The 56,594-nt window shown below is 64.5% G+C and carries 53 protein-coding genes and 1 pseudogene (2 of these 54 only partly in view); 31 read left to right on the forward strand and 23 right to left on the reverse strand.

Annotated features, from left to right (window positions below):
• A protein-coding gene (locus tag M1D97_RS01565; RefSeq protein ID WP_456268990.1) for a TIGR02444 family protein crosses the window boundary here: on the reverse strand, positions 1-216 show its start. It extends 294 nt beyond the left edge of the window; the window shows 216 of its 510 coding nt (coding positions 1-216); the start codon lies at positions 214-216; its stop codon lies beyond the left edge, outside the window.
• A 50-nt stretch (positions 217-266) separates the two neighbouring features.
• Here M1D97_RS01565 and M1D97_RS01570 point away from each other — a divergent pair, with 50 nt between their 5' ends.
• On the forward strand, positions 267-2,183 hold the full coding sequence (locus tag M1D97_RS01570) for an ATP-binding cassette domain-containing protein (RefSeq protein ID WP_456268991.1): 1,917 nt from the start codon (positions 267-269) through the stop codon (positions 2,181-2,183).
• A gap of 79 nt (positions 2,184-2,262) precedes the next feature.
• Positions 2,263-2,493: a putative cation transport regulator ChaB gene (chaB, locus tag M1D97_RS01575; protein WP_456268992.1), complete on the forward strand. Its 231-nt coding sequence runs from the start codon at positions 2,263-2,265 to the stop codon at positions 2,491-2,493.
• A 63-nt stretch (positions 2,494-2,556) separates the two neighbouring features.
• Here the strand turns inward: chaB and M1D97_RS01580 are convergent, their stop codons facing one another.
• From M1D97_RS01580 to thiD, 4 genes are all read right to left on the reverse strand, one after another.
• Positions 2,557-3,330: an SDR family oxidoreductase gene (locus M1D97_RS01580; protein WP_456268993.1), complete on the reverse strand. Its 774-nt coding sequence runs from the start codon at positions 3,328-3,330 to the stop codon at positions 2,557-2,559.
• Positions 3,331-3,365: 35 nt separating this feature from the next.
• Entirely contained in the window at positions 3,366-3,803 is a 438-nt protein-coding gene (gene dtd, locus M1D97_RS01585; protein ID WP_456268994.1) for a D-aminoacyl-tRNA deacylase, read from the reverse strand.
• 47 nt (positions 3,804-3,850) lie between these two features.
• Positions 3,851-4,705, reverse strand: coding sequence for a universal stress protein (locus M1D97_RS01590; protein ID WP_456268995.1), 855 nt, complete (start codon positions 4,703-4,705; stop codon positions 3,851-3,853).
• 94 nt (positions 4,706-4,799) lie between these two features.
• Entirely contained in the window at positions 4,800-5,600 is an 801-nt protein-coding gene (thiD, locus tag M1D97_RS01595) for a bifunctional hydroxymethylpyrimidine kinase/phosphomethylpyrimidine kinase (RefSeq protein WP_456268996.1), read from the reverse strand.
• Between the two features lie 345 nt (positions 5,601-5,945).
• Between thiD and M1D97_RS01600 the strand changes: the two genes are divergently transcribed.
• The 13 genes from M1D97_RS01600 (at position 5,946) to nuoN (ending at position 21,086) form a co-directional block, all read left to right on the forward strand.
• Complete coding sequence (locus M1D97_RS01600) at positions 5,946-6,380, forward strand: NADH-quinone oxidoreductase subunit A (RefSeq protein ID WP_456268997.1); 435 nt, start codon at positions 5,946-5,948, stop codon at positions 6,378-6,380.
• A gap of 72 nt (positions 6,381-6,452) precedes the next feature.
• Positions 6,453-7,130 (forward strand): NuoB/complex I 20 kDa subunit family protein, encoded by a 678-nt coding sequence (locus M1D97_RS01605; protein WP_456268998.1) that lies wholly within the window; start codon positions 6,453-6,455, stop codon positions 7,128-7,130.
• A 63-nt stretch (positions 7,131-7,193) separates the two neighbouring features.
• Entirely contained in the window at positions 7,194-8,963 is a 1,770-nt protein-coding gene (nuoC, locus tag M1D97_RS01610) for an NADH-quinone oxidoreductase subunit C/D (protein ID WP_456268999.1), read from the forward strand.
• Positions 8,964-8,965: 2 nt separating this feature from the next.
• Positions 8,966-9,523 (forward strand): NADH-quinone oxidoreductase subunit NuoE, encoded by a 558-nt coding sequence (gene nuoE, locus M1D97_RS01615; protein WP_456269000.1) that lies wholly within the window; start codon positions 8,966-8,968, stop codon positions 9,521-9,523.
• Positions 9,520-10,857, forward strand: coding sequence for an NADH-quinone oxidoreductase subunit NuoF (gene nuoF / locus M1D97_RS01620; protein ID WP_456269001.1), 1,338 nt, complete (start codon positions 9,520-9,522; stop codon positions 10,855-10,857). The genes nuoE and nuoF overlap by 4 nt, the downstream gene beginning before the upstream one ends.
• An 82-nt stretch (positions 10,858-10,939) precedes the next feature.
• Entirely contained in the window at positions 10,940-13,681 is a 2,742-nt protein-coding gene (gene nuoG / locus M1D97_RS01625; RefSeq protein ID WP_456269002.1) for an NADH-quinone oxidoreductase subunit NuoG, read from the forward strand.
• Positions 13,678-14,655 (forward strand): NADH-quinone oxidoreductase subunit NuoH, encoded by a 978-nt coding sequence (gene nuoH, locus M1D97_RS01630; protein WP_456269003.1) that lies wholly within the window; start codon positions 13,678-13,680, stop codon positions 14,653-14,655. The genes nuoG and nuoH overlap by 4 nt, the downstream gene beginning before the upstream one ends.
• A gap of 33 nt (positions 14,656-14,688) precedes the next feature.
• Positions 14,689-15,237, forward strand: a complete 549-nt coding sequence (gene nuoI, locus M1D97_RS01635; RefSeq protein WP_456269004.1) for an NADH-quinone oxidoreductase subunit NuoI — start codon at positions 14,689-14,691, stop codon at positions 15,235-15,237.
• 27 nt (positions 15,238-15,264) lie between these two features.
• Positions 15,265-15,831 (forward strand): NADH-quinone oxidoreductase subunit J, encoded by a 567-nt coding sequence (nuoJ, locus tag M1D97_RS01640; protein WP_456269005.1) that lies wholly within the window; start codon positions 15,265-15,267, stop codon positions 15,829-15,831.
• Positions 15,828-16,136, forward strand: a complete 309-nt coding sequence (gene nuoK, locus M1D97_RS01645) for an NADH-quinone oxidoreductase subunit NuoK (RefSeq protein ID WP_456269006.1) — start codon at positions 15,828-15,830, stop codon at positions 16,134-16,136. Before nuoJ ends, nuoK begins: the two co-directional genes overlap by 4 nt.
• The gene (nuoL, locus tag M1D97_RS01650; protein WP_456269007.1) at positions 16,133-17,986 is read left to right on the forward strand and encodes an NADH-quinone oxidoreductase subunit L; all 1,854 of its coding nucleotides are present in this window, start codon (positions 16,133-16,135) and stop codon (positions 17,984-17,986) included. Before nuoK ends, nuoL begins: the two co-directional genes overlap by 4 nt.
• A 121-nt stretch (positions 17,987-18,107) precedes the next feature.
• Positions 18,108-19,631: an NADH-quinone oxidoreductase subunit M gene (gene nuoM / locus M1D97_RS01655; protein WP_456269008.1), complete on the forward strand. Its 1,524-nt coding sequence runs from the start codon at positions 18,108-18,110 to the stop codon at positions 19,629-19,631.
• 6 nt (positions 19,632-19,637) lie between these two features.
• Complete coding sequence (gene nuoN, locus M1D97_RS01660) at positions 19,638-21,086, forward strand: NADH-quinone oxidoreductase subunit NuoN (protein ID WP_456269009.1); 1,449 nt, start codon at positions 19,638-19,640, stop codon at positions 21,084-21,086.
• Positions 21,087-21,174: 88 nt separating this feature from the next.
• Here nuoN and M1D97_RS01665 read toward each other — a convergent pair whose 3' ends face one another.
• Both M1D97_RS01665 and M1D97_RS01670 read right to left on the reverse strand, forming a co-directional pair.
• The gene (locus M1D97_RS01665; protein ID WP_456269010.1) at positions 21,175-21,999 is read right to left on the reverse strand and encodes an endonuclease/exonuclease/phosphatase family protein; all 825 of its coding nucleotides are present in this window, start codon (positions 21,997-21,999) and stop codon (positions 21,175-21,177) included.
• Positions 22,000-22,065: 66 nt separating this feature from the next.
• Positions 22,066-22,728 (reverse strand): thiol:disulfide interchange protein DsbA/DsbL, encoded by a 663-nt coding sequence (locus M1D97_RS01670; RefSeq protein ID WP_456269011.1) that lies wholly within the window; start codon positions 22,726-22,728, stop codon positions 22,066-22,068.
• A 217-nt stretch (positions 22,729-22,945) separates the two neighbouring features.
• Between M1D97_RS01670 and yihA the strand changes: the two genes are divergently transcribed.
• Positions 22,946-23,581 carry a ribosome biogenesis GTP-binding protein YihA/YsxC gene (gene yihA / locus M1D97_RS01675; protein WP_456269012.1) on the forward strand — a complete coding sequence of 212 codons (636 nt, stop codon included), beginning with the start codon at positions 22,946-22,948 and terminating at the stop codon, positions 23,579-23,581.
• Between the two features lie 22 nt (positions 23,582-23,603).
• On the opposite strand, the gene M1D97_RS01680 is transcribed toward yihA, so the two are convergent.
• The 8 genes from M1D97_RS01680 to argH form a co-directional block, all read right to left on the reverse strand.
• The gene (locus tag M1D97_RS01680) at positions 23,604-23,942 is read right to left on the reverse strand and encodes a hypothetical protein (RefSeq protein WP_456269013.1); all 339 of its coding nucleotides are present in this window, start codon (positions 23,940-23,942) and stop codon (positions 23,604-23,606) included.
• A 183-nt stretch (positions 23,943-24,125) separates the two neighbouring features.
• Positions 24,126-24,848 (reverse strand): HAD family hydrolase, encoded by a 723-nt coding sequence (locus M1D97_RS01685; protein WP_456269014.1) that lies wholly within the window; start codon positions 24,846-24,848, stop codon positions 24,126-24,128.
• Positions 24,845-25,807: a tyrosine recombinase XerC gene (locus M1D97_RS01690; protein WP_456269015.1), complete on the reverse strand. Its 963-nt coding sequence runs from the start codon at positions 25,805-25,807 to the stop codon at positions 24,845-24,847. The genes M1D97_RS01685 and M1D97_RS01690 overlap by 4 nt, the downstream gene beginning before the upstream one ends.
• Complete coding sequence (locus M1D97_RS01695) at positions 25,804-26,502, reverse strand: DUF484 family protein (protein ID WP_456269016.1); 699 nt, start codon at positions 26,500-26,502, stop codon at positions 25,804-25,806. The genes M1D97_RS01690 and M1D97_RS01695 overlap by 4 nt, the downstream gene beginning before the upstream one ends.
• Before the next feature lie 19 nt (positions 26,503-26,521).
• Positions 26,522-27,352, reverse strand: coding sequence for a diaminopimelate epimerase (gene dapF / locus M1D97_RS01700; RefSeq protein ID WP_456269017.1), 831 nt, complete (start codon positions 27,350-27,352; stop codon positions 26,522-26,524).
• Positions 27,349-28,635 (reverse strand): diaminopimelate decarboxylase, encoded by a 1,287-nt coding sequence (gene lysA / locus M1D97_RS01705; protein WP_456269018.1) that lies wholly within the window; start codon positions 28,633-28,635, stop codon positions 27,349-27,351. Before lysA ends, dapF begins: the two co-directional genes overlap by 4 nt.
• Positions 28,632-28,991: an LPS translocon maturation chaperone LptM gene (gene lptM / locus M1D97_RS01710; protein WP_456269019.1), complete on the reverse strand. Its 360-nt coding sequence runs from the start codon at positions 28,989-28,991 to the stop codon at positions 28,632-28,634. Before lptM ends, lysA begins: the two co-directional genes overlap by 4 nt.
• Complete coding sequence (argH, locus tag M1D97_RS01715; RefSeq protein WP_456269020.1) at positions 28,988-30,415, reverse strand: argininosuccinate lyase; 1,428 nt, start codon at positions 30,413-30,415, stop codon at positions 28,988-28,990. Before argH ends, lptM begins: the two co-directional genes overlap by 4 nt.
• Before the next feature lie 195 nt (positions 30,416-30,610).
• Here argH and hemC point away from each other — a divergent pair, with 195 nt between their 5' ends.
• The 12 genes from hemC (at position 30,611) to M1D97_RS01775 (ending at position 44,561) form a co-directional block, all read left to right on the forward strand.
• Positions 30,611-31,564, forward strand: a complete 954-nt coding sequence (gene hemC, locus M1D97_RS01720) for a hydroxymethylbilane synthase (RefSeq protein ID WP_456269021.1) — start codon at positions 30,611-30,613, stop codon at positions 31,562-31,564.
• Positions 31,565-31,573: 9 nt separating this feature from the next.
• Positions 31,574-32,362, forward strand: a complete 789-nt coding sequence (locus M1D97_RS01725; protein ID WP_456269022.1) for a uroporphyrinogen-III synthase — start codon at positions 31,574-31,576, stop codon at positions 32,360-32,362.
• A gap of 17 nt (positions 32,363-32,379) precedes the next feature.
• On the forward strand, positions 32,380-33,633 hold the full coding sequence (locus tag M1D97_RS01730) for a uroporphyrinogen-III C-methyltransferase (RefSeq protein ID WP_456269023.1): 1,254 nt from the start codon (positions 32,380-32,382) through the stop codon (positions 33,631-33,633).
• Positions 33,630-34,850, forward strand: a complete 1,221-nt coding sequence (locus tag M1D97_RS01735) for a heme biosynthesis HemY N-terminal domain-containing protein (RefSeq protein WP_456269024.1) — start codon at positions 33,630-33,632, stop codon at positions 34,848-34,850. The genes M1D97_RS01730 and M1D97_RS01735 overlap by 4 nt, the downstream gene beginning before the upstream one ends.
• Before the next feature lie 139 nt (positions 34,851-34,989).
• Positions 34,990-37,701, forward strand: coding sequence for a M16 family metallopeptidase (locus tag M1D97_RS01740; RefSeq protein ID WP_456269025.1), 2,712 nt, complete (start codon positions 34,990-34,992; stop codon positions 37,699-37,701).
• Positions 37,702-37,784: 83 nt separating this feature from the next.
• A complete protein-coding gene (locus M1D97_RS01745) occupies positions 37,785-38,450 on the forward strand; it encodes a response regulator (protein ID WP_456269026.1) in 666 nt (221 codons plus the stop codon).
• Positions 38,437-39,777 (forward strand): sensor histidine kinase, encoded by a 1,341-nt coding sequence (locus M1D97_RS01750; protein WP_456269027.1) that lies wholly within the window; start codon positions 38,437-38,439, stop codon positions 39,775-39,777. The genes M1D97_RS01745 and M1D97_RS01750 overlap by 14 nt, the downstream gene beginning before the upstream one ends.
• 81 nt (positions 39,778-39,858) lie before the next feature.
• The gene (locus tag M1D97_RS01755) at positions 39,859-40,353 is read left to right on the forward strand and encodes a cupredoxin domain-containing protein (protein ID WP_456269028.1); all 495 of its coding nucleotides are present in this window, start codon (positions 39,859-39,861) and stop codon (positions 40,351-40,353) included.
• A gap of 39 nt (positions 40,354-40,392) precedes the next feature.
• Positions 40,393-42,315: a copper resistance system multicopper oxidase gene (locus M1D97_RS01760; protein WP_456269029.1), complete on the forward strand. Its 1,923-nt coding sequence runs from the start codon at positions 40,393-40,395 to the stop codon at positions 42,313-42,315.
• On the forward strand, positions 42,308-43,087 hold the full coding sequence (locus M1D97_RS01765; RefSeq protein WP_456269030.1) for a copper resistance protein B: 780 nt from the start codon (positions 42,308-42,310) through the stop codon (positions 43,085-43,087). Before M1D97_RS01760 ends, M1D97_RS01765 begins: the two co-directional genes overlap by 8 nt.
• A gap of 24 nt (positions 43,088-43,111) precedes the next feature.
• Positions 43,112-43,669 carry a cytochrome b gene (locus M1D97_RS01770; RefSeq protein ID WP_456269031.1) on the forward strand — a complete coding sequence of 186 codons (558 nt, stop codon included), beginning with the start codon at positions 43,112-43,114 and terminating at the stop codon, positions 43,667-43,669.
• A 115-nt stretch (positions 43,670-43,784) separates the two neighbouring features.
• On the forward strand, positions 43,785-44,561 hold the full coding sequence (locus M1D97_RS01775) for a MauE/DoxX family redox-associated membrane protein (RefSeq protein WP_456269032.1): 777 nt from the start codon (positions 43,785-43,787) through the stop codon (positions 44,559-44,561).
• 53 nt (positions 44,562-44,614) lie between these two features.
• On the opposite strand, the gene M1D97_RS01780 is transcribed toward M1D97_RS01775, so the two are convergent.
• The 3 genes and pseudogenes from M1D97_RS01780 to M1D97_RS01790 form a co-directional block, all read right to left on the reverse strand.
• Positions 44,615-45,730: a Gfo/Idh/MocA family protein gene (locus M1D97_RS01780; protein ID WP_456269033.1), complete on the reverse strand. Its 1,116-nt coding sequence runs from the start codon at positions 45,728-45,730 to the stop codon at positions 44,615-44,617.
• Positions 45,727-46,803 carry a sugar phosphate isomerase/epimerase family protein gene (locus M1D97_RS01785; protein WP_456269034.1) on the reverse strand — a complete coding sequence of 359 codons (1,077 nt, stop codon included), beginning with the start codon at positions 46,801-46,803 and terminating at the stop codon, positions 45,727-45,729. The genes M1D97_RS01780 and M1D97_RS01785 overlap by 4 nt, the downstream gene beginning before the upstream one ends.
• Before the next feature lie 104 nt (positions 46,804-46,907).
• Positions 46,908-47,825 (reverse strand): annotated as a pseudogene (locus M1D97_RS01790) (LacI family DNA-binding transcriptional regulator); the annotation flags it as partial.
• A gap of 321 nt (positions 47,826-48,146) precedes the next feature.
• On the opposite strand from M1D97_RS01790, the gene M1D97_RS01795 reads away from it, so the two are divergent.
• A complete protein-coding gene (locus M1D97_RS01795) occupies positions 48,147-49,400 on the forward strand; it encodes a nucleoside permease (RefSeq protein ID WP_456269035.1) in 1,254 nt (417 codons plus the stop codon).
• A gap of 8 nt (positions 49,401-49,408) precedes the next feature.
• On the opposite strand, the gene M1D97_RS01800 is transcribed toward M1D97_RS01795, so the two are convergent.
• Positions 49,409-50,332: a histone deacetylase family protein gene (locus M1D97_RS01800; protein ID WP_456269036.1), complete on the reverse strand. Its 924-nt coding sequence runs from the start codon at positions 50,330-50,332 to the stop codon at positions 49,409-49,411.
• A 1-nt stretch (position 50,333) separates the two neighbouring features.
• Positions 50,334-52,328, reverse strand: a complete 1,995-nt coding sequence (locus tag M1D97_RS01805) for a RecQ family ATP-dependent DNA helicase (protein ID WP_456269037.1) — start codon at positions 52,326-52,328, stop codon at positions 50,334-50,336.
• 194 nt (positions 52,329-52,522) lie between these two features.
• Here M1D97_RS01805 and M1D97_RS01810 point away from each other — a divergent pair, with 194 nt between their 5' ends.
• Positions 52,523-53,536: a 2-hydroxyacid dehydrogenase gene (locus M1D97_RS01810; protein ID WP_456269038.1), complete on the forward strand. Its 1,014-nt coding sequence runs from the start codon at positions 52,523-52,525 to the stop codon at positions 53,534-53,536.
• On the opposite strand, the gene M1D97_RS01815 is transcribed toward M1D97_RS01810, so the two are convergent.
• The gene (locus M1D97_RS01815; RefSeq protein ID WP_456269039.1) at positions 53,533-54,735 is read right to left on the reverse strand and encodes an MFS transporter; all 1,203 of its coding nucleotides are present in this window, start codon (positions 54,733-54,735) and stop codon (positions 53,533-53,535) included. The genes M1D97_RS01810 and M1D97_RS01815 overlap by 4 nt on opposite strands.
• A 95-nt stretch (positions 54,736-54,830) precedes the next feature.
• Entirely contained in the window at positions 54,831-55,022 is a 192-nt protein-coding gene (locus M1D97_RS01820) for a hypothetical protein (RefSeq protein ID WP_456269040.1), read from the reverse strand.
• Between the two features lie 195 nt (positions 55,023-55,217).
• Between M1D97_RS01820 and M1D97_RS01825 the strand changes: the two genes are divergently transcribed.
• Positions 55,218-55,895, forward strand: coding sequence for a DUF2780 domain-containing protein (locus M1D97_RS01825; RefSeq protein WP_456269041.1), 678 nt, complete (start codon positions 55,218-55,220; stop codon positions 55,893-55,895).
• 63 nt (positions 55,896-55,958) lie between these two features.
• Here M1D97_RS01825 and M1D97_RS01830 read toward each other — a convergent pair whose 3' ends face one another.
• Positions 55,959-56,594 carry the 3' portion of a ParA family protein gene (locus M1D97_RS01830; RefSeq protein WP_456269042.1) on the reverse strand. It continues 99 nt past the right edge of the window, so the window shows 636 of its 735 coding nt (coding positions 100-735); the start codon falls outside the window, past its right edge — the gene reads right to left on this strand; the stop codon is at positions 55,959-55,961.

A 56,594-nucleotide genomic window follows, 5' to 3' on the forward strand; every position in this document is an offset into this window, starting at 1 on the left:
CTGCTGCCACTGGCGAACAACGGCCAGATGCGCATCGATATCTGCCTCCGGTACCCGGTCATGAGCCAGCAGCCACAGGCCCCAGAGCAGCTCGCAGACATCGAGGCCGGCCTCGTCCTGCAGCGACAGCAGCGCCTCGCTGACGCCGGTGCGATCATAAAGCGCCAGCGCCCAGGGCCAAAGCGGGGGGAGATTTCGGTTAGAATGGGTGCCCATTGACTTGTTCATTCGACCACTTATCGGCAACCGGCCGGACAGGATACTGCATGATCGCATTTCGCCAGCTCGAGCTCCAACGTGGCGGGGTACCGCTGATCGAGTCCGCAGACTTCATGCTCTCGATGGGACACCACGCCGGCATTGTGGGGGCCAACGGCACGGGCAAATCGAGCCTTTTCCAGCTCATTCTCGGGCAGCTGGCGCCCGAGCGCGGTGAGGTGGCGCTCAATGGCGGCGTGCGCATTGCCCACATGCGCCAGGAGATCGTCACGCTGTCGCGCAGCCTGACCGATTTCGTGCTGGATGGCGATCACGCCCTGCGCGATACCCAGGCTGCGCTGGAAGCGGCGCGCGAGGCTGGCGAGCACCACCGGGAGGCCGAGCTGCATGGCACGATCGAGTCGCTGGATGGCTATACGGCCCGCGCCCGGGCCGAGCAGCTGCTGGTCGGGCTCGGCTTTGCCCAGCGTGATCTCGACCGCCCGCTGTCGGATTTTTCCGGCGGCTGGCGCATGCGTGCCAATCTGGCCCAGACGCTGTTCAAGCCGTCCGATCTGCTGCTGCTCGATGAGCCGACCAACCACCTGGATCTGGACGCGCTTTTGTGGCTCGAGCAGTGGCTGGTGCGCTACCCCGGCACGCTTTTGCTGATCTCGCACGACCGCGACTTTCTCGATGCGGTGTGCGATCACATCGTGCACTTCGATCAGCGTCACGTGCAGCTCTATCGCGGCAACTTCACCACCTTTGAGCGCACCCGCGCCGAGCGCCTGGCCCAGCGCGAGGCCGAGCGCGAGAAGCAGCAGGCGCGCCGCGCCGAGATCGAGGAGTTCGTGCGCCGCTTTCGCGCCAAGGCGACCAAGGCCAAACAGGCCCAGAGCCGGCTCAAGATGCTCGAGCGCATGGAGGACATCGCCCCGCTGCGCGCCGAATCGCCGTTTCGCTTCCAGCTGCCCTGTGCTGACAAGGTCTCCCACCCGCTGCTGTCGATCGATCATGCCGCCATCGGTTATGACGACACCCCGATCGTCGAGAACGTGCGCCTGTCGCTGGCACCGGGCAGCCGCATCGGGTTGCTGGGGCCCAACGGCGCGGGCAAGTCGACGCTGATCAAGGCGCTGACCGGGCAGCTGGCCCTGCTCAAGGGCGAGCGCACCGAGGGTGAGCACCTGTCGGTGGGCTATTTTGCCCAGCATCAGCTGGACGCGCTGGATCTCGGTGCCAGCGCCTTTACGCACGTCCAGCGTCTCTCTCCCCGGGCCTCCGAGCAGAGCATCCGGGATTTTCTGGGCGGTTTCGGCTTTCGCGGCGACGACGCCTTCGAGGTCATCACTCGCTTCTCCGGCGGTGAAAAGGCACGTCTGGCGCTGGCGCTGATCGCCTGGCAAAAGCCCAACCTGCTGCTGCTCGATGAGCCGACCAACCACCTGGATCTGGACATGCGCGATGCGCTGACCGAGGCGCTGGCGGCCTTCGAGGGGGCCGTGATGATCGTGTCGCACGACCGCCATCTGCTGCGCGCCAGCGTCGATGAGTTCTGGTGCGTCGCTGACGGCCGGGTCTTTGCCTTTGACGGCACGCTGGAGGACTACCGGCTGTGGCTGAAAAACCGGCTCACCGACGATGCCCGCCCGTCAACAGAGGAGGCCGGGGAGAGCGCGGCGCCGAAGGAGGATCGCAAGGCCACCCGACGGGCCGCGGCCGAGCTGCGCGAGCAGTTGAAGCCCCTGAAGAAGCAGCGTGATGCGGCCGAGAAATCGATGGAGAAGGCGCAGGCCGGACTCGAGGCGGTCGAGGCGAAGCTGTCGGACCCCACGCTCTATGACGCCGATCAGAAAGCGCGACTGACGGAGCTTTTGCGCGAGCAGGGCGAATGGAAGGCCCGGCTGGAAAGCGACGAGCAGGCCTGGATGGCGGCCGAAGAGGCGCTCGAGGAGATGCAGGCACAGCTCAGCGCGTCCTGATTCCCTCGTTGGCAGCCGGCGACAGGGGGCTACACTGGACAGGGTATCCACCGACACCGGCTGACTTCAGGGAGGAGAGATGCCCTACGATCATCGTGATGACATTCCCGATAGCGCGCGCAGGGTACTGCCGCCGCACGCCCGGACCATCTACAAGGAAGCCTTCAACAGCGCCTGGGATGAGTACGCCGATCCCTCTGACCGCCGCGGTAACGCCTCCCGTGAAGAGACGGCCCACGCCGTGGCCTGGAAGGCGGTCGAATCGAAGTACAAAAAGGGTGACGATGGCAAGTGGCATCCCAAGCACTAGCGCACCAACATCCGATCACACCACGGGCCGTCCCCTGAACGGGGCGGCCCGTGTTGTATCCGGCTATTCGGCGTAGATCATTTTGCGCGTCATGCCGCCATCGACAGGAAAGTGCTGGCCGGTGATGAAGCCGGCTTCCGGGCCGGCCAGAAAGGCGACCAGCGCGGCGATGTCATCGGGGTGGCCCACGCGCCCGACCGGGTGCTGTTGACGGTCGGTATCGCTGTGTTCGGGCGTCTCACGGTTGGCGGCCTTTTGATGCTCGCCGGTCTCGATCCAGCCGGGGCAGATGGCGTTGACCCGGATGTCCGGGCCCAGGCTGGTCGCCATAGCGTGGGTCAGGGCCAGCAGCCCGCCCTTGCTGGCGGCGTAGCCTTCGCTTTCGGGCTCGGACTGCAGCGCCCGGGTCGAGGCCATATGGATGATCGACCCCTGCGTCCGGCGCAGCAGCGGGATCGCGGCGCGCGAGCAGAGAAAGGCGCCGGTAAGGTGGTTGTCCAGCCAGTGATGCCAGCGCTCGAGCGACAGTGATTCCAGCGGCCCGCAGTACGGATCGGCCGGGCCGGCATTGTTGACCAGCAGGTCCAGCCGGCCCTGCCAGTGTTCCAGGCGCTTGAAGGCCTCACCCACCGCGGTCTCGTCGCTGACACTGGCGGTCATGGCCAGAAGCTGCGTCGGGTCATGTCGCCCGCGCATCTCCTGCACCGCCTCATCGTCGATATCGAGGATCGCGACCCGCCAGCCGCGGGCGATGAGGTCGTCGGTCATGCCGCGCCCGATGCCTTGGGCGCCGCCGGTGATCAGCGCCACGCGCGTGTCGGATGAAGAGGGGGTCATGGTATGTCGCCTGTTCAAGAGAGTGCAGAAGGTGGTCAGCTTTCCAGCAGGAACGTCACGGGGCCGTCGTTGACCAGCGAGACCTGCATGTCGGCGCCAAAGCGACCGGTCTCGACGTTGGCGTGCGCCCTGCGGGCCGATTCGACCAGGCCATTGAACAGCCGCTCGCCGTCTTCCGGTGTGGCGCCGCTGGAAAAGCCGGGCCGCAGCCCCTTGCGGGTATCCGCCACCAGGGTGAACTGCGAGACCAGTAGTAGACCGCCCCCGGTCGCTGCCAGTCCCAGATTCATGCGGCCCTGCTCGTCGCTGAAGACGCGGTAGTTGAGCATCTTCTGCAGCAGTTTTTCGCCGCGCTCCGGGGTGTCGTCGCGCTCGACGCCGATCAGGGCCAGTAGTCCGCCTTCGATGGCGCCAATGCACTCGCCGTCAACATCAACACTTGCCTGGCTGACGCGCTGAATCAGGGCCCGCATGGTCTCTCCGTTTTATCCGTTGCCTGTCAGGAAGTGTTCACCGCCGCCTACCAGGTGCGGCACAGCATCAGATCGCCGCGGGTTTCGGTCAGAAGCCGCTCCAGCAGGCTGTCGGTGGCGCGGCCGATGCCGACACGAATATGGCTGCCCAGCGCCAGCAGATCGGGCGGCTGCTGGCGCAGCCGGTCCAGCAGTACCTGTGTGGGATCGCCCTGCTGCAGTACCAGCTCCAGATCGGGTCTGGCGTGCAGATCGGCCATTAAACGCTCGGTTTCAAGTTCGAGCTGCTGGCGCAGACGCTGGCGTTCAAGGTCGCGCCAGTGCTGGTAGTTGGTCCCTTCACAGAGTTCCATGGCCATTGGCATGTCCCAGGCGTGCAGAAGCGTCAGACGTACGTTGGGAAAGCGCGTCAGCACCTCCTTGAGGGTGTGGCGCGAGGCCAGCGAAAAGTCCACCGGCACCAGAATGTCCTGCCAGTCCGGTTCGCCGTCATGGGGGATGCTGACCACCGGGCAGGGCGCCCGGCGCATGACGCGTGACAGGGTCGTGCCGCTGATCAGATCCGGCTGGCCCTGCTTGCGATGCGTGCCCATGACGATCATCGAGGCGCTGCGCTCGTAGGCTTCGCGAATGATCTCGGCATAGGGCACGCCGCTGACGATGTGAATCTCGGTGGCCGGGCGCGTCAGCTCGTGGTGCTCGCACAGCGCGTTCAGGGTGCGATCGATCTCCTCCTCGATGGCATGCACCAGTCCGGGCAGAGTGCTTTCAGGCAGATAGGGATCCACGACATGCAGGATGTCCAGGCGCGACTGGCTGCGCTGTGACAGATGCAGCGCCCGCACCAGGGCTGCCTGACATTCATGGGAGAGATCTGTGGCCAGTAGCAGCGTCGTATTCATGGCTGAATCCTTGCCCGGTAGTAAGGAGGGCGCTTGCCGATGTCGGTAATGTCATGAGCACCGTTGAAAGGATAGTGGTTGCCTGCTCGCGCAGCTACCACCAGGCGTGAAAGTGATGGGCCGGCCCCTGGCCCCTGCCGACCTCCAGACGACCGGCGGCTTCCAGGGCCCGGCTCATGTAGTGCTTGGCCGCCCGGATGGCCTCGATCGGCGTGTCATGGCGGGGCAGAAGCGCCGCAACGGCAGAGGCCAGGGTGCATCCGGAGCCATGTAGTGACCGTGTCTGGATGCGTGGGGCTTCCAGCCAGTGTGAGCCTTCGGGGGTCAGGACCAGGTCGTTGCTGACATCGCCTTTCAGATAACCGCCCTTGAGCACCACGATATCGCAGCCCAGCGCCCCGAGTTCGGGCAGCATCGCCTCCATCGCCTCATGGCTCGAGGGGGTATCGGCCTCCAGCAGTACGGCGGCTTCCGGCAGGTTGGGCGTGATGACATCGGCGATCGGGACCAGCACGTCGCGCACGGCGTGAAAGCCGTCGCGGTCCACCAGCATGTCGCCGCTCTTGGCCACCATGACCGGGTCGAGCACCACATGCGCCGGCCGATAGCGCTCGATGAACTCCCGAATCAGATGGGCGGTATCGAGGTCACTGACCATGCCGATCTTGACGCAGTCGATGGCGATATCCTCGAACACGGCATCAAGCTGGGCGCGAATCAGCGCCTGCGGCAGGGGCATGACGTCGCGCACGCCGCAGGTATTCTGGGCCAGAACGGTCGTGAGTACACTGGTAGCGTAGGCGCCCAGAGCGCTGGCGGTCTTGATGTCGGCGGACTGTCCGGCGCCGCCGCTGGGGTCAGTGCCGGCAATGGAGAGAAAACGGGTCGGGCGCATGGTGATGTCCAGAAATGGCAAAGGTCATACTGTATGACAGGCGATGAAGGGGATGTCTGCAACACCGGGGATGATAAGACCAAGGTCTAATGCGGGGCGGCAATATTTTCTTTGGATACAGGGCGGCTACAGGGGGAACATTCCGAAATCGACATCAAAAAAGCCGATAACGGCATTGGCGAAATCCCGTATCGACTTCTAATTTAATGGTGTGATCTCGACGCAGACCTGACCTTCCGCAATCGAGAATTCCCTGTCATTCGGGCGACACATCCCGGGTGGTTGAATAACGAAAGTTCCGGCCGATGCAATGTCGCTGGAGCAGACCAAGATGAGTGAGCGTCCATGGATCTGGCAGCGCAACTGGCCCAAAACTGGTCAGTCGGTGTTTTCATTGTCGCCGTACTGGCCCTTTGTACCTTCATGGTGACTGCCTCTGCCCTGCTTGGCGGACGCGCCTGGGGGCACAGCAAGGAAACACCCTACGAATCCGGCATCGTCCCGACGGGCAGCGCCCACCAGCGTTTTTCGGTCAAGTTCTATCTGGTGGCCATGCTCTTTGTCATTTTCGATGTGGAAGCCCTCTATCTGTTCGGCTGGGCCATCTCCATACGCGAGACCGGCTGGACCGGGCTGGTGGGCGCCAGCACCTTCATTTTCATTCTGCTGGCCGGGCTGATCTATGACAGCCGCGTCGGGGCACTGGACTGGGTGCCGAGACGCCGCACGCAGCCGGACCGGGTGCACCAGCCTGCCCAGCGTGATCATGCCGACGACTGAACCGTGACGGGCGTTTCACTCGCCTGACAGCGCTTCAGCATCGATCAATGACGTTTTCAGGGAGGACTCCCGATGTCCTACAAGCTTACGCGCATCGACCCGAATACCCCGAAGGACAGTCAGTATCCGGTCGGCGAGCGACGCGTCGTCGATGACCCCATGGATGACCAGGTGCATCGCAATGTGTTCATGGGCAAGCTCGAAGACATCATGCACAACGTCGTCAACTGGGGGCGCAAGAACTCCCTGTGGCCCTATAACTTCGGGCTCTCCTGCTGCTACGTCGAAATGACCACGGCCTTTACCGCGCCACACGATGTCGCGCGCTTTGGTTCCGAGGTGCTGCGCGCCTCGCCCCGCCAGGCCGATGTGATGGTTGTGTCCGGCACCTGTTTCGTCAAGATGGCGCCCATCATTCAGGAACTCTACGACCAGATGCTCGAGCCCAAATGGGTCATCTCGATGGGCTCCTGTGCCAACTCCGGCGGCATGTATGACATCTATTCGGTGGTGCAGGGTGTCGACAAGTTTCTCCCCGTGGATGTGTATATCCCGGGCTGCCCGCCACGACCCGAAGCCTTCCTTCAGGGGCTGCAGCTGTTGCAGGACTCCATTCAGCAGGAGCGTCGTCCGCTGACCTGGGTCGTGGGGGATCAGGGGGTCTACCGATCCGAGATGCCCTCCCAGCGCGAAAGGATGCGTGAAGAACGTATTGCGGTCACCGAGCTGCGTTCACCCGATGAAGTGTAATGACCGGCCCCAGGGCCGCCACGAAGCAGGCAGGTCCGGTTCACTGGCGATGGAAAACAACGGATGACGACCGAGACTTCACAGGCAGACGATACAACCTTCGCCATTGTCGATGAGCTGAAGGCCCGCTTTGGCGAGGCGAATCTGGTAGTGCAGCCCACGCTGACCGGCATGCCGGTGGTATGGGTACCACGTGAGCAGCTCATCGAGGTCATGCACTTCGTGCAGCAGGTCAAAAAGCCCTTTGTCATGCTTTATGACCTGCACGGCGTGGACGAGCGCCTGCGCATGCATCGACGCGACCTGCCGCCGGCAGACTTTACGGTGTTCTATCAGCTGATGTCGCTGGAGCGTAACAGCGAGCTGATGATCAAGGTGGCGCTGCACGAGGATGATCTGCGCGTTCCGACCCTGTGTAACGTCTATCTCAATGCCAACTGGTACGAACGCGAAGTCTTTGACATGTTCGGGATCGAGTTCGCGGGACATCCGCACCTGAGCCGCATGCTGATGCCGCCGACCTGGAACGGCCATCCCCTGCGCAAGGACTATCCGGCGCGTGCGACCGAGTTCGATCCCTATACGCTGACGATGGAAGGTCAGGATCGCGAGCAGGAAGCGCTGCGCTTCAAGCCCGAGGACTGGGGCATGAAGCGACAGAGCCGCGACACCGACTACATGTTTTTGAACCTGGGGCCCAACCACCCCTCGGTACACGGCGTGTTTCGCATCGCGCTGCAGCTCGACGGTGAAGAGGTCGTCGACTGTGTGCCGGATATCGGCTACCACCATCGCGGTGCCGAAAAGATGGCCGAGCGCCAGTCCTGGCACAGCTACATTCCCTACACCGACCGGATCGATTACACCGGCGGGGTAATGAACAACCTGCCCTACATCCTGGCCGTCGAAAAACTCGCCGGGATCACCGTCACGTCGCGCGCCGAAACGATTCGCGTGATGATGGCAGAGATGTTTCGCATCAACTCCCACCTGCTGTTTCTGGGCACCTTCCTGCAGGATCTGGGGGCGATGTCGCCGGTCTTCTACACCTTCAGCGACCGCCAGCGCGCCTATCATGTCATCGAGGCGATTACCGGGTTTCGCATGCACCCGGCGTGGTTTCGCATCGGCGGCGTGGCGCACGATCTGCCGCGCGGCTGGGAGAAGCTGGTCCGCGATTTCCTGGACTGGATGCCGCCGCGGCTGGACGAATACGAGCGCGCCATGATGGACAACTCCATCGTGCGCGATCGTACGGTTGGCGTTGCCACCCATACCACGGCCGAAGCGCTGACCTGGGGGGTAACAGGGCCCAACCTGCGCGCCACCGGGCTCAAGTACGACCTGAGAAAGGCGAAGCCCTATTCGGGCTATGAGAACTTTGATTTCGATATCCCGGTCGGCACCAACGGTGACGTCTTTGATCGCGGCATGCTGCGTATCGAGGAGATGCGCCAGAGCCTTCGCATCATCGAGCAGTGTCTCAAGAACATGCCCGAGGGCGATTACAAGGCCGATCACCCGCTGACCACGCCGCCCCCGCGCGACAAGATGCTTCAGCACATCGAGACGCTGATCACGCACTTTCTGCAGGTCTCCTGGGGGCCGGTGCTCAAGCCCAACGAATCGTTTCAGATGATCGAGGCGACCAAGGGGCTCAACAGCTACTACCTGACCAGCGATGGCAACACCATGAGCTATCGCACCCGGATTCGTACGCCCAGCTTCGCGCATCTTCAGCACATTCCTCCCGTCATCAACGGCGGTTTCGTGCCGGATCTGATCGCGCACCTGGGCAGCATCGACTTTGTAATGGCCGACGTGGATCGATAACCATGACCATGGATACTCCCGCAACCGGCAATACCCGCGTCAGCAAGGCCAGTCAGGGCAACCTGATCGCCACCGCCGGACGCCCGGATGACTTCGAGCTCACCGAGGAGGAGCGACACGAGATCGAGCACGAGATGGGGCATTACGAGAACCCGCGTGCCGCTTCCATCGGGGCGCTCAAGATCGTGCAGAAGCGTCGCGGCTGGGTCTCGGATGGCGCTGTGATCGCCATCAGTGATGTGCTCGGCATCCCCTCCAGCGATGTCGAGGGCGTGGCGACCTTCTACAGCCTGATCTTTCGTCAGCCGGTCGGGCGCCACGTCATCCTGGTCTGTGACAGCAGCTCCTGCTTTCTGACCGGCCATGACGAACTGCGTGACGCCATTTCAGACGAGCTGGGCATCGGACTCGGCCAGACAACCGGTGATGATCGCTTCACGCTGCTGCCGGTGTGCTGTCTGGGCGCCTGCGATCGCGGTCCGGCACTCATGGTCAATAAGGACCTGCACGGACCGGTCGAGCCCGGCGACGTGTCGGCACTTCTGGAGCGCTACACATGACCAGTCATCTCTTTTCCACCAGTACCAACGGCGAAACCCATCCGCTGACCTATCGTCTGCGCGAGGATCGCGGCTATGTCGGGCTGGACGAGTTTCAGCAAAAGGACGGCTACGAGGCGCTGCGCACCACCCTGCGCGATCTGTCGCCGGATGACCTGATCGAGAACATGAAGACCGCCAACCTGCGCGGTCGCGGCGGCGGCGGTTTCTCCGCCGGGGTCAAGTGGAGCCTGACAGCACGCGGCGATGAGCATCCGCGCGGCTATATCGTCTGCAATGCCGACGAGATGGAGCCGGGCACCTTCAAGGACCGCATGCTGATGCAGGAGATTCCGCATCTGCTGATCGAGGGCATGATCCTGGCCGGCTACGCCAACAATGCGCGTACGGGCTACATCTTCCTGCGCGGCGAATATGTACTGGCAGCCGAGCGTATCGAACAGGCGCTGGCCGAGGCCCGTGAGGCAGGCATCCTTGGGCCGAAGGTGTGCGGCAGCGATTTTGACTTCGACATCTTTTTGCACACCGGGGCCGGGCGCTACATCTGTGGCGAAGAGACGGCGCTGATCAACTCGCTCGAGGGCCGACGCGCCAACCCGCGCTCCAAGCCGCCCTTTCCGGGGCAGAGCGGCGCCTGGGGCAAGCCGACCGTGGTCAACAACGTCGAGACGCTGTGCAACGTGCCGGCCATTGCGCTGCGCGGCGGTGATTGGTACCAGGGGCTTTCCGGCGGACGCAGCGAGGATGGCGGCACCAAGCTTTTCGGCGTGTCCGGCCGGGTCAGGCGGCCCGGGCTGGTGGAACTGCCGATGGGCGTGACCGGCGCCGAGCTGCTGGACATGGCCGGCGGCATGCGTGACGGACTGGAGCTCAAGACCTGGCTGCCGGGGGGCGGCAGTACCGGCTTTCTGCTGCCGGAGCATCTCGAGCAGCCGCTGGATTTCGACGCCATCGGCAAGGCCGGCAGCCGTCTCGGAACGGGGCTGATGACCGTTGTAGCGCACAACCAGAGCGTGGTGTCGCTGACCCGCAACCTCGAAGAGTTCTTTGCTCGTGAATCCTGCGGCTGGTGTACGCCGTGTCGCGACGGGCTGCCCTGGAGTGTGCAGCTGCTGCGTGCCATTGAGCGCGGCGAGGGCGAAGAGGGCGATATCGACATTCTGACCTCGCTGGCCAACGATATCGGTCCCAGCAAGACGTTTTGTGCCCACGCGCCGGGCGCGGCAATGCCGCTGGAGACCGCCATCAAGCATTTCCGGCACGAATTCGAGGCCGGCATCCGTCATCCGACGCGCGAAGCGCACGCCGAACCGATACCAGTGGGCTCGGTGTAGTGGCCGGATACGACACGACGAGTGAGATAACGATCAAGGTGCCCGGTGACCGCCGGGCCGTGACAGGCAAAAGGCAAGCTTCATGGCAACCATTCATGTAGACGGAAAGGACTACGAGGTCGACGGCAGTGACAACCTGCTGCACGCCTGCCTGTCGCTGGGCCTCGACATTCCCTATTTCTGCTGGCACCCGGCGCTGGGCAGCGTCGGTGCCTGCCGCCAGTGCGCGGTCAAGCAGTACAAGGATGCCGACGACGATCGCGGCATGCTGGTCATGTCCTGCATGGCGCCGGTCAAGGATGATTCCTACATTTCGATCGATGATGAAGAGGCGAAGGCCTTTCGCGCCAGCGTCATCGAGTGGCTGATGATCAACCACCCGCACGACTGCCCGGTCTGTGAAGAGGGCGGCCACTGCCACCTGCAGGACATGACGGTCATGACCGGCCACGACCGTCGCCGCTATCGTTTCAGAAAACGCACCCACAAGAATCAGTATCTTGGCCCCTTCATCGGCCACGAGATGAACCGCTGCATTACCTGCTACCGTTGCGTGCGTTTTTACAAGGACTACGCCGGTGGCGAGGATCTCGGTGCCTTCGGTGCGCACGAAAACATCTACTTCGGCCGCACGGTGGACGGCACGCTGGAAAACGAGTTTTCCGGCAACCTGACCGAGGTCTGCCCGACCGGCGTGTTCACCGACCGCACCCACTCCGAGCACTACACGCGCAAGTGGGACATGCAGTTCGCGCCCAGCATCTGCCATCAGTGCTCCAGCGGCTGCAACACCAGCCCGGGAGAGCGCTATGGCGAGGTGCGCCGGATCGAGAATCGCTACAACGGCGATGTGAACCACTATTTCCTGTGCGACCGCGGCCGCTTCGGCTATGGCTACGTCAATCGCACCGACCGTCCGCAGCAGCCGACCCGACGCGTCGATGACGCCGAGCCCGAGCTGCTGGGCGTCGATGATGCGCTGGATCACACGGCGGAGCGCTTGAAGGGCAGCAAACGGGTGATCGGCATCGGCTCGCCGCGCGCCAGTCTCGAGAGCAACCACCTGCTGCGTGAAATGGTCGGGGCCGAGAACTTCTCGACCGGCATCGCCGGGAGCGAGCTCGAGTGTCTCGAGCTGATTCAGACGCTCCAGCGCGAAGGCCACTGGCACATCCCGTCCATGCGCGAGATCGAGGAGCATGACGCGGTGGTCGTACTGGGCGAGGACCTGATCCAGAGCGCGGCGCGCGTGGCGCTGGCCGTGCGTCAGGCTGCCAACGCCCGCGGTGAGGAACTGGCCGAGGCCAACGACATTCCGGCCTGGAATGCCAATGCGGTCAACACGCTGCGTCAGGGCCGCACCCGGCCGGTATTCATCGCGTCACTGACCGAAACGCGGCTGGACGATATCGCCCGCGATACCTGGCACGGGGCGCCGGAAGAGATCGCCCGGCTGGGCCAGGCGCTCGCCCATGCACTGGCGCCGTCGGCCCCCGCCATCGAGGAGCTGGATGACACCACCCGGGCACTGGTGGCGACCATGGCCGAGGCGCTCGAGGGCGCCGAACGGCCGCTGATCATCTCCGGTACCAGCCTGCGCAGTACCGAGGTCCTGCAGGCCGCCGCCAATCTGGCCTGGGCGCTGAACGCTGCCGGCAAGACGCCCTCCGTCTCCTTTATCAGCGGTGAGGCCAACAGCACCGGACTGACCATGCTGGGCGGGCACTCGCTGGAGTGGGCGCTTGAAGCCATGCAGGGCGGCGAGGCCCGGGCCGATGCCGCCGTGGTGCTGGAAAACGATCTCTATCAGCGCCTGTCGGCCGAGCATGTGACGTCGGCCCTTGAAGCGGTGGAGACCCTGGTGGTGATCGATCACCAGCGCACGCCCACGCTCGAGCGTGCGCATCTGGCGCTGCCGGCGGCCACCTTTGCCGAGGGCGACGGCACGCTGGTCAGCCATGAGGGCCGCGCCCAGCGCTTTTTCCAGGTCTATGACCCGAGCTACTACCGCCCCAACGATCTGACCCACGAAAGCTGGCGCTGGCTGCACGCCCTGCACACCACCATGGAGGGTCGCGGCGTCGACTGGACCCAGATCGATGATGTGACGGCCGACTGTGCCCGGGCCCACCCCGAGCTGCTCGGCATTCGCGATGCGGCGCCCAGCGCCTCGTTTCGCATTCGCGGGCAGAAGCTGGCCCGCTCGCCGCACCGCTCGAGCGGTCGTACGGCCATGCGCGCCAACCTCAGCGTGCACGAGCCGCGGGCGCCGCAGGACGAGGACTCCGCCTTTGCCTTCTCGATGGAGGGCTACAGCGGCCACGGCGAGCCCCGTTCGCAGGTCGCCTTTGCCTGGGCGCCGGGCTGGAACTCGCCGCAGGCCTGGAACAAGTTTCAGGACGAGGTTGGCGGCCATCTGAGCGCCGGCGACCCGGGCATTCGCCTGTTCGATCAGCAGCGCCACGAAGGCAGCCGTCGTGACTGGTTCACGGCTGTACCGCGCACCTTTGAACCGCGGGATGACTGCTGGTACGTCGTGGAGCTGCCTCAGCTCTTCGGCGGCGAGGAGATGTCGGCACGCGCCGAGCCCATTCAGGAGCGCATGAGCGAGACCTTCGTGGCACTGGGGCAGGAGGATGCCGACCGCCTCGGCGTGGCGCCGGGCGAGACCGTCCATCTGCAGACCTCCGGCCATCAGCTCCATCTGCCGGTGCGCATCAGCCGTGACATGCGCGCCGGGCTGATCGGCCTGCCGCAACTGCCGGGCATCCCGCGCGGGCTTGCCGGTGAGTGTGCCACCGTGACCGTGGAGGTAAGCGCATGAGCTGGATGAGTACCGATGTGCTGCTGGCCATCACCATCGGCGTTTTGAAGTCGATCGTGATTCTGCTGGCCGCCGTGCTCAGCGGCGCCTTTCTGACCGTTATCGAGCGGCGCCTGCTGGGCCTCTGGCAGGACCGCTACGGGCCCAACCGGGTCGGTCCGTTCGGGGCAGGGCAGCTGGTCGCGGACATGATCAAGATCTTTTTCAAGGAGGACTGGATCCCGCCCTTTGCCGACCGCAAGCTTTTTGTGCTGGCGCCGGCCATTGCCTTCGCCTCGCTTTTGCTGTCGTTTCTGGTGATCCCCATCACGCCCACCTGGGGCGTGGCCGATCTCAATATCGGCATCCTGTTCTTTTTCGCCATGGCCGGCATCAACGTCTATGCGGTGCTTTTTGGCGGCTATGCCAGCGCCAACAAGTATGCCCTGATCGGGGCCATGCGCGCCTCGGCCCAGACGCTCTCCTATGAGGTCTTCATGGGGCTGTCGCTGATGGGCATCGTGGCGATGACGGGCTCATTCAACATGCGCGATATCGTCAACGGTCAGGAAGGATTCTGGTACATCGTGCCGCAGTTCTTCGGTTTTTTGACCTTTCTGATTGCCGGCGTCGCCGTGACTCACCGGGCGCCGTTTGATCAGCCCGAGGCGGAACAGGAGATTGCCGACGGCTACCACGTCGAGTACTCGAGCATGAAGTTCGGCATGTTCTTTATCGGCGAGTACGTGGGCATCGTCTTGATCTCGGCACTTTTGACCACCCTGTTTATGGGCGGCTGGCACGGGCCGCTGCTGCCGCCGATCGTCTGGTTTCTGCTCAAGACATCCTTTTTCGTCATGCTCTTCGTGCTGGCGCGTGCGGCCCTGCCCCGCCCGCGCTATGACCGGGTGATGCAGTTCGGGTGGAAATTCTGTCTGCCGCTGACGCTGATCAATCTTCTGGTGACCGGGGTAGTCGTCCTGCTGACGGCCTGAGCCCCTCACTGAACAACGAACGAGGCAGAAAACATGCTGCATTCGATCACAAAGGTAGTGACCGGCACCGGGACGCAGCTGCGCACCGGCTGGATGGTCTTTACACACGCCTTTCGCAAGCGTGAAACGCTCAGCTACCCGGAAGAGCAGCCCTACCTGCCGCCGCGCTATCGCGGGCGCATCGTGCTGACCCGCGATCCCGACGGCGAGGAGCGCTGCGTGGCCTGCAACCTGTGTGCCGTGGCCTGTCCGGTGGCCTGCATCTCGCTGCAAAAGGGTGAAAAGGACGATGGCCGCTGGTATCCGGAGTTCTTTCGCATCAACTTCTCGCGCTGCATCTTTTGCGGTCTGTGCGAAGAGGCCTGCCCGACCTCGGCCATTCAGCTGACGCCCGATTTCGAGATGGGCGAGTACAACCGTCAGGAGCTGGTCTTTGAAAAGCGCGACCTGCTGATCTCGGGCCCGGGCAAGGATCACAACTACAATTTCTATCGTGTCGCGGGCCTGTCGATTGCGGGCAAGCCCAAGGGCGCGGCGCAAAACGAGGCCGAGCCGGTCGACGTCAAAACGCTTCTGCCCTAGGGCGCAGGCAGCATCGGGGAGTTCGTCGTGGAAATTGCTTTTTATCTGGCCGCACTGGTCGCCATCGTCGCTACCTTTCGTGTCATCACGCATATCAATGCCGTACATGCGCTGCTGTATCTGATCATCTCGCTGCTGGCCGTGGCCGTGGTGTTCTACAGCCTCGGCGCGCCCTTTGCCGCGGCGCTGGAAGTCATCGTTTATGCCGGCGCCATCATGGTGCTGTTCGTCTTCGTGGTCATGATGCTCAACCTGGGCGGTCAGACGGCCGACCAGGAGCGACGCTGGCTGGCGCCGCGCATCTGGATCGGCCCGTCGATCATGGCGGCGCTTTTGCTGATCATTCTGGTGTTCTCCTTCTGGCACGGCGGCGGCATCGGCACGATCTCCGGCGACGAGCTCAGCGCGAAGGAAGTCGGGACGCAGATGTTCGGTCCCTACATTCTGGCGGTAGAACTGGCGGCGATGCTGCTGCTGGCGGCGCTGATTGCCGCCTCGCATATCGGGCGCAACGACGAGCCTCAGCTCGAGCGCGACATGAATGAAAGCGTGCAGCGCGCACCGGCAGGCAACGATGAAGGGGGGCAGTCATGAGCGGCATACCACTGGAACATGGCATGGCGCTGGCCGCCATCCTGTTCGTCATGGGACTGACGGGGCTTCTGGTGCGGCGCAATCTGCTGTTCATCCTGATGAGTCTCGAGATCATGATGAACGCGGCAGGCCTTGCCTTTATCGTGGCCGGCATGCACTGGGGCCAGCCGGACGGGCAGGTCATGTTCATCGCGATCATTACCCTGGCGGCGGCGGAAGCCAGCATCGGGCTGGGCTTTCTGATCCAGCTGCAGCGCCGGTTCAAAACGCTTGATATTGACGCAGCCAGCGAGATGAAAGGATGAATATACTGTTCCTGACACCCTTGTTCCCGCTGCTGGGCGCGCTTGTCCTGGCATTCAATCCGCGCCTGCCCGATCGCCTCGCCGGGCTGGTGGGCGTGGGCTCGGTCGGTCTGGCGGCGCTGGTCATGGTCTGGCTCAACGTGGTCTTTTACGGCGGCGCCGATAACGGCGTGACCCAGACGCTCTGGCAGTGGGTGGCGGTGGAAGACTTCCGGATGGCCTTCTCGCTCTATCTGGATGGTCTGTCGCTGACCATGGTCAGCATCATTACCGGCGTCGGCTTTCTGATTCACCTGTTCGCCGCGTGGTACATGCGCGAGGACCTTGAAGGCGGCCCGGGGTTTGCACGCTTTTTCGCCTACATGAACCTGTTCGTGTTCAGCATGCTGCTGCTGGTGCTGGGCGATAACCTCTTTCTGCTCTATCTGGGCTGGGAGGGCGTCGGCCTTTGCAGCTATCTGCTGATCGGCTACTACTTCGAGAGCGAGAACAACGCCTGGTGTGCCTTCAAGGCCTTCATTGTCACCCGTATCGGTGACGTGTTTCTGGCCATCGGCATGTTTCTGCTGTTTGCCCAGTTCGGGACGCTCAACATTCAGGAGCTGTTGCGTCTGGCGCCCGAGGCCTGGGGCCGGGGTGATCTGATGGCGGAGCTGGCCGCGCTGATGCTGCTCGGCGGGGCCGTGGGCAAGTCGGCCCAGCTGCCGCTGCAGACCTGGCTTGCCGATGCAATGGCCGGCCCCACGCCGGTGTCGGCCCTGATCCACGCGGCCACCATGGTCACCGCGGGCGTCTATCTGATCGCCCGCACCCACGTGATCTTCGAGCTGGCGCCGATGACGCTCGGGCTGGTGGGTCTGATCGGCATGATTACGCTGCTGGTCGCCGGGTTTGCGGCGCTGGCGCAGACCGATATCAAGCGCGTGCTGGCCTACTCCACCATGAGCCAGATCGGCTACATGTTTCTGGCGCTCGGCGTTCAGGCCTGGGACGTGGCGATCTTCCATCTGATGACGCACGCCTTTTTCAAGGCGCTGCTGTTCCTGACCTCGGGGTCGGTCATCATTGCCTGCCACCACGAGCAGAACATCTTCAGGATGGGGGGCCTGCGCAAGACACTCAAGCTGCCCTATGCCTGCTTTTTGATCGGTGGCGCGGCGCTGTCGGCGATGCCGCTGATCTCGGCCGGTTTCTATTCCAAGGACGAGATCCTGTGGCTCGCCTTTGATCATGGCCATACCTGGCTGTGGCTCGGGGCGTTGTTCGGCGCCTTCCTGACGTCGGTCTATACCTTCCGCATGATCTTTATCGTGTTCCACGGGCGCGAGCAGATTCATTCGCACGCCGGGCACGGGCTGGCGCACCATGTGCCGCTGATCGTGCTGGCACTGCTGTCCACCTTCCTGGGGGCGATGATCCATCCGCCGCTGGAGAACGTGCTGCCGGCAGGCCCTGACGGCCAGTACGGGCACGGCGTGCGGCTGATGCTCGAGATCCTGGCCGCGGTCGTGGCCGTCGTGGGGGTCGGTATCGCCGCCGGTCTGTTCCTCGGCCGTCGTCGACTGGTGGGCTCGCTGGTGGAAACCAAGGAAGGCAATCGGCTGTGGCGCTTTTTCAACAGCGCCTTCGCCTTCGACTGGCTTTACGACAAGATCGCGGTCAAACCGTTTCTGTTCATTACCCGTCTGCATCGACGTGACTGGGTCAATAGCCTCATGAACCTCTGGCCGGGGCTGGCGCTGATGGTCAATGGATTGTTGTCCGATACCCAGAACGGGCGGCTTCGCTGGTATGCCGCCGTCATGACGGGGGGCGCCATCGTCATGCTGGTGCTCGTGCTGCTGCCATGAAGGGAGGTGACATGACCGAGCCATCTCGAGGCAGGGGCATCGTTTCGATGCGATACGCCGACGGTAACCGGGCTGCCCGGCCACCTGTGCCCACAACAACGATCAAGGATGCGATCACGCCATGATGTTGCCCTGGCTATTACTCATCCCCTTTATCGGGGGGCTGCTGTGCTGGCAGTTCGAGCTGATCAGACCCAATACGGCCATGCCGCGCTGGATTGCGCTGCTCTCCATGGTGGCGCTGCTGGTCCTTGCCATCGTGTTGTGGGTCAGCGGCGATTACAGCCTGACGCAGGCGGTGGGCAATACGCCCGACTGGCAGAGCCAGTTCCGGCTGCCCTGGATTCCTGCCTTTGGCATCAACTTCCATCTGGCGCTCGATGGCCTGTCACTGATCATGATCACGCTGACCGGGCTGCTGGGCATCATGGCGGTGGTCTGCTCCTGGAAGGAGATTGATCGACGCATCGGCTTTTTCCACCTCAACCTGATGTGGGTCATCGGCGGCGTGGTCGGGGTATTTCTGGCCATCGATCTTTTCCTGTTCTTCTTTTTCTGGGAAATGATGCTGGTGCCGATGTACTTCCTGATTGCCCTGTGGGGGCATGAATCGGAAGGCAAGTCGCCGGTGTCGGCCGCCATCAAGTTCTTTATCTATACCCAGGCCTCGGGGCTTTTGATGCTGGTCTCCATTCTGGGGCTGGTCTTCATGCACTATGCCCAGACCGGGGTGTTCTCCTTTGATTACGGCATCCTGCGCGAAACGCCGATCACCGGCGTCATGTCATGGGTCCTGATGCTCGGGTTCTTCATTGCCTTTGCCGTCAAGCTGCCGGTAGTCCCGCTGCACGGCTGGCTGCCGGACGCCCACGCCCAGGCGCCGACCGCGGGCAGTGTGGATCTGGCCGGTATCCTGCTCAAGACCGCCGCCTACGGCCTGCTGCGCTTTGCGCTGCCGCTGTTCCCGGAAACCTCGCAGGCCTTTGCGCCCATCGCGATGGGGCTGGGGCTGGTCGGTATTTTCTATGGGGCAGTGCTGGCCTTTGCCCAGACCGACATCAAGCGGTTGATCGCCTGCTCCAGTATCTCGCACATGGGCTTTGTCCTGATCGGCATCTATGCCGGGACGCTGCTGGCGCTGCAGGGGGTCATCCTGCAGATGGTGGCGCACGCCTTCTCGGCGGCCGGATTGTTCATGCTCAGCGGTCAGCTCTATGAGCGCCTTCATACCCGCGACATGCGTGAAATGGGCGGGCTGTTCGGCCGTCTGGGGGCGCTGCCGGGCTTTGCGCTGGCCTTTGTCATGGCCTCGCTGGGGATGCCGGGCACCGGCAACTTCATCGGCGAGTTCCTGATTTTGTTCGGCGCCTTCGAGGTGGTGCCCTGGGTCGTGGTCGCGGCCAGTGTCGGCCTGGTGCTGTCCGCCATCTATTCGCTGATCCTGATGCATCGGGTCTACTGGGGGCCGCCACGCGAGAGGAGCACCATTGCCCGTCTGGATGGCCGCGAGTACGCCATGCTGCTGGGCACGCTGGTGCTGACCATTGCGCTGGGGCTCTATCCCCAGGTAGTGCTCGATATTTCGCAGGGCGCGATGCATGAAGTGCGTCACTGGTTTGCTGTTTCACCTTCGTTTGCGGGCTGAGCCGACATGAATCTGACCCTGTCACATCTGATCGCCCTGTTACCGCTGCTGATCGTCTGCGCCACGGTCATCGTTGTCATGCTGGGCATTGCCTGGCGTCGCCATCACGTGGCGACCGCCACGCTGACCACGATCGGTCTCAACGCGGCGCTGTTCTCTCTGCTGGCGGTGCTGACGGTCACACCGATTCGCGTGTCGCCGCTGCTTTTGATCGACAACTACGCCGTGCTCTACATGGCGTTGATCCTGATCGCGGGACTGGCCTCGACCACGCTGGCGCACGCCTATCTGGAAGGGTTCGACGACCAGAAGGAAGAGTTCTACATGCTGCTGGGCTGCTCGGTGCTGGGCGGTCTGACCATGGTGGCCAGCGACCATCTGCTGTCGCTGTTTTTCGGGCTCGAGCTTTTGAGCGTGCCGCTCTACGGCATGGCGGCCTATGCCTATCGCACCCGCATGTCGCTGGAGTCGGGTATCAAGTACATGGTGCTGTCCGCGGCGGCCTCGGCCTTTCTGCTTTTTGGCATGGCACTGTTGTATGCCGAATCCGGCTCGCTGGCCTTCGCCGATCTGGGCGCGCGCCTGACCGAAGGGGGGGGCCATGCCAGCTGGCTGGCCATGGGCATCGGCATGATGGTGATTGCGATGGCCTTCAAGCTGTCGCTGGTACCGTTTCACCTCTGGACGGCCGATGTCTATGAAGGTGCGCCGGCGCCGGTAACGGCCTTTCTGGCCACGGTCAGCAAGATTGCGGTCTTTGCGCTGCTGATGCGGCTGTTCATGAGCGCACCGGTCACCGACATCGCCAGCCTGCACACGACCGTTGCCATTATCGCCTTTTTGTCGATGCTGGTCGGTAATCTGATGGCGCTGCGCCAGGACAACATCAAGCGTCTGATGGGCTACTCCTCCATCGGCCATCTGGGCTATCTGCTGACCGTGATAGTAGCCAGCGACGATCTGGCGCTTTTGACCACCGGGATCTATCTGATCACCTATGTGGCGACCACGCTGGCGACCTTTGGTGTGATTGCGCTGGTGTCGAGCCCCTGGCAGGGCAGCGATGTTGCCTCACTGAAGTTCTATCGCGGCCTGTTCTGGCGCCGCCCGTATCTGTCAGCGGTCATGACGGTGATGATGCTGTCGCTGGCCGGTATTCCCATGACGGCCGGTTTCATTGGCAAGTTCTACGTGCTGGCGACCGGTGTGGAGGCACAGCTCTGGTGGCTGGTCGCCGGTGTGATCATCGGCAGCGCCATCAGCCTCTACTACTATCTGCGCGTCATGGTCATGCTCTATCTGCATCCCACCGAGGAGGAGGAGTACGACGCCTCCAGCGACTGGGGGCAGCGTGCCGGTGGCATCATGGTGATCCTGCTGGCGCTGGCCGTGCTGGTACTGGGCCTCTATCCGCAGCCGATGATTACGCTGGTCAGCGGTGCTACCCTGGGCTGAGCCTCATCCGCCAGTGCCCTGCAAAAGCGCCCCATCCGCAAGGATGGGGCGCTTTTTCGTGGGGCAGACGGCAGAAGGGCGCGGCGGGTCAGCGCACGCTGTCCGGAGTGGTGCCGCCGAGCCGTGCAAGGGAGATACTGCGTGCGCACGCCAGCGGCAGGGTGACATCCACGGCCAGCGGCAGGTGATCGGAATACAGCGGCGGCAGCGCGCGCAGGTGGTTCATTTTAAGCGAGGGGGAGACCAGGATGTGATCCAGCGCGCGAGCGGGCTGCCAGGCCGGGTAGCTGGGCACGCCGCGGCCCTGCTCGAGGGCGAGCGCGCGGGAAAAGCGCGGATGAGCCCTGAGCTTGTCCTGGGTACAGTTGAGATCGCCCATGATGATGACGTTTCTGAGCGGGGCGATCAGCTCGCTGAGATAATCCAGCTGAAGGTTCTGGGTGCGCGTGCCCAGCGCCAGGTGCAGCACGAACAGATGCAGCGCTTCGGGGCCTTCCCCGAAACGTACATGCATGGCGCCGCGCCCCTTGGGGCCGGGCAGGCGGTGGTTGTCGCTGTGGCTGATGGCCAGACGACTGAGCAGCCCGTTGCTGTGCTTGGCAAAGCGACCGAAGTCGCGGTTGAGCTGCTGCGAGGCGTAGGGAAAGCCGGCCTGTGCGGCCAGATACTCCACGTGGTTGATGTTGCTGGAACGAAAGCTGCCGCCATCCACTTCCTGCAGGCCGACCAGATCAAACTCGCGGAAGGTGTCGCACATCGCATCGAGCCGGGTGGAGCGGCCGCGATGGGGCAGAAAATGCTGCCAGCTGCGTGTGACGTAGTGGTGGTAGGCATGCGTATGGATGCCCACCTGCATGTTGAAGGTCAGCAGTTTAAGAGAGGTGATGCGTTCGCCCTGGCTGTCGTCCTGCATTCGGTATCCCGGTTGGAAGGGCAAAAAGGCCCGACACGCCGGGTGTCGGGCCATTGGCACCATCGATCAGCGTGTGCCTGATGCCTGCTCCTGACGCGTTTTCTCGATCAGGGCTTCGGCGATGTCCGGCATGTTCTCCAGACCGTTGGCCGAGCGCGGCGTGATGACGTACTGACCGTTCACGATCAGTGCCGGCACGCCCATGAGCTTGTAGGCCTTCATGCGCGCATTGGCCTGATTGAGCTGGCTCTTGACGCCGAAGGAGTTGAGCGCCTTGAGCGCCTCATCCCTGCTGACATCGTAGTTGGTGAAGAACTCGGCGATCTCGTCGTCCTCGGTCATGCGATGGCCGTCCTTCTGGATGGCGTCAAAGAAGGCCTGATGAAAGTCCCGGTCGAAGATGCCCAGTTCGCGAGCGGCGTAATAGGCCGTGGCGTGGCGCATCCAGACCTTGCCCATGGTAGCCGGCAGGCGCTCGAAGGTGACATCGTCGGGCAGGGTGTCCACCCAGGCTTCCAGCGGTGCCTCGAGGTCGTAACAGTGCGGGCAGCCATACCAGAACACCTCGGTGACACCGATCTGGCCTTCCGGCAGATTGCTGGAGACCGGTTCGTCGAGGACCTCGTAGTCCTGTCCTGCCACCGGCTCGGCCGCCGTGGCCATGCCCGAAAGACCGCAAACGGCAACGGCGGCCATCAGCCAGCGCCCGCCTGGAATACTTTTCAACATCGCAAGGTTACTCCCTGAACAGCCAATATCATTCGAGATTCGAGTGCGGCTGTGATCAGCCTGTTATTCGTCGTTACTTTGAACGCCCGACGGGCGAACGGTTCCCTGCTATCCTGGCAGACGCGACCATGACTGACGAGCGAGGCGTTCACCGGGGGTGTTACACTCGCGCCATTGTCTCATCGTTGCCCATTGCCTCACCGTTGGAAATATCCCCATGTCGGATGTCATGCGTCATCACTTCCAGTCGACCACGTTCCTGACCAGCGCCCCGAAACTGGCGGACTGTCCGGCCGATACCGGGCTGGAGGTCGCCTTTGCCGGGCGATCCAATGCCGGCAAGTCCAGTGCCATCAATACGCTGACCCAGCAGAAGTCACTGGCGCGTACCTCGAGAACGCCCGGACGCACGCAGCTGATCAATTTCTTCACCGTCAGTGATCCGCAGTATCGACTGGTGGACCTGCCCGGCTATGGCTATGCGAAGGTGCCCGAAGCCGTGCGGCGTGAATGGCAGGAGCATCTGGCGCACTATCTGCGCGAGCGTCGCTCCCTGCAGGGCACGGTGCTGGTCATGGACGTTCGCCACCCGCTGACCGAGTTTGACCAGATGATGATGGGCTGGGCGGATGATAACGACATGCCGCTTCATATCCTGCTCACCAAGGCCGACAAGCTCAAGCGCGGCGCGGCCATGGGCGTGTTGTCGAAGGTGCGCCATCAGCTCAAGGAGTGGGAGGACCTGATCAGCGTGCAGCTGTTCTCGTCGCAGGAGCGCCAGGGCGTGGAGGAGCTCAACGAGCGTCTGTGCCGCTGGCTCACCCCGGATGATTCGACAGCGGATCAGGCCTGAGCCGACCGGTCGCCGACACCGTTTAGAAGCTGTAGATCTGGCGTCCGGCAGGGTAGCGCATGCCCATCGAGGGCGCGGGCGTTTCCGGCTCGAGCAGCAGCCCCGGCACGGCCTGCATTGAACGGGCCTCGCCTCCTGCCCGGTCAGGGTCGAACAGCGTGGGCCGGGACTGCCCCGGTTCGCTTTCGAGCTGCCACAGGGCAGTGGCCTCCCGTTGCTGGCCCGGATAGTGCAGGGTCGCACCACGCTCGAGCCCTGCGTCACCGGACAGCGTGGCCTGGCCGTCTGTCATGGGCAGGGCCATTACCAGTGCCATGGCACACAGCACCAGCGTAATGCTGAGGATATCGAGAGGACGCATGATGCAATAAGGCCTATCAGGGTCGATAAAAAAGGGATGAACACCCACATCAGGCAGTTATCATGATCGATCGCGGCATGTCCTGATGCCCCGTCAGACACGATAAAAGCGTGCTTATTATTTCATGTCCCAATAATAGTCGAGTGTTTTAAAAGGTAACTTAATTTTTCCGGATTGCCGATGTCACCGCTGAGCGTCACCTGAAGCGTCAAGGGTTGCCAGCAGCGTTTCCAGCTCGCGAATGTGGGTCAGCCGGTGAATGCCACCGGGGGCCTGCTCGGGCAGTCCGGTATTCTTGGCATCGATCCAGGCCACATGCATGCCGAGACGCTGCGCCGGCAGGGCATCCTCGGCCCATGAATCCCCCACGTGAACCGTCTCGCGCGGCGCGGCCCTGCCCAGCCGGGCCATGGCCGACAGAAAGCAGCGCGCATCGGGCTTGGGCGCCAGCGCCACACCGGCCTTGATGATGACATCAAAGTGCTCGGCGATGACCAGCCGCTCCAGATCCACGTTGCCGTTGGTGATCGCGCCCAGGCGTATGCCGCGCTGGCGCAGTCCCTCCAGCATCGCCGGCACCTCCTCGAAGAGGGTGACATCGTGGCGCAGCGTCAGCATGTACTCGATGGTGTCATCGGCCCAGCGGCGCGCCTCATCCTCGGCCAGCCCGAACTCGATCAGCATGTCGTTCAGGGTCTTGCGACGCAGCCAGGTGAAATCGCCCCGGTACAGCGGATACTGCTGTGCCAGCGCCATGCGCCGGCGCTGATACTCCTCCAGCGGGAAATGGGCGGCATGGCCGATGCGCTCATCGAGCCATTGATAGTGCCCGGGTTCGACCGCGGCCATCACCGGGCCGTTGTCCCAGAAGGTGTCGTCGAGATCGAAAGTGATGGCCTTGATCATGAGGGCGTGTCCTGATGGTCCGAAGCCCCGGAAGGCGAAGCTTCGCGGGAGGATGAGTGGCGTTCCGCGCCCGGGCGGCGGTGTGCACGTGGATGGGCGCGATCAAAGGTGTCAGCCAGATGCTGCCAGTCCAGTCGGGTGTAGACCTGGGTGGTGGAGAGATGGGCATGGCCCAGCAGCTCCTGCACCGCACGCAGGTCCTGACTGGACTCCAGCAGATGGCTGGCAAAGCTGTGGCGCAGGCGGTGAGGATGCAGGTGCTCGGGCAGGCCGCGCTCGCGCCCGACATGGGCCATGCGCAGCTGAATCGCGCGGTGCCCCAGCCGCCGGCCGCGAGCGCCGACAAACAGGGCCGGCTCGTGAGGCGGCGCCAGCATGGCCCGCATCTCCAGCCAGGCCGCCAGCGCCGCGGCGGCACGGCGGCCGATGGGCACCTGGCGCGGCTTGTCGCCCTTGCCGCGCACCCGGGCGCGCTGGGTGTCGATATCGCTCAGATCGATGCCGGCAAGCTCTGCCAGGCGCAGGCCGCTGGAATAGCAGAGCTCCAGCATGGCCTGGTCACGACGCGCCAGCGGCGAGCCGTCATGTGGCGTGTCCAGAAACTGTCCGAGCACGTCGACATCCACCGGTCGCGGCAGATGGCGCGGCATTTTTGGTGTGTCCAGCAGCCGGGCGGGGTTATGCCCCATGAGCCCCTGCTCGATCAGCAGATCGCAGAAGCGGCGGATGGCGGCCTGACGCCGCGCCAGACTGCGTGCCGCCAGACCGCGGGTGCGCTCGCGGCCCAGGAATCGGCGCAGATGGTGAATGTCCAGCGCTGCCCACGAATCGAGTTCCTCGCGCACCATGAACGCCGTCAGCGCGGCCAGGTCGCGACGATAGGCATCGACCGTGGCCGGGCTGTGCCGGTGGCGCAGGCGTTCGATGAAGGTCTCGACCAGCGGCTGCAGGGCGCTCATGACGGCGCTCGCTGTAGTAGGCGGGCCATCATCTCGCCCAGGTGGTGCATGTTCTCGGCGGCCATGATCCACGGCAGGGTAGTCTCCTCCGGATGGGCCAGCACCAGATAGCCGTGGCGCTCGCCCAGCGCCAGCCGGGTCACGACGCAGCGGCCGCCCGCCAGAGAGGTGCCGGGCAGCAGACGCTCGGCGGTGGCACTGTCCAGCGTCAGACCGTCACCGGTGGCCGGCAGCCGCGCGGCAATCCATTGATCGGTATCGTCATCAAGAGCGTGAGTGGGCGGCTGCGCCCATTCGCCGGGAAGAGGCTGTCGCCACAGCGCCAGATGCGACACGTTGAAGCGCTCATTGAGCTCTGCGGTCAGGGTCTGTGCCAGCGCGTCACGGCTGTCGGCCTGCAAAAGCGACAGCGTCAAAGCGCGCATGGCCCCAGCCTGCTGATCAAACTGCCGCGCGGCATTCAACAGCGCCTGACGCTGCCCTTCGGCCTGCTCGGTGCGCGCGCGCAGGGTGGCGATCAACCGCTCGACCAGCGATACGGCGCCGCCGGTCTGGGGGTGGACAATGTGCAGCGAGGCCAGCAGCGCCTCGCGCCCTTCAAAGAAGTCGGGATGGCGCGCCAGCCAGTCGCTGACCTGATCGGCGTCGAGCGTTTCAGGGCGCTGATGATCGGGGGCGGTACGGTCCTCTGTCATGTCCTCTCCCGGTGGGCGATTATAGTACGATGCGACCGTCGAAGACGCGCTCGGCCGGGCCGGTCATGATGACCGGGCTGCCCGGGCCCGCCCATTCGATGCTCAGGGCGCCCCCGGGCAGGGCCACCGCCACGTGTGAATCCAGCAGGCCGCGGCGGATGCCGCTGACCACGGCGGCGCAGGCGCCGGTGCCGCAGGCCAGCGTCTCGCCCACGCCGCGCTCGAACACCCGCAGGCGAACGCTGCCGCGTGACACGATCTCCAGAAAGCCCACGTTGACGCGTTTCGGAAAGCGCGGATGCGCCTCGATGCGCGGCCCCAGCGTCGCCACCGGGGCCTCCTCCACGCTGTCGACATCGATCACGGCGTGGGGATTGCCCATCGACAGGGCGTCCAGATGCACCGTCTCACCGCCAACGTCCAGCGCGTAATCCTGCGCCGGGGCGTCGGCCGTCAGTGGAATGTCGGCCGGGGTGAAACGCGGCGCGCCCATATCGACACGCACCCGGCCATCGTCGGCCACCTTCAATACCAGATTGCCGCCGGCGGTCTGTACCGCGATCTCGCGTTTGGCAGTGAGCCTTTGGTCCAGCACGAAGCGGGCAAAGCAGCGCGCGCCGTTGCCGCAGTTTTCCACTTCGCTGCCGTCGGCGTTGAAGATGCGGTAGCGGAAGTCCATGTCCGGGCGCGACGGCGGCTCGACCAGCAACAGCTGATCGAAGCCGATGCCGAAGCGGCGGTCGGCCAGTGCCCGGATGCGCGCGCTGTCCAGCCGGGCGCGCTGGGTGATCAGGTCGACCACCATGAAGTCATTGCCCAGCCCGTGCATCTTGGCGAAGTGCAGCATCATGAGGCGTGGTTTCCCTGCGGCGCGATGGCGGCCTCCGGCAGCAGCGCTTCGCCGGCCCAGAGCGTGGCGAGCGGCTCGCGCTCGCGCACCAGATGCGCCTGATCGCCGACCACCATGACCTCCGGCGGCCGCGCCCGGGTGTTGTAGTTCGAGGCCATCACGAAGCCGTAGGCACCGGCAGAGTGCACCGCCAGCAGGTCATTCGGGGCAATGGCCAGCTCACGATCCTTGCCCAGATAGTCACCGGACTCGCAGACCGGCCCGACGATATCCCAGCACTTCGTGTCGCGTGCCCCGCGCTGGTCCACGCCGGTAATGGTCTGCCAGGCCTGATAGAGCGTGGGCCGGATCATGTCGTTCATGGCGGCATCGACGATGGCAAAGTTTTTCGCCTCGCCGGGTTTGAGATATTCGACCCGGGTCAGCAGCACGCCGGCATTGGCGGCAATCGACCGGCCGGGTTCAAAAATGAGCTCGACCTCGCGGCTGCCGATGCGCTGGCGCAGGGCGGCGATGTAGTCCGCCACCGGCGGCGGGGTCTCGCCGGCGTAATCCACGCCCAGACCGCCGCCCAGATCCAGATGCTCGATGCGAATGCCCTGATCGCCCAGCCGGTCATGCAAATCGAGCAGGCGATCCAGTGCGTCCAGAAAGGGCGAGAGCTCGGTGAGCTGAGAGCCGATATGGCAGTCGATGCCGACCGGATTGACGTGGGCGAGCTCGGCGGCGCGCTGATAGACGCGCTCGGCATCGGCAATGGCGATGCCGAACTTGTTGTCCTTGAGCCCGGTGGAGATATAGGGATGGGTGCGGGCATCGACATCCGGATTGACCCGAATGGAGATCGCCGCCACCTGACCGCAGCTGTCGGCCACGTCATTGAGGCGCTCGAGCTCGGCTTCGGACTCCACGTTAAAGCACTTGATGCCCACTTCCAGTGCCCGCGCCATCTCATCACTGCGCTTGCCCACGCCGGAGAAAACCACCCGGCCGGGGTCGCCACCGGCGGCCAGCACCCGCTCCAGCTCGCCGCCGGAGACGATATCAAAGCCCGCCCCCAGCCGCGCCAGCAGATTGAGCACGGCCAGGTTCGAGTTGGTCTTGAGGGCGTAGCAGATCAGGTGAGGCGTGCCCTCGAGCGGCCGGGCGTAGTCCAGAAAGTGCTGGCGAAAGGCCGCCGCCGAGTAGACATAGCAGGGCGTGCCAAAGCGCTCGGCCACGCTTGAAAGCGGCAGCTGCTCGACATGGAGCTGATCGTCGTGCCAGACAAAGTGCGTACTCATGTGCCCCCCTGACCGGATGTGGCCGGCGCCGCGGGGGCACCGGTCGAGGCCGCACCACCGACCGTGCCGGCCGTGGTGGTCTCGGGACGACTGTCGCCCTCGGGCACGCTCACGGCGCTGCCCTGACCCTCACTGCCGGCGCCGCCGGTGCGGATGCCGTCACTGGTCGATGGCGAGGTGCGCTCGGCATCGTCGTTTGGCGACGCGTCATCCGGCTGCGCGTCGTCCTGTTGATAGGCGTCCTGCGGGTCATAGCGCTCGCGGGCGGCCTCGTCATCGGGCATGTACAGCGGGCCGGTCTGGCCGCAGCCGGCCAGCACCAGCGCGGCCAGCATGGCGGATATCAGGCGAATCATTGCGCGTGATCCTCATGGTTGTGGGCGTGCGACGGCAGGGCGGCCAGCGCTTCGCGGGCCCGCTGTGCCGCGGCGCGCACCTGGTCGGGGGCGGTGCCGCCGATGTGATTGCGGGCGGCCACCGAGCCTTCCAGGGTCAGCACCTCGAAGATGTCGTCATGGATATGATCGGAAAAGCGCTGGAGCTCCTCGAGGGTCATCTCGGACAGATCGCGCCCCTCTTCGATGCCGAAGGCCACCGCCTTGCCGACGATCTCGTGAGCATCGCGGAAGGCCACGCCCTGACGCACCAGGTAGTCGGCCAGGTCGGTGGCGGTGGCGAAGCCGCGCCTTGCCGCCGCATGCATGTTGTCGCTTTTGGCGCGCACCGCCGGGATCATGTCACCAAAGGCGCGCAGCGAGCCGAGCACGGTGTCGAGGGTGTCAAACAGCGGTTCCTTGTCTTCCTGATTGTCCTTGTTGTAGGCCAGCGGCTGGGACTTCATCAGGGTCAGAAGGCTGATCATGTGGCCGTAGACACGGCCGGTCTTGCCGCGCACCAGCTCGGGCACGTCGGGATTTTTCTTCTGCGGCATGATCGAGGAGCCGGTGCAGAAACGATCCGGCAGATCGATGAAGTCAAACTGGGCGCTGGTCCAGAGCACCAGCTCTTCGCTCATGCGCGACAGGTGCATCATCAAAAGACTGGCAAACGAGGTGAACTCGATGGCGAAGTCGCGATCGCTGACCGCATCCAGCGAATTCTCGGCCGGGCGCTCGAAGCCCAACAGCTCTGCCGTGACGTGACGATCGATCGGGTAGGTCGTGCCGGCCAGCGCCGCGGCGCCCAGCGGCATGACGTTGACCCGCTTGCGGGCGTCGAGCAGACGCTCCTGATCGCGGGCGATCATCTCCTGCCAGGCCAGCAGGTGATGGCCGAAGGTCACGGGCTGGGCGCTCTGTAGATGGGTAAAGCCCGGCATGATGGTGTCGGCTTCACGTTCGGCCAGCTCGATCAGGCCCCGGCGCAGGCGCGAGAGCTCACCGGCGACGGCGTCGATGCCGTCACGCAGATACAGACGGATATCGGTGGCGATCTGGTCGTTGCGCGAGCGTCCGGTGTGGAGCTTCTTGCCGACCGTGCCGATGCGCTCGGTCAGGCGCGCCTCGATGTTCATGTGGATGTCTTCCAGCGCCACGGACCACTCGATCTCGCCACGCTCGATCTCGGCCTCGATCTGTTGCAGACCGCCCACGATGGTGTCGCGCTCGTTGTCGGTCAGAACCCCCACGCGGGCCAGCATGGTGGCATGGGCAATCGAGCCCCGGATGTCGTGATGATAAAGGCGCTGGTCGAAGCCGATGGAGGCGGTAAAGGCCGCCACGAAGGCGTCGGTGGGCTCGCTGAAGCGACCGCCCCAGGATTGATTGGTGGTTTGCGTCATCTGCTGGCGATCCTGCATCGAAAGGGTCGGGACCGGGAGGCCGGCAAGGCGCCGCCTCCATGGGCGCGTCAGTGTAACAAGAAGTCGGTGGCCTGTCGGTACGCCACATCCCCCTCGCGGCGGGCAATGACTGTTTTTTGCCGGGCGCCACTGCTTTATCATGAACGCCTCGTCTTGACCCCTACAGGAGCGCTCGTGTCCGACAGAGCCACGATCAGAATCGCCACCCGCAAGAGTCAGCTCGCCCTGTGGCAGGCGGAACACGTCAAGTCTCGCCTCGAGGCCCTGCATCCGGGGCTCGAGGTGGAACTGGTGGGCATGTCCACGCGCGGTGATCGCATTCTGGATACGCCGCTGGCCAAGGTCGGCGGCAAGGGGCTGTTCGTCAAGGAGCTCGAGGAGGCCATGCTCGCAGGCCTTGCCGACATCGCCGTGCACTCCATGAAGGACGTGCCGATGAGCTTCCCCGAGGGGCTCGGTCTGCACGCCATTCTCGATCGCGGCGCGCCCACCGATGCCTTTGTCTCCAACGATCATCCGAGCTTCGAGTCCCTGCCGCACGGCGCCCGCGTCGGCACCTCCAGCCTGCGGCGCGCCCTGCAGATTCTTGCCGCCCGTCCGGACCTTGAAGTGCTCAGCCTGCGCGGCAACGTGCAGACCCGTCTGGGCAAGCTCGATGCCGGCGAGTTCGACGCCATCGTGCTGGCCACCTCCGGGCTCGAACGGCTCAATCTGGACTTTCGCATTGCCGAGCGGCTGGCGCCGGAAGTCATGCTGCCGGCCTGCGGCCAGGGGGCGCTGGGTATCGAGTGTCGCAGCGATGATGACGCCCTGCGCGCGCTGATTGCGCCGCTGATCGATCCGCTCGCCAGCCTGCGGGTGCTGGCCGAGCGCGCCATGAACACGCGTCTGGAAGGCGGCTGTCAGGTGCCCATCGGCGGCTACGCGGTACTGGAAGATGACAACCAGACGCTGTGGCTGCGCGCCCTGGTCGGGGCACCCGATGGCTCCGAGGTCATTCACGCCGAGGCGCGCGGCCCCGCCGACGACCCGGAAGCGCTGGGCGTTCGCGTGGCCGAGGATCTGCTCGCGCGTGGTGCCGGCGCCATTCTGGACGCCGTCTACGCCGACGAACGGCCGCCGCGCTGAAGGTGTGAGATGGCCCCTTCGCGTTCGACAAGTGCCGCCGTTGCCCTGATTGCCCGTCCCGGGGCCCGTGCCCGGGCGCTGGAACAGGCGCTCGAGCAGGTCGGACTGACGCCTCGATCGCTTGAGATCATGACTTTGGTCGCACGCGCACCGGGCCCATACGAGCGTACGCTCCTGTATGATCTGGATAACTTTCGCCACATCATCTGCACCAGTCCGTTTGCCGCGGCCTGTCTGATCGAGGCCATCGAGGCGCGCTGGCCCCAGCTGCCCGTTGGTCTCGATTTTCACGCCACCGGCGTGAGTACGGCCGACGTTTTGAAGGACGGCCTGGGCGTTGAGGTCAGCGCTCCGGCGCCGGGCAGCGGCAGTGCCAGCGAGGCGCTGCTGGCGCTGCCGGGACTGCAGGGCGTTGACGGCGCGCGCATTGCGCTGGTGTCGGGCGAGGGCGGGCGTGAGCTGATCGAGCAGACGCTTGTAATGCGTGGCGCTGAGGTGTCGCGACTGGCACTCTATGAGCGTCGGCTGCAGCCACCCGGTGACGAGGCGGGGGCGCTGCTCGAACGCGGTGCGTTTGCGCTTTTGATCGTGACCAGTCAGGAGCAGCTCGAGTACCTTGACCGGTGGTGTACGCCCCTGACCCGGCGGCGACCGCTGGTCGTTTCCAGTCAGCGATTGGCTACAATGGCAGGCACATATCACTTTGAATGTGTTTTCATTGCCGGCGATGCCACGCCGCAGACACTGGCAGAGACCTCGGCCATGGCCTGGCGGCAGGCGCCGGGCATACCCGATTAAAAAAAGGGCAGCGATAAATGAGCAAGCAGGACAACGACAACGACGATCGCAGCAAGGTGTCTTCCGACAGCACGTCGCCGGATAGCAGGCCGTCGCAGACCGACGCCGGCGCGCGCGGCGCGGCGGAAAACGCCTCGGTCACCGGCGAAAGCGCCCGCACCGGCAACATGACCGGCACGACCTCGCCGGATGCCGGGGTCAGCAGCAGCGGTCGCCCCTTCGAGCCCGGTGACATGCGTCCCGAACATCGTCCGCGCGAGAAAAACGCTCGGCGCTCGGTCATGTTGCCCATTCTGCTTGTCCTGCTGTTGCTGGCCCTGGCGGCCCTCGGCTTCGGCGCCTGGCTCTTCGAGCAGCAGCGCAACGAGATGGATCAGCTGCGCCAGGACGTCAATCAGGTCCAGCAGAGCAGCAGCCAGTCTTCCCGCGAGGTCTCAAGCGCGCTTGATTCGCGCGATCAGCGCATCAGCCGGCTCGAGTCACAGCTCGAGGACAACGACCAGGCGCTGTCGCGTGTGATGGAAGAACTCACGCGCAGCCAGCAGACCGACGAGCGTCAGTGGCAGAGCGCCGAAATCGAATACCTGCTGCGCATGGCCAACCAGCGCCTGCAGCTCGAGCGCGACGTCAGCGGCGCCCGCTCGCTGCTCGAGACCGCCGACCGGCGTCTGCAGCAGATCGACAATCCGGCCCAGCTGCCGGTGCGCCGCGCGATCGCCTCGGAGCTGTCGCAGCTGGAAAGCCTGCCCGACGTCGATCACAACGGTCTGTTTCTGACGCTGTCGGCGATGGCCGATCGCGTCGACGAGCTGCCGCTGTCCCAGGAGAGCGAGGCGCTGTCCGCGCAGCAGGATGATGGATCGCTGTTCAGCGGCGGCTGGCGCGAGCAGCTCTCGCGCATGGGCACCCAGCTCAAGGATCTGGTCACCGTGCGCCGTCACGACGAGCCGCTGGAAGCGCTGATCACGCCGGCCCAGGAAGGCTATCTGCGCCAGAACGTGCGCCTTTTGCTCGAACAGGCCCAGCTGGGCGTGATGCGCAGCAACGAGGCGATCTATCAAAACAGCCTCGAGCGCGCCGAGACGCTGATCACGACCTATTTCCGTACCGGGGACAGCAACGTCCAGCGCCTGGTTGAGCAGCTCGATCAGCTCGGCCAGCGCAACATCAGCCCCGAGCTGCCCGACATCAGCGGTTCGATCGAAGCCCTCAACAAGCTGCAGAACGCCCGTCGTAGTGGCCGGAACAGCGGTCAGGGGGCGTCGTCATGAGAAAGCTGATCCTGTTCATTGTCGTCGGGCTGGCGGCCGGGGCGCTGATCGGCCAGCTGATGATGTCCACGCCGGGCTACATCCTGATCCGGGTCGGCGACATCTCGCTGCAGACCTCCTTCTGGTTCGGCCTGCTGCTGCTGTTTGCGCTGTTTCTGGTGGTGCATTTCGTGTTGCGTCTGCTCTGGCGCCTGCGCCGACCGGTCAGCCGCATGAAGCTCTGGAACGCCCGTACCCGTAACCGTCAGGCCATGCACCGCACCGTCAAGGGCCTGGTGGCACTGGCGGAGGGGCGCTGGAAGCGCGCCGAGCAGTCGCTGACCCGGTCGGCCCACGACTCTTCCACGCCACTGGTCAACTACCTCTCCGCAGCGCTGGCGGCTCACTATCAGGGCCGTCACGAGCAGGCCGACGAGCTTTTAAAACAGGCGCACAACAGCACCGAAGGTGCCGACAGCGCCGTGGGACTGATGCAGGCCCAGCTGATGCTGGATCGTCAGCAGTCCGAGCAGGCGCTGGCCACGCTGACGCGACTGCAGACCCAGATGCCGGAGCATCCGCAGGTGCTCAAGCTGCTCAAGCAGGCCTATCTCAACGTGGAAGACTGGGAAGGGCTGCGCCAGTTGCTACCGAAACTCGAGCGCCACGATCTGATCAGCGAGGAAGAGCGCAAGACGCTCGAACGGCGCACCTATCTGGCGCTGTTGAGTCAGGCCGATCAGCAGCAGGATACCGATCGTGCCCGCACGCTCTGGGGCGGGATGCCGGAATCGCTCAAGGGCGATGTGGAACTGGTGCTGCTGCAGGCCGGTATTCTCGAACGCGGCGGCGATGCCGCCGAGGCCGAGAGCATGATCCGCCAGTCGCTGCGCAACCGCTGGGACAGCCGGCTGGTGGCGCACTACGGGCTGCTGTCGGTCGAGCCCGAGCGCCAGCTGGTGACCGCCGAGAAGTGGCTGCAGGAGCGGCCCAACGATCCCGAGCTTCTGATGGCGCTGGGCCGGCTGTCGCTGCGCAACGCCTACTGGGGCAAGGCGCAGGAGTACTTCGAGGCCAGCCATCGCCAGCGTCCCAGCGGCGTGGCCTGCGCCGAGCTTGCCAGGCTCTATGCCAGCCTCGGCCAGCACAGCAAGAGTCAGCACTACTACCGCAAGAGCGTGGAGCTTTTGGACCGCTCGCTGCCGGCGCTGCCGCAGCCCAGCGAACATACCAGCTGATCCCGTCCTGCCTTCAGGGGGCGCCTCCGGGCGCTCCTTTTTTGTGGTGACAGCATCTCTTCAGGCCTTTCCCGAGGCCCACGAGTGCGGCCCTGACGGGTCGCCATGCAACGGTTCAACGTGTCAGGAAGCCATCGACATGCAGTCAACAGTCATGACGGGTCACGTCAATTTCCTGTGGCGCCAGCGTCTATCGCGCGCCGGTCGCAGCCTTGCCGGCGCCTGCCTGGTGCTGGCAAGCGTCGGCGCGGTCGGCGCGCCGGCCCCGCAGGATGACGTGCTGCGCGCCACGCTCGACAACGGCCTCGAGGTCGTGATCGTGCACAGCGATCTGGCCCCGGTGGTCACCACCCAGGTCAACTATCACGTCGGTTCCAGCGAAGGCTCCGAGGACTTTCCCGGCACGGCGCATGCCGTCGAGCACATGATGTTTCGCGGCGGCCCGGGGCTTTCCAAGGATCAGCTCTCCGTCATTTCGGCCAACATGGGCGGCAACATGAACGCCTTCACCGAAAACGATCGCACCCAGTATCACTTCACCGTGCCGGCGGACGATCTGGATGTGGCGCTGCATATCGAGGCCTCGCGCATGAAGGCCATCGACATGAGCGCCGAAGACTGGGCGCAGGAGCGCGGCGCCATCGAGCAGGAGGTTTCCCGCAATCTCTCCAACCCGGCCTTTCGCTTTTATACCCAGCTGGTCGAGGAGCTCTATCGCGGCACCCCCTACGCCTGGACGCCGCTGGGCACGCGCGACTCCTTTGACAACACCACCGCGGCCGATCTGAAGGCCTTCCACGATCAGTGGTACGTGCCCAATAACGCCACGCTGGTCATCGCCGGCGATGTCGATCCACAAAACGCGCTGGCCCGGGTCGAGACGCTGTTTGGCGATATCCCGCAGCGAGCGCTGCCCGAGCGCCCCGAATTCGATTTTGAGCCGGTCAACGCGCGCACCATCGAGCTGCCGACCAACAGCCCCTACGGCTCGATCTACATGGGCTGGCGCACGCCCGGCCTTCGGGATGACGACTTCGCCACCACCCGGGTACTGCTGGACGTGCTGGGCTCCGAGCGCGGCGAATTGACCGCCATGGGCTATGACGGCACGGCCCTGGCCGGCGGCATGGGCGGCCAGCTGCAGCCGCATGCGGGCCTGGCCATGGCCGTTGGCGTTTTTCCCCGCGGTGGCGACCCGGCGCCGATTCAGGCGCGCATGCGCGAGATCATCGAGGACGTGACGCAAAACGGCGTCGACCCGTCGCTGGTCGAGGCGGCCAAACGCCGGATCATTGCCGGGGTGGATGCCTCCCGCGAGTCGGTATCGGGGCTGGCCAGCGCCTGGTCGGATGCCCTGATCCAGCGCGGTCTCGACTCGCCGCAGGCCATGAAGGCGCAGTATGAAGCCGTCACCGTCGAGGACGTCAACGCGCTGGCCGAAAGGCTTTTAAAGCCCGAGCACGCCATTACTGCGGTGCTGACGCCGGAAGCCTCCGGCGAGCCGACCAGCAATGATGGCTACGGCGAGCCGGAGGATCTGACCACGCCGCCTGACGGTCCGGTCGAGCTCCCTCACTGGGCCGAGCACGCCTTCGATAACCTCGACATTCCGGTGTCGACGCTTGATCCGAAGGACTATCGGCTGGACAACGGCCTGCGCCTGATCGTACAGCCGGAAACCGCCAGCGACCGCATCATGGTCAGCGGCGCCATCGATACCAATGAGGACCTGCAGACGCCGCCGGGCAAGGAGGGCGTCAGCGATATTCTGGAAGGCCTGTACGGCTACGGCAGCCAGTCACGCGACCGCCGCGAACTGCGCGCCGCCGTCGACGAGCTGGGGGCCGAGGAGCGTGCCGGTACCAGTTTCGGTCTGGTGGTACCGAAGGCGCAGTTTGATGACGGGCTGGCCCTGCTGGCCGAGCATCAGCTCAATCCGAGCTTTTCCCGCGAGGCCTTCGATACCGTCAAGCAGCAGAACGCCAGGGCGCTGCCCGGTCGTCTGGAAAGCCCCGGCTTTCAGAATGCCTACGCCATGCTCGGCGCGCTGCTGCCCGACGACGACCCCCAGCAGCGCCACATGACGCCCGAATCCCTCGACAGCGTCACGCTCGAGGACGTGAAGCAGTATTTCGCCCGCATCTCGCGCCCCGACATGACCACCATGGTGGTGGTCGGTGACGTCGACCCCGGCGAGGTGCGCGAGCAGGTCGAGCGCTACTTCGGTGACTGGCAGGCCGATGGACCGGAACCCGACGTGGACTATCCGGCCGTGGCGCTCAATCAGGCCGGCGCGTTCAACACGCCCGACAGCGCCGCCAGCCAGTCGCAGGTCACCCTGTCGCAGATGATCGATATCAATCGCGACAGTCCGGAGCGCTTCGCCCTGTTTCTGGGCAATCAGGTGCTCAGCGGTGACTTCGCCTCACGGCTGCATCAGGACCTGCGCGAACGGCGCGGGCTGGTCTACGGCGTCAGCTCGAATCTGGCGCTCAAGGCCCATCGCGGGCGCTTCAACGTCAGCTTCGGCAGCGACCCCGACAAGGTGAACCAGGCGCGCGAGCTGATCATTCACAACCTGAACCGCCTGCAGAATGAACCGGTCAGCGACAGCGATCTGCACCGGGCCAAGAGCATCCTGCTGCGGGCCATGCCGATGCAGGCGGCCAGCTACAGCGCCATCAGCGGCTCGCTGCTGGACCTGGCGCTCTCTGACAAGCCGCTGGATGCCACCACCCGGGCGGCAGAGCAGTTCGTTGCGCTGACGCCCGAAGAGGTGCAGGCCGCCTTCAGGGCGCATATCCGGCCGGACGGCTTTGTGACCGGCGTGCGGGGGCCGGCGGCGCCCTGACCTGAAGTGTAACGGGATTCAGCCAGCATTCAGCCCGAGCGTGCAATCTCGAAAGGCGAGGGAGGAGAGGCTCGGAGACCGCGATGAAGCTCTTGCTGGTAGAAGATGATGCGCTTTTGGCGGAGAGCCTGGCCGAATGCCTGGAAGAGGCCGGTTACAGTACGGATATTTCGGCTACCATTCAGACCGCGCGGGCGCTGGCAGGCACCGAACACTACTCGCTGGTGGTGCTTGATCTCGGGCTGCCGGATGGGTCGGGGCTCGAGCTTCTGAGGCAGTGGCGTGCGCAGCGCCGGTCAGTGCCGATCCTGATCCTGACGGCCCGGGACAGCTGGACCGACAAGGTGGAGGGGTTGCGTGCCGGTGCTGATGACTATCTCACCAAGCCATTTCACGAAGAGGAGCTTCTGGCACGTCTGCAGGCGCTGCTGCGGCGTCACTCCGGCGCCCTGGCCAGCGTTCTGGAGGTCAACGATATCTTCCTTGACGAGGGGCGTCAGCAGTATCGCCTGGGGCAGGGCGAGTGGCAGACGCTGACCTCGACCGAATTTCGCCTGCTCCGCTATCTCATGCATTATCCCGATCGCGTTCACTCCAAGCACCATCTGCTGGATCAGCTCTATGCCCTTGAGCAGGACTCGGCTGCCCCGAATCTGATCGAAGTCTATATTGCGCGCCTGCGGCATCGACTGGGTCGCGAGCGCATCGTGACCCGGCGTGGTGAGGGGTACATGCTTGTTTCTGCCTGACCGGCGCAGTCTGCGACTCCGATTGCTGGGCACGCTGACGGTGGTGGCGCTGACGGTCGTGACCATCACCTGGCTGCTGCATGGCCTGCTGCTGGATCGTCTGGCCCGCGAATTTCTAGCCGACCGCCTGCAACAGGAAGCGCTCTACAGCGTGCAGCATCTGCAGGCCAGCGATGAGCCTGACACACCGGCGACCCGGGCGGTGACAGGCAGTGTCGATATCTTTCATCACTTCTATCTGCTGGATGTCAACGGGCAGCTCAAGAGCTCGCATCCCGATCGTTTGCCGGCCCTGACCCCGCTGCTCAAGGGCCCTTTGGAGAAAGCCGAAGAGCGGCAGTGGCGTGATCATCATCTTCTGATCTGGCGTACTCGATTCATGCTCGAGGGCCAGCCTGCGACCCTGGTCATCGGGGAGGACTTTGCCAGTATCGAGCGTGGACTTGCGCGGCTGCACAAGTGGATTGCAGTCATCTCGGCGGTCATTCTGGCGGGGCTTTTGCTGCTGAACCTGGTGGCCGTCAACCGGGCGCTGCTCCCCTTTTCAAGGCTGGCGCGTCAGCTGGTGGAGCTGCAGCAGGGGGAACGGTCGCGCCTTGATATTGAAACCGTCTCCGAGCTGGATGCCCCGATCCAGCAGCTCAACGCCTTTCTCGATGATCAGGAGCGACGCCAGCAGCGCTCGCGGGAGTCGCTGGCCAATCTATCGCACGCCATCAGGGCGCCATTGACGGCCGTCATTCAATCGTTGCGCTCACGCCGGGCGCTGGACGATGAGCGGCGAGCACGCCTTCTGGAGCGCCTTCATGATATCGACGAGAAGCTGGGCGCCGAACTGCGGCGCTCGCGCATCGCCGGTCCTCGTACCGGACAGCGGTATACGGGCATGGCGGATATCCATTCATTGCTGGAGATGTTCACCTCGCTGTATCCCGACATCATGTTTGCCCTCGACACCGAGTCCGCCGGCGCCTCGTTGCCGATGGAGCGTCAGGACGGGATGGAAATGCTGGGTATCGTGCTGGACAACGCAGGCAAATGGGCCCATCAGCGCGTTGAGCTGACGCTATGCGATCAACCGCCCGGTCTGACAATTGAAGACGATGGCCCCGGCGTGCCGGATGCTCTGCTGGATCAGCTGGGCCAGCGCGGCTGGCGACTGGACGAGCAGCGTCACGGTCACGGGCTGGGGCTGTCCATCCTGGCCCAGCTCATTGAACGCTACGCGGGTCGGGTGCGTTACACGCGAGCATCGCTGGGGGGGCTGCGCGTCGAGATCGATTTTTCCGGGGATCTGACAAGACGCGTCGAAAAAAGGCCCCGTTGACGAGACCGGCCGTGCCGTTTTTCAGACTCCTCTCAGAAAGCAGGCGCAGGATGCGGGAATATTCTCCTGCGGAGTCTGCTCATGAAAACCCTGCTGACGCTCGGCCTGCTCGTCATTGCCTCCCCGGCACTGGCCGATACCGGACACGACGACCCCTCTTCTACCTCGGGCGACACGCCAGCCGTGGCGCGCACCATCGATATCAGGGCCGGCAGCATGTGGTTCGACCCTGATCAGCTGCAGGTGGCACCGGGGACCACCGTGCGGTTTCGTATCGAAAACGTCTCCATGATTGCGCACGAGTTTTCGATCGGCAGCGCCAGCATGCAGCGCCGGCACCGCGAGATGATGCAGCAGCATGGTGGCCATCATGGTGAGGGAGAGCAGGGGGATGGCCACCATGGTAACGGCCATGACGACATGATGTCGTCATCGGTCACCATCGCGCCCGGGGCCACACAAACCCTGACATGGACGGCACCGGATCAGGGAGATCGCATCGAATATGCCTGTTTCATCCCCGGCCATTACGAAGCCGGCATGAAAGGGATGGTCATGCTGACCTCTGCCCCCTAGAGCACGTCTGCTTCAATCACGTTTCTGGAACTGTCTCTCATGACGCGACATCCGATGGATGACGACCGCCGTCGCCTGCTGCTGACGCTGGCCGGCACCGGCGCGCTGGCCGGTTTGAACACACTGCTGCCGGGCTACGCCCGCGGAGAATCGCTGACGCCCCGGGCAGGCAACGCGGCACGGGTTCAGGGCGGGGCGCCCGGGCCGGTGCTGCTGGATTTTGACGTGCGCCGCGAGCGCGTTGCCATTGCGGGCGGCCATGGCAGCGGTATTACCGTCAACCGTTCGATTCCGGCCCCGCTGGTCGAACTGTGGGAAGGGCAGCAGGCCCATCTGCGCATTCACAATCACCTTGATGAAGACACCTCGATTCACTGGCACGGGCTGATGCTGCCGTTTCAGATGGATGGCGTGCCCGGTGTGTCCTTTCCCGGCATCGCTGCGGGCGAGACCTTCGAGGTGCGCTTTCCCGTGCGTCAGAGCGGCACCTACTGGTATCACAGTCACTCCGGCATGCAGGAGCAGAAAGGGCTGACCGGCCCGCTGGTGGTCCATCCTGCGTCGCCGCACCATGCCACGGCGGATCGCGAATTCGTGGTCATGCTCAACGACTGGACCTTCGACAACCCGCACCGAATCATGGCACGGCTGAAAAGCTCGGGGGAGTACTACAACTTCAGTCAGCGCACGATGGGAGATTTCCTTGACGAAGTAGAGAAGGAGGGCTGGGCGGCCACCCTCAGAGACCGCCTGGCCTGGAACACCATGCGCATGAGCCCTCGCGATATTGCAGACGTCACGGGCGCCACCTACAGCTATCTCATGAACGGTCTTCATCCCGCCGTGGGCTGGGAGGGCATCTTCCGCCCCGGCGAACGTATCCGGCTGCGGGTGATCAACGCCTCGGCGATGACCTATTTCAACTTCCGCATCCCGGGGCTGGCCATGACGGTGGTCGGCGCCGATGGCGAGCAGGTCGAGCCGGTCGATACCGATGAGTTCCAGATCGGTGTGGCAGAAACCTATGATGTCATCGTCGAACCACAGGCGGATCGGGCGTACACGCTGGTAGCGGAGTCGATGGATCGAAGCGGTCATGCACTGGGCACGCTGACGCCTCGCCCCGGTCTGCGCGCGCCGGTGCCGGATCTTCGAAAGCCGCCCCGACGGACCATGATGGACATGGGCATGGACCACGGTGGCATGGCCGGCATGAACCATGGCGCCTCGGCCTCGAAGGACATGGATCACGGTGGCATGGCCGGCGTGAACCACGGCGCCTCGGCCTCGAAGGACATGGACCACGGCGGCATGGCCGGCATGCATCACGGCGCCTCGGCCTCGAAGGACATGGATCACGGCGGCATGGCCGGCATGAACCACGGTGCGATGGAAGCAGGCGGTGGCATGGGCCCGGTGGTGGGTCAACATGGCCCCGGTGATCATGGCCCGGGCAACATCAACGTGGCTGAGACGCTGCGCTATCGACTGGGCGAGCCGGGGACAGGCCTCGAAGACGTCGGTCATCGAGTCCTCACCTACAGCCAGTTGCGCAACGTCAGGCCCATGCGCGATCAGCGTCCGCCATCACGCACCATCGAGCTTCACCTGACCGGCAACATGGAGCGTTACATGTGGTCGTTCGACGGTGTGAAATATTCCGACTCCGAACCCATCGATATCGTGCTGGGGGACCGGATCCGTCTGGTGTTGATCAACGACACCATGATGGAGCATCCCATCCATCTGCACGGCATGTTCATGGAGCTGGAGAACGGTCAGGGAGAGCGGCTTCCCTTCAAGCACACCCTGAGCGTGTTGCCGGCGTCGCGCGCCTCACTGCTGTTGACGGCAGACGAACCCGGGCGCTGGGCCTTCCACTGTCATCTGCTGTACCACATGGATGCCGGCATGTTCCGTGTCGTACGCGTCGCGCCGGCGGAGGCCCTGTCCCATGTCTGATTCAAGGGTTTTTCAGTGGGGTCTTTGGGCACTGGCGCTTGCGCTGCCGTCGCTGGCAGCGGCCGATCAGCATGGTCGTGCCAGTGTGGATACCGTCGTCCCCGACGGACCGCTCAACGATCATAGCGGCTCACCGGCCGACTGGCCCGAGCCCCTTTACGACGATGCGATCTTCAGTCAGATAGTGGTCGACCGGCTTGAGTATCGCGACAGTGCCGGTGCCCCCAATGCCTGGCTATGGGATGCCCAGGGCTGGATCGGTAACGATACGCATCGTTTCTGGTGGAAAAGCGAGGGAGAGGGACCGATCAATGACGGCGGCCCGGAGAGCAGCCACCTGGAGCTGCTTTACAGCCGCATGATCTCGCCCTTCTGGAATCTGCAGGCGGGCGTGCGTCAGGACTTCAATCCCGACCCCGATCGACGCTTTGCAGTGGCAGGGCTACAGGGGCTGGCCCCCCTGATGGTGGAAACCGATGCGGCGCTCTACGTCAGTGATGAGGGGGACGTCAGCGTGGGGGCTGAGTTCGAATATGAAATGCTCCTCACCCAGCGGTGGATATTGCAGCCGCGCATGGAGGTCTCGGCATCGCTGCAGGATGTTCCGGAGTACGGCATCCGGCAGGGTCTCAACAGCAGCGAGGCCGGCCTGCGCTTGCGTTATGAACTGATGCGCGAGATCAGCCCTTATATCGGCGTGAGTCATGAGCGTGATCACGATCACGATGAGTCGACCACCGCGCTGGTGGTCGGGCTGCGCGCCTGGTACTGATTCTCGCATCCCGGGAGAAGGGCAATGTCTCATGTTCAATGGCGCGACACCCCCGAGCGTTATGGTCATATCAGCCGCTGGCTGCACTGGGGCATCGGGGCACTGCTGCTCTGGCAGCTGGGCGGCATGACGGCAAAAGGGCTCTGGGGGCATCCTCCCTGGGTGCAGGCCTGGCTTTCGACGCATCGCTGGCTGGGCACGCTGCTCATGGTGTTAATCGTTGTGCGGGGCATCTGGGCATTGTTCAACCTGTCGAGGCGGCCGCCGCATCAACAGGGACTGGCGCGGCTGGCCGGCGCCTCGCATCTGCTGCTGTATGTCCTGATGCTGGCCATACCGGCGCTGGGGCTTTACATGACCCGGGCCAGTGGCCAGCCTTTCGCCCCGCTGGGGGTGGCGCTGTTTGATGGGGGGCCGGCCCGGGTCGATGCCATGCTGCTGGCACGTCAGTGGCACACCTGGCTGGGCTGGTCGCTGTTGATCGTGATCATCGGCCATATTGGCATGGCGCTGATCTGGCACGGTGTGGTCCATCGCGATGGCACCCTTCGGCGCATGATCGGGCGTGTCGATCGGCGCTAGCGATATCCCGGTCTGCAGCGACGATGCTTTAAACGCTGCGGGGGCGAGCGTTTTGCACACCGGCGACCCTGGCCTCAAGCGATGATGAAACGTCATGGACAACAGGAGAGATTCAATGAGCAGTGCAGCCACTGACAGCAGTGAGGGCCATCGCCAGAAGGCGGTCCTCTATCGCATGGTCATGACCGACCACCGCTGCCCCTTCGGACTCAAGACGAAAGCGCTGCTGGAGCGCAAGGGGCTTGATGTCGAAGACCACTGGCTTACCTCGCGCGAGGAGGTGGACCGCTTCAAGGCCGAGCATGAGGTAGAGACCACGCCGCAGACCTTCATCGAAAACGAGCGCATCGGGGGCTACAGCGAGGTGCGCCAATATTTTGGCAAACGGGTCAAACAGGAAGGGGAGACCACCTATCAGCCGGTGCTGGCCATTTTTGCCGTGGCGTTTCTGATGGGACTTTCGATCAGCTGGGCGGTACATGACACCATTTTCACCTTTCGCGCGCTAGAGTGGTTTATCGCCGTCGCCATGACGCTGCTCGGGGTGCAAAAGCTGCAGGACGTCGAGAGCTTCTCGACCATGTTTCTCAACTACGATCTGCTGGCCCAGCGCGACGTTCGCTATGGCTATCTTTACCCCTTCGGCGAAACGCTGGCGGGTCTTTTGATGATCGCCGGCTCGCTGATCTGGATCGCCGCGCCGGTGGCGCTGTTTATCGGTACCGTCGGGGCCGTTTCGGTGTTCAAGGCGGTCTATATCGACAAGCGGGAGCTCAAGTGCGCCTGCGTGGGCGGCAGCAGCAATGTGCCACTGGGGTTTCTGTCGCTGACCGAGAATCTGATGATGCTGCTGATGGGGCTCTGGATGCCGATCCGTATGCTGGCGGGATAGCCACCCCCGGCTTCCAGAGCCCCGGAAGCCGGGCAGACACCAGAGTGACGCGATCAGGGCGTCGGATACGCCGGCGTCGTCCAGGCGCCCGCCGAGCGGGCGCTGGCCAGCATGGCCTCGACAAAGGCCAGGCCGTGACAGCCGGTATCGACATCGGGCAGCGTCACGCCGGTGCCGCGCTCGCCGCGCAGGTGGCAGGCGAAGTCGCGATAGAGCTGCGCGAAGGCTTCCAGATAGCCCTCCGGGTGACCGGCCGGTACGCGGCTGGCGTGCTGGTCCGCGGCGCCGCTGCCGGGGCCGTTGCGCGACAGGCGCTGCATCGGCTCGCCCAGCTCGGCAAACCAGAGCGTGTCCGGATGTTCCTGATCGAAGCAGAGACCGCCACGGCTGCCATACACGGCCAGCTGCAGGCGATTGTTGTTGCCCGGCGACACCTGGCTGACCGACAGACGGCCCCGGGCGCCGCCCCGATAGCGCAGCATCGCCTGGGCAAAGTCGTCCAGCTGCCGCCCCGGCACGAAGGTGTGAAGATCGGCGCTCAGGGCCTCGATCCTGCGACCGACCACATAATCGGCCAGCTGCCAGGCGTGGGTGCCGATATCACCCAGCGCGCCCGCCGGGCCGGCCAGTGCCGGATCGCCGCGCCAGCCTTCGTTGCCTGCCTCGCTCAGCCAGTCCTGGGCGTAGTCCACCTGGACCAGCCGCAGCTCGCCCAGCGCGCCCTGTTGCACCAGCTCCCGGGCGCGGCGTATGGCCGGATAGCCTGAGTAGTTGTGCGTCAGCAGCAGCTGCACGCCGTGCTGGCGGACCAGGTCGCGCAGCGTCAGGGCTTCCTCGAGCGATACGGCCAGCGGCTTTTCACAGATGACATGAATGCCGGCTTCGATGAAGGCGCGGGCCGCCGGCGCGTGCAGGTGATTGGGCGTCACGATGCTGACGGCGTCGATGCCGTCCTCGCGCGCTGACTCCCGGCGGGCCATGGTGTCAAAATCGGTGTAGACCCGTGACGGGTCGAGATGAAGCGCCTCGCCAATTTGCCGGGCGCGTTCGGGGTCGGAGGAGAACGCGCCGGCGACAAGCTGATAATCGCCGTCCAGCCGCTGTGCCATGCGATGCACGCGGCCCATGAAGCCGCCTCCTACCATGCCGATGCGAATCGGAGCTGTCATGAAGGATCTCCGTTGGGGGTGTTCAGGCCGAGCAGGCGACGACACTGCGCGGTATCCAGGGGGACGCCGGCAAAGTCGTCGAAGGCGCTGTCGGCCACCTCGATCATGTGACGGCGAATGAATGCTGCCCCTTCGCGGGCGCCCTGTTCCGGATGCTTGAGGGCGCACTCCCACTCCAGTACCGCCCAGCCGTCGTAATTGTACTGCGCCAGCTTCGAGAAGATGGCGCCGAAGTCGATCTGGCCATCCCCGAGCGAGCGGAAGCGCCCGGCACGCTCGACCCAGCCGCTATAGCCGCCGTAGACGCCCTGGCGGGGCGAGGGGCGAAACTCGGCATCCTTGACGTGAAAGGCCCGGATGCGGTCGTGATAGCAGTCGATAAAGCCCAGGTAGTCGAGCTGCTGCAGCAGCATGTGGCTGGGGTCATAGAGCAGCTGCGCCCGGGGGTGATGGTCCACCGCGTCCAGAAAGCGCTCGAAGGTCGTGCCGTCAAAGAGATCCTCGCCGGGATGCAGCTCGAAGCACAGATCCACGCCCTGCTCGTCACAGGCATCCAGCAGCGGTCGCCAGCGCCGCGCCAGCTCGTCAAAGGCCGCCTCGATCAAACCGGGCGGTCGCTGCGGGAACGGGTAGAGGTAGGGCCAGGCCAGGGCGCCGGAAAAGGCGGGCAGGGTCGTCAGACCGAGTCGGCGTGAGGCCCGGGCGGCCAGCCGGATCTGCTCGCAGGCCCACTGCTGGCGCGCCTCGGGGCGGCCGCGTACTTCGGGGGGTGCAAAGCCGTCCATCAGGTCGTCGTAGGCGGGGTGAACCGCCACCAGCTGGCCCTGAAGATGGACCGACAGATCGGTGGGCTGCAGGCCGTGTTGCGCCAGGGTGGCAAGCACCTCGTCGCAGTAGGTCTGGCTGTCGGCCGCGGTGGCCAGATCGAACAGAGCGGGTTCGCCGCTGGGAATCTGCACGCCGCGATAGCCGTGACCGGCGGCCCATTCGGCCATGCCCTCGAGCGTATTGAAGGGGGGCTGGTCGCCCACGAACTGGGCCAGAAAGAGCCCGGGGCCCTTGAGTGATCGCATGGTTCACGTCTCCTCGAGTCCGGTCCGGTGGGCGTCAGGCGCTTTTCCCGGACAATGAGTTCATGTTCAAGCAGGGTGCCCGTGGCCGGCAGGGTCGGGTCGTTGAGATGCTCCAGCAGCAGTCGCGCCGCGTTCTCGCCGAGGCGCTGCATGGGCTGGGCCACCGTGGTCAGTCGCGGTCGCACCATGGCGGCAAAGGGCACATTGTCGAAGCCGATGATGGCGATATCGTCGGGTACCCGCAGGCCCGCGTCATGGACCGCCTGCATGGCACCCACGGCCAGCGGGTCGGATACCGCAAAGATGGCGTCACAGCGCGGCGTGACCGACAAAAGCCGTGTCGTCAGCCGGTAACCATCGTCGAAATCGGGCTCGAAGGCATCGAGCGGGCTGCCCGGGGGTGGCGACAGGCCGGCCTCGCTCAGCGCGTTCTGGTAGCCCCTGAGGCGTTCGCGGGCATACATGAAGCGTTCATCACCGCCGAGCATGGCGATGCGCCGGCGCCCGCGTCCGATCAGAAAGCGCACGGCATCGGCGGCGGCCCGGGCGTTGTCGATGCCCACCCAGGGAACGTTGCTGTCAGGGTCGAATTCGCAGCAGGCGACCCGGGGCAGGCTGTGGGTCTGCTCGCCGAGCAGGGACTGCACGCTGTCCGGGTCCAGACAGATGGCGCCATCAGCCATGCGGTTTTTCAGCAGATCCAGATAGGTGCGCTCGGCATCGGGGTCGGCGCCGGTATCGCACAGCAGCATGTGATAGCCCCGACGCCGCGCCTCGCCGTCAATGCCGCGCACGATGCCGGCGTAGAAGGGATTGCTGTAATCCGGCACCAGCACCAGGATCAGCCGGCTCTCGGCGGTGCGCAGGTTGCGTGCCAGCCGGTTGGCGCTGTAGCCAAGGGCAGCGATGGCCGCTTCCACCTTCTCCCGCGTGCTGGTCCTGACCGCGCCATTGTTGTTGATGACCCTGGATACCGTGGCGATCGATACGCCGGCTTCACGGGCCACTTCATTGATCGACATCGTGACAGTCCGAAGTAAACGTTTTCATGAAAAGGGGCGGCATCGCGCGCCTGCCGGTTCAGGCTGGCGAAGAGATGTCGACGCGCTTTCCGGCCGCTCCAGTGTGGATACTGGCCCATTGGCGTCGCCATGTCGAGATGATGCGCCGATCCTGGACCTTTTGCGGATATTCCCCGAAAACATTCTGGCGTACCGTGCCACCGAATAAATTGTAAACGTTTACATAAATCGGGCCTGTTGTTCAGGCAGGTTGTCGGGCCGGCAGCAGGGGCCGCAGCGGCCTGAAGCGATCAGCAGGCGGCAAGGGAAGGGGACCGTTTCATGACAATGCTTCGTTCACGACTCGGCATCATGATGTTTCTTCAGTTTTTCATCTGGGGCGGCTGGTTTGTCACGCTCGGCACCTTTCTCGGCCAGAACCTGAGTGCCTCGGGGGGCCAGATCGGCATGGCCTTCTCGACCCAGTCCTGGGGGGCCATCATTGCGCCCTTTATCATCGGGTTGATTGCCGATCGCTACTTCAACGCCGAGCGGCTGCTCGGGCTGTTGCATCTGGCCGGGGCGGGGCTGCTGCTGGCCCTCTATCTCAGCGACAGCTTTACGAGCTTCTATCCGCTGGTGCTTTTGTACATGGTCCTCTACATGCCGACGCTGGCGCTGGTCAATGCGGTCTCCTTCCGGCAGATGGCCGACCCCGCCAGCGAGTTTGCCCGTATTCGCGTCTGGGGCACCATCGGCTGGATCATTGCCGGTCTGGTCATCAGCTTCGTCTTCTCCTGGGATTCGGGCGCCGGCATCGAGGCGGGCATGCTGCGATACACCTTCCTGATGAGCGCCATCGCCTCACTGCTGCTGGGGCTCTACAGCTTCACCCTGCCGGCGACGCCGCCGCGCGCCGAGCGTGGGACACGGCTGAAGGATGTGCTGGGCGTGGATGCCCTGAAGCTGCTCAGGGATCGCCACTACGCCATCTTCTTCGTGGCCTCGGTGCTGATCTGCATTCCGCTGGCCTTTTACTATCAAAACGCCAATCCGTTTCTGGCCGATATCGGCATGACCAATCCCACCGGCAAGATGACGCTGGGGCAGCTGTCGGAAGTGCTGTTCATGCTGCTGCTGCCCCTGTTCATCAAGCGCTTCGGCATCAAGGTGACCCTGCTGGTGGGCATGCTGGCGTGGAGTCTGCGCTACCTGCTGTTTGCCTTCGGCGATGCCGACGGGGTCGCCTTCATGCTGCTGGTGGGGATCGCCCTGCACGGCGTCTGCTACGACTTCTTCTTTGTCTCGGGACAGATCTACACCGATGCCCGGGCGGGAGAGCATTTCAAGAGTTCCGCCCAGGGCATGATCACCCTGGCCACCTACGGCGTGGGCATGCTGATCGGCTTTCAGGTGGCCGGCTGGATCACGGACTACTTTGCAACGGCGGGCGCGACGGACTGGCAGGCCATCTGGCTGTTCCCGGCCATCTTCGCTCTGGCCGTACTGGTGCTGTTCGCGCTGCTGTTCCGCGATCGTCAGACGTCGCACACCGACGACGGACACGCCACCACCACGGCTGCCGGCGCCGACTGACAGCCACATCAGGCGTCGTGCGGGCGCCCGGGCGTCCGCGCGGCCAGAAACAGCTGCGCATGCCGTTCGGCGAGTGCCGCAAGATTGCGGTCATAGCCGCCGCCGATCACCGCCGCGACCGGGATATCGCGCCGGCGACACTGCGTCAGCACGAACCGGTCGCGCCGGTAAATGCCGTCAAGACTCAGCTCGAAATGGCCCAGCCGGTCGCCGGCGTGCACGTCGGCGCCGGCGTCATACAGCACCAGTTCGGGGGCCAGACGATCCAGCAGCGCGGGAATCTCCCGTTTTAAAACGGCCTGGTAGGCGGCGTCATCGGTACCGCGGGGCAGGGCGATGTCCCGGTTGCTGGTGCGCTTGGTAAAGGGGAAGTTGTCCGCCCCGTGAATCGAGCAGGTGAACACCCGCGCGTCGTTTTGAAAGGCGAAGGCGGTGCCATCGCCCTGGTGGACGTCACAGTCGATGATCAGGATGTTTTTGACACCGTGTACGGCCATGGCCTCATGGGCCGCGACGACCAGATCGTTGAGCAGGCAGTAGCCGCTGGCGGCGTTCGGGTAGGCGTGGTGGGTGCCGCCGGCGGTGTTGCAGGCCAGCCCCGTCTCGAGCGCGGCGCGCAGCGTGGCCAGCGTGCCGCCCACCTCCAGCAGGGTGCGCTCGACCAGCGGTGGCGACCAGGGAAAGCCACTGCGCTTTCGGGCCTTCGGGTCGCTGTCGCCGAGATAAAAGGTCTGCAGGTACGCGTCCGTGTGGGCCCGCAGCAGCTGGGTGCTGCTCGCCGGCGTCGGCGTTATCCAGTCGATCAGTGGGTCGTCATCGAAACCCAGCGTCGAGAGATGCCGGCGCAGGGCGCGGAATTTCGCCATCGGGAAGGGGTGTCGTTCCGGCCACTCGAACGTATAGCCCGGGTGATGAATCAGCGGCAGACGCATCTCAACCCTCGGTGCCCAGCTGCTGCGCGACCCACTGATACACCTGCGGGTAAGGGTAGGCCTCCAGCGCCGCATAGCCCTCGAGCTGGCGCGCCTTGAGCGGCGTGAAGACCGGCATCGCCAGGCCACAGAGAAAATGCGCCACGCGGGTCGGCGTGATCGATCGGTCAAGGCGCTCCCGATGGCGAGCGATCAGGGGCCCGGCCAGCGTCTCGAACGCCGAGGCGTCGGGCAGGGCCGGCGTCCCGGGCGCCGGCAGGCGGGCAATATGGCCGTCGCACACCGAGCAGTGGCCGCACGGCTCGGGCGCACCGGTATCGCCGAAGTGCAGCGCCAGCCGCCTCGACAGGCAGGTCGACGACTCGAACAGCGACAGCATCGCCTCCAGACGGGCCAGGTCGCTCTGCTCGTGATCGCAAAACTGCGCGTGCAGGTCGTGAGCCAGGGCGGGCGGATCGATGTCAGGGGTACAGACCTCGAAGACATCCGTCATGCGCTTGCCCTCCAGCACCACCCAGCCCTGATCCTGAAAGTATTCCAGCGCCGTGATGACGCGGGCACGGCTGGCATCAATACCGGCGGCAAGCCCCGCCTGATGGATGCGCTCGAAATCCACCGTGCCCCAGGTGCGGGCGATGGGAATGTTGTCGATCACCAGCCGGACGAACCCGGCCCGCTCGCCCTCGAAGCGCCGGGCCAGCTCGTTGGCGGGCTGCACGTAGCGCAGGCGATATTCGGCCAGATAGGTGTAGCGCGGGGCGATCACGCCCTGCATCTCGAGACGTACCAGCAACGTCTTGAGCGGCAGCGTACGAATGTTGCTCTCGTTGGAGAGCGTGGTCATCACCACCGGCCACTGCCGGTCCGGCGTCTGCCCGGCGGCGTGAATCTCTTCCAGCACCCGTTCGATGCCCTCGCGCTCCGGGGTATCGCCGCGGGTGAAGTTTTCCAGCACGCCCAGCCCGTCGCGGCCGGCCAGCATCAGGCAGGTGGAGGGCGCGCCGTCACGACCGGCGCGGCCGATCTCCTGGCTGTAGTTCTCGATCGATTTGGGCAGGTCGAAGTGGACGACGTTGCGGATATTGCGCTTGTCGATGCCCATGCCGAAGGCAATGGTGGCGACAATCACCGGTACCTCGCCGCGCATGAACTGCTGCTGGAGCTCGTCGCGCACCTCGGCGGCCAGCCCGGCGTGATAGGCGCGCGCCGACATGCCCCGCTCGCGAAGCGCCCGGGCCAGCGTTTCGGCCGTCTGCTGCAGGGTGACATAGACGATGGTAGGCGCTTCCTCGCCCTGCACCTGCTGCGGCGCCAGCCACTCGGTCAGCGCCTCGGTGCGCTGCTTTTTGGGCACCGGGCGGATCTGCAGGTTCAGGTTGGGGCGATAGAAGCCGGTGGTAATCACATCATTGTCGTCGATGGCAAAGCCGCGCTGCATGTCCTGGATAACGTCGGGCGTGGCCGTAGCGGTCAGCAGCAGTGCCTGAGGAATGTTGAAGGCGCGCTGATAGTCGGGCAGGCGCAAATAGTCCGGGCGGAAATTGTGGCCCCACTCGGAGATGCAGTGGGCCTCGTCGATCACCATCAGCGAGATCGCCACCTGCTCGAGGAAGCGGCGAAAGCGCTCGTTGCGCAGCCGCTCCACCGACACCATCAGAATATTGAGTTCCCCCCGGCGGGCGCGGGTCATGACCTCGCGCACGGCGTCGCGGTCCATGGTCGAGTCGATGCTGGCGGCGGCAATGCCGCGGGACTGCAGAAAGGCGAGCTGATCCTGCATCAGCGCCAGCAGCGGCGAGATCACCAGCGTCAGATGCGGCAAATGCAGCGCCGGGAGCTGATAGCACAGCGACTTGCCGGCGCCGGTGGCAAAGATGGCGGCGGTGGAACGCCCGGCCAGCACCCGCTCGATCACCGGGGCCTGGCCGCCGCGAAAGTCGTCCAGGCCAAAGACCGTGGTCAGGCTGTGGTGGGCGGCGGTCATGTCAGCACTCATGCAGGGCTCCGGTCATCGCGGGAAGGGAGCGACAGCCTAACGCCCGGGGCCGGCGCTGTCAGGAACCGTGTGCCCCGTGCCCGGAAGACAGCGCCCGATCACCGCCATTTGCCCTGCATCAAGACCGCAATGATCCCCGCTGCTAGAGTGCATGGCATGTCATTTGTCCGCGCCGCCGTGTCATGGAGTCCGTCATGAAGATCACCCTCTTTAGTGCCCAGCCCTACGACGAACGCTTCTTTGAGGACGTTCGACGCGAGGGGTTTGCCGGGGCGCCGTTCGAGCTGATCCATCAGCAGGCAACGCTGACCCACCAGACCACGGCACTGGCCGAGGGCAGCGACGCGGTATGTGTGTTCGTCAACGACGTGCTGGATGCAGGCGTGCTCGAGACGCTGGCCGCCATGGGCGTCAAGGCGGTCGTGCTGCGCTGTGCCGGGTTCAACAATATCGATCTGACCGCCGCCGAGCGGCTGGGCCTGTTCGTGGCGCGGGTACCGGCCTACTCCCCCGAGGCGGTGGCCGAGCACGCCCTGGCGCTGGCCATGACGCTCAACCGCCACACTCATCGCGCCTTCAACCGGGTGCGGGAGGGCAACTTCACCCTCGACGGCCTGCTGGGCATGACGATGCAGGGCAGGACCGTCGGCATCGTCGGTACCGGCCGCATCGGCCTGGCCACGGCGCGTATCTTCAAGGGGCTGGGGTGTCGGGTGCTGGGCAGCGACCCGTTTCCGGCGCCGGCCTTTGCCGAAGTCGGGGAGCTGGTGGCTATCGACACGCTGCTGGCGCAATCCGACATCGTATCGCTGCACTGTCCGCTGCTGGAGGCCACGCACCATCTGATCAACGAGACGTCACTTGCGCGCATGAAGCCCGGTGCCATGCTGATCAATACCTCCCGCGGGGGGCTGATCGATACCCGTGCGGTGATCGAGGCGCTCAAGTCACGCCGGCTCGGGGCGCTGGGCATTGATGTCTACGAGCAGGAGAGCGGGCTGTTCTTTCGCGACCGCTCCTCCGACATCATCGACGACGATGTCTTCTCGCGGCTGATGACCTTTCCCAACGTACTGGTGACCGGTCATCAGGGCTTTTTCACGGTTGAAGCCCTGCGCGAGATCGCTCAGGTCACCCTTGATAATCTGCTCTGTTTCCAGCGCGGTACGGCCTGTGACAACGCCCTGACAGACATCGCCAGGGATTAATCCCTACGGCGCTGGCGCCGGATCAAAAGCGTCATGGCCGTCAGCGCCAGCGCCGCCACGATAACGGAGAAGGCGATGCCGGCGGCCGTCAAACCGGTCATGGCGGCCGTCACGCCCAGCCCCACCACGGGCAGCGAGATGGCGACATAGATCACCACGAAGTAGGTCGAGGTGACCTCGCTTTTTTGATCCTTTGGCGAGGCGCCTACCACCTCGCCCAGCCCGGCACGCAGGGTCAGCCCCTGACCGGCGCCCGAGATGGCCGCCCCGGCGATCATCAGCCCCAGCGAAGCCAGCCCGATGGCGCTGCCCACTACCAGCACGCCGATCGCCAGAATCAGGCAGCCGCTGATCAGCCGCTGGCGCTCGGGAATAAAGCGCATGCCGGCCTGACCCAGCGCCGAGGCGATAAAGAGCGTGATCACCACCACGCCAATCATGGCGAGGTTGTCGATCCCGAGAATCTCCTGAACAAAGGAGGGCACGGCGGCGGTGAAAAGCCCCAGCACGGCGGTGCCGGCAAAGCCCGCGATACCCGCCGGTATGAACACGCCGCGCACCTCATCGGGCACACCGAGGCGCTGGATGCGAAGCCGCACGCGCTCGGGGCGTTCGACCGTCTCCGGTGCCCACCACACCCCGATCATGGCCAGTACGCACAGCGCGATATGCAGGGCGTAGGGTAAATGCAGCGGCCAGACGGCATACTGCGCCAGCACGCCCGCCACCAGTGGCCCCAGCCCCAGTCCCATGACGTTGGTGGCCGTGGCGGTCAGCGTAGCCCCTTTCTGCCACTCGGAAGGCGCCTGCTCGATGACGGCGACCGTCGCCGTGCCGGTAAAGATGCCCGCCGACAGCCCCGACAGCAGCCGGCCGATCAACAGCGGCATCAGTTCGGGACTGGAAAGAAAGACCCCGTTGCTGATGATCGCCAGCGCCAGCCCTGCGATCAGAAGGCGTCGTCGGCCCAGTTGATCCGACCAGCTGCCAAAGCCGATCAGGGCGGCGATCACGCCCACGGCGTAGGCGGCAAAGATCACCGTGATGATGATCTGGGAATAGTCCATCCGTTGCTGATAGATCGGGTAGAGCGGCGTGGGCAGGGTGGTGCCCAGCATGGCCATCAAAAAGGCGAAGGTAACCAGCAAAAACGAAGCGCGTCCCGGCGTGCGCGATGCCGAGGTGGTAGAACTGAACATGACGGGGCTCCCTGTTGTGCCGCAAGCCTGGTACAGATTGCGTCGGGCGTCGCCGTCAGGCTGAAATAAAAAACGGCGCCCGAAGGCGCCGTGGATCAGCAGTTGCCCTTTTTGGCCTGGCCGGGCGGGCAGAAATCGCCGTTGCCATGACCGTGGCCGTTACCGTGATGACCATCATCGATGATCACCGCCGGCTCCGGATGGATACGGGCCGGCTGATAGCTGCAGGCTGCCAGCACCAGGGCCATCAGGATGGCCACACAGAGCATGCGAAAGACAGATGTCATGTCGGTAATATCCTCGTGATGATGAGGGCCATGATATCTGCGTCAATCCGTTTTAAAAGTGCGAGCAGTCGGGTCGTGACCCGCTATTTCCGACAGTACCGACCGAACCTCGGCGCTGTGCGCCTGTCCAACCGCCCCGGAGTGATCATTTTCGGGCGCGTCGGCCCCCGGCGCGTCCACGGCAGGAGAGCAGCGTTGAAAAGAACAATCGCGGTACTGGCAAGTGTGGGCATGGTGAGCCTGTCGACCTCGGTCATGGCGTTCAATCTGGGAGACGTTAATCGGGCCATGGAGGCGATGGACAGCCAGAACGGCCAGGGGCAGCAGGCGCACATGCCCGCGCAGCAGGGCCAACAGGGCCAGCACGACCGCTCGGGGCTCTCTTCGCAGCTGGGGCAGCTGCTGGGTCAGGACAGTGCGCCGCGCCAGCAGCAGGCGGCCGCGGTGGGCACGACCGGTGATAACCTGGGGCAGGCCTCGCAGCTGATCGGCCAGCTGACCGACCAGCTCGGGGTCAGCCAGACCCAGGCGATCGGCGGGTCGGCGGCGCTGCTGGCGGCGGCAAAGAGTCAGCTGGGCGATGATCAGTTCAACCAGCTCTCCAACCAGGCGCCGGGCGTGGATGGTCTGCTCTCCAGCGCTCAGGCAATGTCCGGCAGCCAGTCAATGCTGTCGAAACTCACCGGCATGGGCGGCAGCGGCCAGAGCGGCAATACGTCGTCGCTGACCTCGAGCGCCTTCAGCATGCTGGGCATGGATGCCGGCATGGTCAGCCGGTTCGCCCCGGTCATGCTCAGCTATCTGGGCGGTCAGGGAGTATCCGGCAATCTTTTGAGCTCGCTGGGCAGCATCTGGAGCGTGCCCGGTCGCTGAAGAAACGCTCGCCAGTGCCGGCCTGTCGCGCCGGCGCTGTGATGCCGCCGACAGCCTTCCCCGCTACAGGCGCTTCGAGATCTCCTCCCACAGGTTGCGATAGGCGATGGCGGCGGCCGTGCGCGGCGCAAACTGCACCAGCGGCGCCTGATGGGTGCCCATCTGCTCGACCGCACTGGCGTAGGGAATGTTGGCCGACAGGTGCGTCGACCACTGCTCCCGAAAGCCGGCCATGCTCTCCTGATGCAGCTTGCGACGGCGATCCACCAGGGTGAGAAAGGGCCACAGCGGCGTGGTGATGTTCTCGCCGTCCAGATACTGCTGCAGCTGGGTCAGGGTTCTCATCGACAGCGTCGTGGGCACCACCGGGACCAGCAGAGCGTCCACGCTGGAAAAGATCTGCTCCGACAGCGTGGTCAGCCCGGGCGGGCAGTCCAGAATAATCAGGTCATAGTCATCGCTGACCGGCTTGAGCACCTTGCGCAGGCGGCTGCCCTTGCGCCCTTCCAGCAGCAGGTCCATCTCGCGGGATTCCAGACCGGCCGGCAGCAGATCCAGATGCGCCATGTCGGTCTCCCGAATAGTCTTGTCCAGCGTTGCCTTGCCCTTGACCAGCTTCTCGACGCCGCCGCCGCGGATTTTGGGCTTGTTGCGCAGATAGAAGGTGGTGGCCGCCTGCGGGTCCAGATCCCAGATCAG

The sequence above is a fragment of the Kushneria sp. AK178 genome, assembly GCF_053903105.1.

Excerpts from the sequence above, each read along its gene's own strand:
- M1D97_RS01570 (WP_456268991.1), top strand. The coding sequence starts at position 267 with ATGATCGCATTTCGCCAGCTCGAGCTCCAACGTGGCGGGGTACCGCTG.
- chaB (WP_456268992.1), top strand. The coding sequence starts at position 2,263 with ATGCCCTACGATCATCGTGATGACATTCCCGATAGCGCGCGCAGGGTA.
- M1D97_RS01580 (WP_456268993.1), bottom strand. The coding sequence starts at position 3,330 with ATGACCCCCTCTTCATCCGACACGCGCGTGGCGCTGATCACCGGCGGC.
- dtd (WP_456268994.1), bottom strand. The coding sequence starts at position 3,803 with ATGCGGGCCCTGATTCAGCGCGTCAGCCAGGCAAGTGTTGATGTTGAC.
- M1D97_RS01590 (WP_456268995.1), bottom strand. The coding sequence starts at position 4,705 with ATGAATACGACGCTGCTACTGGCCACAGATCTCTCCCATGAATGTCAG.
- thiD (WP_456268996.1), bottom strand. The coding sequence starts at position 5,600 with ATGCGCCCGACCCGTTTTCTCTCCATTGCCGGCACTGACCCCAGCGGC.
- M1D97_RS01600 (WP_456268997.1), top strand. The coding sequence starts at position 5,946 with ATGGATCTGGCAGCGCAACTGGCCCAAAACTGGTCAGTCGGTGTTTTC.
- M1D97_RS01605 (WP_456268998.1), top strand. The coding sequence starts at position 6,453 with ATGTCCTACAAGCTTACGCGCATCGACCCGAATACCCCGAAGGACAGT.
- nuoC (WP_456268999.1), top strand. The coding sequence starts at position 7,194 with ATGACGACCGAGACTTCACAGGCAGACGATACAACCTTCGCCATTGTC.
- nuoE (WP_456269000.1), top strand. The coding sequence starts at position 8,966 with ATGACCATGGATACTCCCGCAACCGGCAATACCCGCGTCAGCAAGGCC.
- nuoF (WP_456269001.1), top strand. The coding sequence starts at position 9,520 with ATGACCAGTCATCTCTTTTCCACCAGTACCAACGGCGAAACCCATCCG.
- nuoG (WP_456269002.1), top strand. The coding sequence starts at position 10,940 with ATGGCAACCATTCATGTAGACGGAAAGGACTACGAGGTCGACGGCAGT.
- nuoH (WP_456269003.1), top strand. The coding sequence starts at position 13,678 with ATGAGCTGGATGAGTACCGATGTGCTGCTGGCCATCACCATCGGCGTT.
- nuoI (WP_456269004.1), top strand. The coding sequence starts at position 14,689 with ATGCTGCATTCGATCACAAAGGTAGTGACCGGCACCGGGACGCAGCTG.
- nuoK (WP_456269006.1), top strand. The coding sequence starts at position 15,828 with ATGAGCGGCATACCACTGGAACATGGCATGGCGCTGGCCGCCATCCTG.
- nuoL (WP_456269007.1), top strand. The coding sequence starts at position 16,133 with ATGAATATACTGTTCCTGACACCCTTGTTCCCGCTGCTGGGCGCGCTT.
- nuoM (WP_456269008.1), top strand. The coding sequence starts at position 18,108 with ATGATGTTGCCCTGGCTATTACTCATCCCCTTTATCGGGGGGCTGCTG.
- nuoN (WP_456269009.1), top strand. The coding sequence starts at position 19,638 with ATGAATCTGACCCTGTCACATCTGATCGCCCTGTTACCGCTGCTGATC.
- M1D97_RS01665 (WP_456269010.1), bottom strand. The coding sequence starts at position 21,999 with ATGCAGGACGACAGCCAGGGCGAACGCATCACCTCTCTTAAACTGCTG.
- M1D97_RS01670 (WP_456269011.1), bottom strand. The coding sequence starts at position 22,728 with ATGTTGAAAAGTATTCCAGGCGGGCGCTGGCTGATGGCCGCCGTTGCC.
- yihA (WP_456269012.1), top strand. The coding sequence starts at position 22,946 with ATGTCGGATGTCATGCGTCATCACTTCCAGTCGACCACGTTCCTGACC.
- M1D97_RS01680 (WP_456269013.1), bottom strand. The coding sequence starts at position 23,942 with ATGCGTCCTCTCGATATCCTCAGCATTACGCTGGTGCTGTGTGCCATG.
- M1D97_RS01685 (WP_456269014.1), bottom strand. The coding sequence starts at position 24,848 with ATGATCAAGGCCATCACTTTCGATCTCGACGACACCTTCTGGGACAAC.
- M1D97_RS01690 (WP_456269015.1), bottom strand. The coding sequence starts at position 25,807 with ATGAGCGCCCTGCAGCCGCTGGTCGAGACCTTCATCGAACGCCTGCGC.
- M1D97_RS01695 (WP_456269016.1), bottom strand. The coding sequence starts at position 26,502 with ATGACAGAGGACCGTACCGCCCCCGATCATCAGCGCCCTGAAACGCTC.
- dapF (WP_456269017.1), bottom strand. The coding sequence starts at position 27,352 with ATGATGCTGCACTTCGCCAAGATGCACGGGCTGGGCAATGACTTCATG.
- lysA (WP_456269018.1), bottom strand. The coding sequence starts at position 28,635 with ATGAGTACGCACTTTGTCTGGCACGACGATCAGCTCCATGTCGAGCAG.
- lptM (WP_456269019.1), bottom strand. The coding sequence starts at position 28,991 with ATGATTCGCCTGATATCCGCCATGCTGGCCGCGCTGGTGCTGGCCGGC.
- argH (WP_456269020.1), bottom strand. The coding sequence starts at position 30,415 with ATGACGCAAACCACCAATCAATCCTGGGGCGGTCGCTTCAGCGAGCCC.
- M1D97_RS01725 (WP_456269022.1), top strand. The coding sequence starts at position 31,574 with ATGGCCCCTTCGCGTTCGACAAGTGCCGCCGTTGCCCTGATTGCCCGT.
- M1D97_RS01730 (WP_456269023.1), top strand. The coding sequence starts at position 32,380 with ATGAGCAAGCAGGACAACGACAACGACGATCGCAGCAAGGTGTCTTCC.
- M1D97_RS01735 (WP_456269024.1), top strand. The coding sequence starts at position 33,630 with ATGAGAAAGCTGATCCTGTTCATTGTCGTCGGGCTGGCGGCCGGGGCG.
- M1D97_RS01740 (WP_456269025.1), top strand. The coding sequence starts at position 34,990 with ATGCAGTCAACAGTCATGACGGGTCACGTCAATTTCCTGTGGCGCCAG.
- M1D97_RS01745 (WP_456269026.1), top strand. The coding sequence starts at position 37,785 with ATGAAGCTCTTGCTGGTAGAAGATGATGCGCTTTTGGCGGAGAGCCTG.
- M1D97_RS01755 (WP_456269028.1), top strand. The coding sequence starts at position 39,859 with ATGAAAACCCTGCTGACGCTCGGCCTGCTCGTCATTGCCTCCCCGGCA.
- M1D97_RS01760 (WP_456269029.1), top strand. The coding sequence starts at position 40,393 with ATGACGCGACATCCGATGGATGACGACCGCCGTCGCCTGCTGCTGACG.
- M1D97_RS01765 (WP_456269030.1), top strand. The coding sequence starts at position 42,308 with ATGTCTGATTCAAGGGTTTTTCAGTGGGGTCTTTGGGCACTGGCGCTT.
- M1D97_RS01770 (WP_456269031.1), top strand. The coding sequence starts at position 43,112 with ATGTCTCATGTTCAATGGCGCGACACCCCCGAGCGTTATGGTCATATC.
- M1D97_RS01775 (WP_456269032.1), top strand. The coding sequence starts at position 43,785 with ATGAGCAGTGCAGCCACTGACAGCAGTGAGGGCCATCGCCAGAAGGCG.
- M1D97_RS01780 (WP_456269033.1), bottom strand. The coding sequence starts at position 45,730 with ATGACAGCTCCGATTCGCATCGGCATGGTAGGAGGCGGCTTCATGGGC.
- M1D97_RS01785 (WP_456269034.1), bottom strand. The coding sequence starts at position 46,803 with ATGCGATCACTCAAGGGCCCCGGGCTCTTTCTGGCCCAGTTCGTGGGC.
- M1D97_RS01795 (WP_456269035.1), top strand. The coding sequence starts at position 48,147 with ATGACAATGCTTCGTTCACGACTCGGCATCATGATGTTTCTTCAGTTT.
- M1D97_RS01800 (WP_456269036.1), bottom strand. The coding sequence starts at position 50,332 with ATGCGTCTGCCGCTGATTCATCACCCGGGCTATACGTTCGAGTGGCCG.
- M1D97_RS01805 (WP_456269037.1), bottom strand. The coding sequence starts at position 52,328 with ATGAGTGCTGACATGACCGCCGCCCACCACAGCCTGACCACGGTCTTT.
- M1D97_RS01810 (WP_456269038.1), top strand. The coding sequence starts at position 52,523 with ATGAAGATCACCCTCTTTAGTGCCCAGCCCTACGACGAACGCTTCTTT.
- M1D97_RS01815 (WP_456269039.1), bottom strand. The coding sequence starts at position 54,735 with ATGTTCAGTTCTACCACCTCGGCATCGCGCACGCCGGGACGCGCTTCG.
- M1D97_RS01820 (WP_456269040.1), bottom strand. The coding sequence starts at position 55,022 with ATGACATCTGTCTTTCGCATGCTCTGTGTGGCCATCCTGATGGCCCTG.